Origin of the sequence: Mycolicibacterium monacense (assembly GCF_010731575.1) — a bacterium.
GTDB lineage: Bacteria > Actinomycetota > Actinomycetes > Mycobacteriales > Mycobacteriaceae > Mycobacterium > Mycobacterium monacense.
In genome coordinates this window covers 1,432,225-1,488,550 of sequence record NZ_AP022617.1, presented here as the reverse complement: position 1 = coordinate 1,488,550, position 56,326 = coordinate 1,432,225, and the positions used below count along the sequence as shown (strand labels likewise).

The 56,326-nt window shown below is 69.2% G+C and carries 51 protein-coding genes and 1 tRNA gene (2 of these 52 running past the window's edge); 15 read left to right on the top strand and 37 right to left on the bottom strand.

Going from position 1 to position 56,326, the window contains the following annotated elements:
- The 8 genes from G6N49_RS07070 to mutA all read right to left on the bottom strand — a co-directional run.
- Window positions 1-1,296, bottom strand: the 5' portion of a protein-coding gene (locus G6N49_RS07070; RefSeq protein ID WP_011856000.1) for a condensation domain-containing protein. 90 nt of this gene lie to the left of the window's left edge; only the first 1,296 of its 1,386 coding nucleotides appear in the window; it begins with the start codon at window positions 1,294-1,296; the stop codon falls past the left edge of the window.
- An 11-nt stretch (window positions 1,297-1,307) separates the two neighbouring features.
- Window positions 1,308-2,720, bottom strand: coding sequence for a hypothetical protein (locus G6N49_RS07065; RefSeq protein WP_011560510.1), 1,413 nt, complete (start codon window positions 2,718-2,720; stop codon window positions 1,308-1,310).
- Window positions 2,720-4,186, bottom strand: a complete 1,467-nt coding sequence (locus tag G6N49_RS07060; protein WP_011768276.1) for a condensation domain-containing protein — start codon at window positions 4,184-4,186, stop codon at window positions 2,720-2,722. Before G6N49_RS07060 ends, G6N49_RS07065 begins: the two co-directional genes overlap by 1 nt.
- 61 nt (window positions 4,187-4,247) lie before the next feature.
- On the bottom strand, window positions 4,248-10,505 hold the full coding sequence (pks2, locus tag G6N49_RS07055; RefSeq protein WP_083045080.1) for a sulfolipid-1 biosynthesis phthioceranic/hydroxyphthioceranic acid synthase: 6,258 nt from the start codon (window positions 10,503-10,505) through the stop codon (window positions 4,248-4,250).
- A 790-nt stretch (window positions 10,506-11,295) separates the two neighbouring features.
- The gene (gene lipL / locus G6N49_RS07050; protein WP_041309720.1) at window positions 11,296-12,561 is read right to left on the bottom strand and encodes an esterase/beta-lactamase LipL; all 1,266 of its coding nucleotides are present in this window, start codon (window positions 12,559-12,561) and stop codon (window positions 11,296-11,298) included.
- 77 nt (window positions 12,562-12,638) lie between these two features.
- Window positions 12,639-13,616, bottom strand: coding sequence for a methylmalonyl Co-A mutase-associated GTPase MeaB (gene meaB / locus G6N49_RS07045; protein ID WP_011560514.1), 978 nt, complete (start codon window positions 13,614-13,616; stop codon window positions 12,639-12,641).
- A 1-nt stretch (window position 13,617) separates the two neighbouring features.
- The gene (scpA, locus tag G6N49_RS07040; RefSeq protein WP_083045079.1) at window positions 13,618-15,900 is read right to left on the bottom strand and encodes a methylmalonyl-CoA mutase; all 2,283 of its coding nucleotides are present in this window, start codon (window positions 15,898-15,900) and stop codon (window positions 13,618-13,620) included.
- Window positions 15,901-15,905: 5 nt separating this feature from the next.
- Complete coding sequence (gene mutA / locus G6N49_RS07035; protein ID WP_179967738.1) at window positions 15,906-17,759, bottom strand: methylmalonyl-CoA mutase small subunit; 1,854 nt, start codon at window positions 17,757-17,759, stop codon at window positions 15,906-15,908.
- Window positions 17,760-17,888: 129 nt separating this feature from the next.
- On the opposite strand from mutA, the gene G6N49_RS07030 reads away from it, so the two are divergent.
- Window positions 17,889-18,611, top strand: a complete 723-nt coding sequence (locus tag G6N49_RS07030; protein ID WP_235679496.1) for a TVP38/TMEM64 family protein — start codon at window positions 17,889-17,891, stop codon at window positions 18,609-18,611.
- Here the strand turns inward: G6N49_RS07030 and G6N49_RS07025 are convergent.
- Genes G6N49_RS07025 through G6N49_RS07015 form a run of 3 tightly spaced genes read right to left on the bottom strand, consistent with a single transcriptional unit; the run spans window position 18,598 to window position 20,588 of the window.
- Window positions 18,598-18,960 (bottom strand): DoxX family protein, encoded by a 363-nt coding sequence (locus G6N49_RS07025; protein ID WP_011856006.1) that lies wholly within the window; start codon window positions 18,958-18,960, stop codon window positions 18,598-18,600. The genes G6N49_RS07030 and G6N49_RS07025 overlap by 14 nt on opposite strands.
- The gene (locus tag G6N49_RS07020; protein WP_011856007.1) at window positions 18,957-20,135 is read right to left on the bottom strand and encodes an SPFH domain-containing protein; all 1,179 of its coding nucleotides are present in this window, start codon (window positions 20,133-20,135) and stop codon (window positions 18,957-18,959) included. The genes G6N49_RS07025 and G6N49_RS07020 overlap by 4 nt, the downstream gene beginning before the upstream one ends.
- Before the next feature lie 18 nt (window positions 20,136-20,153).
- Window positions 20,154-20,588, bottom strand: a complete 435-nt coding sequence (locus G6N49_RS07015) for an NfeD family protein (protein ID WP_011560520.1) — start codon at window positions 20,586-20,588, stop codon at window positions 20,154-20,156.
- Between the two features lie 59 nt (window positions 20,589-20,647).
- Between G6N49_RS07015 and G6N49_RS07010 the strand changes: the two genes are divergently transcribed.
- Window positions 20,648-21,505, top strand: a complete 858-nt coding sequence (locus G6N49_RS07010; RefSeq protein WP_011856008.1) for an Rv1486c family protein — start codon at window positions 20,648-20,650, stop codon at window positions 21,503-21,505.
- A gap of 9 nt (window positions 21,506-21,514) precedes the next feature.
- On the opposite strand, the gene prcA is transcribed toward G6N49_RS07010, so the two are convergent.
- The 5 genes from prcA to arc all read right to left on the bottom strand — a co-directional run bounded on the left by prcA (window position 21,515) and on the right by arc (window position 26,941).
- The gene (prcA, locus tag G6N49_RS07005) at window positions 21,515-22,267 is read right to left on the bottom strand and encodes a proteasome subunit alpha (RefSeq protein WP_011560522.1); all 753 of its coding nucleotides are present in this window, start codon (window positions 22,265-22,267) and stop codon (window positions 21,515-21,517) included.
- Window positions 22,264-23,178: a proteasome subunit beta gene (gene prcB, locus G6N49_RS07000; RefSeq protein ID WP_011560523.1), complete on the bottom strand. Its 915-nt coding sequence runs from the start codon at window positions 23,176-23,178 to the stop codon at window positions 22,264-22,266. The genes prcA and prcB overlap by 4 nt, the downstream gene beginning before the upstream one ends.
- Window positions 23,175-23,369, bottom strand: a complete 195-nt coding sequence (locus G6N49_RS06995; protein ID WP_011768278.1) for a ubiquitin-like protein Pup — start codon at window positions 23,367-23,369, stop codon at window positions 23,175-23,177. Before G6N49_RS06995 ends, prcB begins: the two co-directional genes overlap by 4 nt.
- 110 nt (window positions 23,370-23,479) lie before the next feature.
- Entirely contained in the window at window positions 23,480-24,979 is a 1,500-nt protein-coding gene (gene dop / locus G6N49_RS06990; RefSeq protein WP_041310205.1) for a depupylase/deamidase Dop, read from the bottom strand.
- A gap of 114 nt (window positions 24,980-25,093) precedes the next feature.
- Entirely contained in the window at window positions 25,094-26,941 is a 1,848-nt protein-coding gene (gene arc / locus G6N49_RS06985; RefSeq protein WP_011560525.1) for a proteasome ATPase, read from the bottom strand.
- Window positions 26,942-27,087: 146 nt separating this feature from the next.
- Here arc and G6N49_RS06980 point away from each other — a divergent pair, with 146 nt between their 5' ends.
- From G6N49_RS06980 to G6N49_RS06970, 3 genes are read left to right on the top strand one after another with little or no spacing between them, the layout of a single operon-like run.
- Complete coding sequence (locus G6N49_RS06980; protein WP_085975406.1) at window positions 27,088-27,576, top strand: MTB12 family secreted protein; 489 nt, start codon at window positions 27,088-27,090, stop codon at window positions 27,574-27,576.
- A gap of 26 nt (window positions 27,577-27,602) precedes the next feature.
- The gene (locus G6N49_RS06975) at window positions 27,603-28,130 is read left to right on the top strand and encodes a lipoprotein LppK (RefSeq protein WP_011560527.1); all 528 of its coding nucleotides are present in this window, start codon (window positions 27,603-27,605) and stop codon (window positions 28,128-28,130) included.
- Between the two features lie 3 nt (window positions 28,131-28,133).
- Window positions 28,134-28,430 (top strand): DUF503 domain-containing protein, encoded by a 297-nt coding sequence (locus G6N49_RS06970; protein WP_011560528.1) that lies wholly within the window; start codon window positions 28,134-28,136, stop codon window positions 28,428-28,430.
- Here G6N49_RS06970 and G6N49_RS06965 read toward each other — a convergent pair.
- Entirely contained in the window at window positions 28,427-29,281 is an 855-nt protein-coding gene (locus G6N49_RS06965; RefSeq protein WP_011560529.1) for a tRNA (adenine-N1)-methyltransferase, read from the bottom strand. The two genes, G6N49_RS06970 and G6N49_RS06965, sit on opposite strands and share 4 nt — an antisense overlap.
- A gap of 85 nt (window positions 29,282-29,366) precedes the next feature.
- On the opposite strand from G6N49_RS06965, the gene G6N49_RS06960 reads away from it, so the two are divergent.
- Genes G6N49_RS06960 through G6N49_RS06950 form a run of 3 tightly spaced genes read left to right on the top strand, consistent with a single transcriptional unit; the run spans window position 29,367 to window position 31,515 of the window.
- Window positions 29,367-30,200, top strand: coding sequence for a RecB family exonuclease (locus G6N49_RS06960; RefSeq protein ID WP_011560530.1), 834 nt, complete (start codon window positions 29,367-29,369; stop codon window positions 30,198-30,200).
- Window positions 30,197-31,003, top strand: a complete 807-nt coding sequence (locus tag G6N49_RS06955; protein WP_011856009.1) for a thioesterase family protein — start codon at window positions 30,197-30,199, stop codon at window positions 31,001-31,003. The genes G6N49_RS06960 and G6N49_RS06955 overlap by 4 nt, the downstream gene beginning before the upstream one ends.
- Window positions 31,000-31,515 (top strand): DinB family protein, encoded by a 516-nt coding sequence (locus G6N49_RS06950; protein WP_011560532.1) that lies wholly within the window; start codon window positions 31,000-31,002, stop codon window positions 31,513-31,515. The genes G6N49_RS06955 and G6N49_RS06950 overlap by 4 nt, the downstream gene beginning before the upstream one ends.
- Here G6N49_RS06950 and G6N49_RS06945 read toward each other — a convergent pair.
- Window positions 31,448-32,200: a TetR/AcrR family transcriptional regulator gene (locus G6N49_RS06945; protein WP_011560533.1), complete on the bottom strand. Its 753-nt coding sequence runs from the start codon at window positions 32,198-32,200 to the stop codon at window positions 31,448-31,450. The two genes, G6N49_RS06950 and G6N49_RS06945, sit on opposite strands and share 68 nt — an antisense overlap.
- Before the next feature lie 70 nt (window positions 32,201-32,270).
- On the opposite strand from G6N49_RS06945, the gene G6N49_RS06940 reads away from it, so the two are divergent.
- Window positions 32,271-32,645 (top strand): VOC family protein, encoded by a 375-nt coding sequence (locus G6N49_RS06940; protein ID WP_011560534.1) that lies wholly within the window; start codon window positions 32,271-32,273, stop codon window positions 32,643-32,645.
- Between the two features lie 12 nt (window positions 32,646-32,657).
- Here G6N49_RS06940 and G6N49_RS06935 read toward each other — a convergent pair whose 3' ends face one another.
- Window positions 32,658-34,037, bottom strand: a complete 1,380-nt coding sequence (locus G6N49_RS06935; protein WP_011560535.1) for an FAD-containing oxidoreductase — start codon at window positions 34,035-34,037, stop codon at window positions 32,658-32,660.
- A 1-nt stretch (window position 34,038) separates the two neighbouring features.
- Complete coding sequence (locus tag G6N49_RS06930) at window positions 34,039-34,521, bottom strand: DUF4126 domain-containing protein (RefSeq protein ID WP_083045077.1); 483 nt, start codon at window positions 34,519-34,521, stop codon at window positions 34,039-34,041.
- Between the two features lie 247 nt (window positions 34,522-34,768).
- Here G6N49_RS06930 and G6N49_RS06925 point away from each other — a divergent pair, with 247 nt between their 5' ends.
- A complete protein-coding gene (locus G6N49_RS06925) occupies window positions 34,769-35,155 on the top strand; it encodes a hypothetical protein (protein ID WP_083045076.1) in 387 nt (128 codons plus the stop codon).
- Between the two features lie 7 nt (window positions 35,156-35,162).
- On the opposite strand, the gene hisG is transcribed toward G6N49_RS06925, so the two are convergent.
- The 5 genes from hisG to metH all read right to left on the bottom strand — a co-directional run bounded on the left by hisG (window position 35,163) and on the right by metH (window position 42,480).
- Window positions 35,163-36,014, bottom strand: a complete 852-nt coding sequence (gene hisG, locus G6N49_RS06920) for an ATP phosphoribosyltransferase (RefSeq protein ID WP_011856011.1) — start codon at window positions 36,012-36,014, stop codon at window positions 35,163-35,165.
- A 5-nt stretch (window positions 36,015-36,019) separates the two neighbouring features.
- Complete coding sequence (locus G6N49_RS06915) at window positions 36,020-36,301, bottom strand: phosphoribosyl-ATP diphosphatase (protein ID WP_011560539.1); 282 nt, start codon at window positions 36,299-36,301, stop codon at window positions 36,020-36,022.
- A gap of 32 nt (window positions 36,302-36,333) precedes the next feature.
- Entirely contained in the window at window positions 36,334-37,812 is a 1,479-nt protein-coding gene (locus tag G6N49_RS06910; protein ID WP_011560540.1) for a sugar porter family MFS transporter, read from the bottom strand.
- Window positions 37,813-37,933: 121 nt separating this feature from the next.
- Window positions 37,934-38,620 (bottom strand): HAD family hydrolase, encoded by a 687-nt coding sequence (locus tag G6N49_RS06905; RefSeq protein ID WP_011560541.1) that lies wholly within the window; start codon window positions 38,618-38,620, stop codon window positions 37,934-37,936.
- 86 nt (window positions 38,621-38,706) lie between these two features.
- Window positions 38,707-42,480: a methionine synthase gene (gene metH / locus G6N49_RS06900; RefSeq protein ID WP_083045096.1), complete on the bottom strand. Its 3,774-nt coding sequence runs from the start codon at window positions 42,478-42,480 to the stop codon at window positions 38,707-38,709.
- A gap of 425 nt (window positions 42,481-42,905) precedes the next feature.
- On the opposite strand from metH, the gene G6N49_RS06895 reads away from it, so the two are divergent.
- Window positions 42,906-43,796 carry a PAC2 family protein gene (locus tag G6N49_RS06895; protein ID WP_011560543.1) on the top strand — a complete coding sequence of 297 codons (891 nt, stop codon included), beginning with the start codon at window positions 42,906-42,908 and terminating at the stop codon, window positions 43,794-43,796.
- Here G6N49_RS06895 and G6N49_RS06890 read toward each other — a convergent pair.
- From G6N49_RS06890 to G6N49_RS06850, 9 genes are all read right to left on the bottom strand, one after another.
- Window positions 43,786-45,225 carry a DUF1254 domain-containing protein gene (locus tag G6N49_RS06890; protein ID WP_064916617.1) on the bottom strand — a complete coding sequence of 480 codons (1,440 nt, stop codon included), beginning with the start codon at window positions 45,223-45,225 and terminating at the stop codon, window positions 43,786-43,788. The genes G6N49_RS06895 and G6N49_RS06890 overlap by 11 nt on opposite strands.
- A complete protein-coding gene (locus G6N49_RS06885; protein ID WP_179967737.1) occupies window positions 45,222-46,097 on the bottom strand; it encodes an SDR family oxidoreductase in 876 nt (291 codons plus the stop codon). The genes G6N49_RS06890 and G6N49_RS06885 overlap by 4 nt, the downstream gene beginning before the upstream one ends.
- A 10-nt stretch (window positions 46,098-46,107) precedes the next feature.
- Window positions 46,108-47,355, bottom strand: coding sequence for a cysteine--1-D-myo-inosityl 2-amino-2-deoxy-alpha-D-glucopyranoside ligase (gene mshC / locus G6N49_RS06880; RefSeq protein ID WP_083045074.1), 1,248 nt, complete (start codon window positions 47,353-47,355; stop codon window positions 46,108-46,110).
- Window positions 47,356-47,447: 92 nt separating this feature from the next.
- Window positions 47,448-48,206 carry a 3'(2'),5'-bisphosphate nucleotidase CysQ gene (locus G6N49_RS06875; RefSeq protein ID WP_011560547.1) on the bottom strand — a complete coding sequence of 253 codons (759 nt, stop codon included), beginning with the start codon at window positions 48,204-48,206 and terminating at the stop codon, window positions 47,448-47,450.
- Window positions 48,206-49,042, bottom strand: coding sequence for an Rv2133c family protein (locus G6N49_RS06870; protein WP_322790262.1), 837 nt, complete (start codon window positions 49,040-49,042; stop codon window positions 48,206-48,208). The genes G6N49_RS06875 and G6N49_RS06870 overlap by 1 nt, the downstream gene beginning before the upstream one ends.
- Window positions 49,026-49,613, bottom strand: a complete 588-nt coding sequence (locus tag G6N49_RS06865) for an Rv2134c family protein (RefSeq protein WP_011560549.1) — start codon at window positions 49,611-49,613, stop codon at window positions 49,026-49,028. The genes G6N49_RS06870 and G6N49_RS06865 overlap by 17 nt, the downstream gene beginning before the upstream one ends.
- Window positions 49,614-49,641: 28 nt before the next feature.
- Window positions 49,642-50,358, bottom strand: coding sequence for a histidine phosphatase family protein (locus G6N49_RS06860; protein ID WP_011560550.1), 717 nt, complete (start codon window positions 50,356-50,358; stop codon window positions 49,642-49,644).
- Window positions 50,355-51,185 carry an undecaprenyl-diphosphate phosphatase gene (locus G6N49_RS06855; RefSeq protein WP_011768280.1) on the bottom strand — a complete coding sequence of 277 codons (831 nt, stop codon included), beginning with the start codon at window positions 51,183-51,185 and terminating at the stop codon, window positions 50,355-50,357. Before G6N49_RS06855 ends, G6N49_RS06860 begins: the two co-directional genes overlap by 4 nt.
- 45 nt (window positions 51,186-51,230) lie before the next feature.
- Window positions 51,231-51,542: a hypothetical protein gene (locus G6N49_RS06850; RefSeq protein WP_011560552.1), complete on the bottom strand. Its 312-nt coding sequence runs from the start codon at window positions 51,540-51,542 to the stop codon at window positions 51,231-51,233.
- A gap of 133 nt (window positions 51,543-51,675) precedes the next feature.
- Here G6N49_RS06850 and G6N49_RS06845 point away from each other — a divergent pair, with 133 nt between their 5' ends.
- The 3 genes from G6N49_RS06845 to G6N49_RS06835 are packed head-to-tail and all read left to right on the top strand — an operon-like array spanning window position 51,676 to window position 54,025.
- Entirely contained in the window at window positions 51,676-52,707 is a 1,032-nt protein-coding gene (locus tag G6N49_RS06845) for a YncE family protein (protein ID WP_064873839.1), read from the top strand.
- Window positions 52,707-52,958: a DUF5703 family protein gene (locus G6N49_RS06840; RefSeq protein WP_011560554.1), complete on the top strand. Its 252-nt coding sequence runs from the start codon at window positions 52,707-52,709 to the stop codon at window positions 52,956-52,958. Before G6N49_RS06845 ends, G6N49_RS06840 begins: the two co-directional genes overlap by 1 nt.
- On the top strand, window positions 52,955-54,025 hold the full coding sequence (locus tag G6N49_RS06835; protein ID WP_083045073.1) for a quinone-dependent dihydroorotate dehydrogenase: 1,071 nt from the start codon (window positions 52,955-52,957) through the stop codon (window positions 54,023-54,025). The genes G6N49_RS06840 and G6N49_RS06835 overlap by 4 nt, the downstream gene beginning before the upstream one ends.
- 82 nt (window positions 54,026-54,107) lie before the next feature.
- Here G6N49_RS06835 and G6N49_RS06830 read toward each other — a convergent pair whose 3' ends face one another.
- Window positions 54,108-54,644, bottom strand: a complete 537-nt coding sequence (locus G6N49_RS06830; RefSeq protein ID WP_011560556.1) for a YbhB/YbcL family Raf kinase inhibitor-like protein — start codon at window positions 54,642-54,644, stop codon at window positions 54,108-54,110.
- 27 nt (window positions 54,645-54,671) lie between these two features.
- Window positions 54,672-56,006: a M20/M25/M40 family metallo-hydrolase gene (locus G6N49_RS06825; protein ID WP_083045072.1), complete on the bottom strand. Its 1,335-nt coding sequence runs from the start codon at window positions 56,004-56,006 to the stop codon at window positions 54,672-54,674.
- A 76-nt stretch (window positions 56,007-56,082) separates the two neighbouring features.
- On the opposite strand from G6N49_RS06825, the gene G6N49_RS06820 reads away from it, so the two are divergent.
- Window positions 56,083-56,168, top strand: a tRNA-Leu gene (locus G6N49_RS06820).
- A 75-nt stretch (window positions 56,169-56,243) separates the two neighbouring features.
- Here G6N49_RS06820 and G6N49_RS06815 read toward each other — a convergent pair.
- Window positions 56,244-56,326, bottom strand: partial view of a hypothetical protein gene (locus tag G6N49_RS06815; RefSeq protein WP_234786928.1) — the 3' portion only. It continues 1,183 nt past the right edge of the window; only the last 83 of its 1,266 coding nucleotides appear in the window; its start codon lies beyond the right edge, outside the window; its stop codon occupies window positions 56,244-56,246.

Below are 56,326 nucleotides of genomic sequence, written 5' to 3'. Positions count from 1 at the left end.
GTAGGACACGATGCCGAGCGAGATCATGTCGCCCAGCCGGACACTGGCCACCACGAGCTGTCCACCGGCGCGCTCGATCTGCTCGCGGGTCAGGTTCTGGTCGACGCCGCGCAGCATGAAGTACTCCGCGTCGGTGCCGTCCACCCGGCCCACCGCGGGGTCGATCTCACCGAGGTTGGAGCACGACACCGGTAGGTCGCCGAACATGATGTCGGCGGCGCGTTTGACGGCGCGTTTGGGCACGAACGGGTTCAGCGGCAACAGGGCGAACGTCTCGTCGGGGACCTCGCGCAGCGTCGTGATCGCCTGCCGGATCGCGATGCGGCTCTCCGAGAGATCCGCGGTCACCCGGGCGGGATCGACGCACGCATTGGTGATCGCCACCGCGTTCGCGCGGGTGTCGTCGGGGGTGCGCTCACTGATCGCGATCAACAACGACACCGCGCCGTCGTCGGGGCGGTGCCTGCCGGTGCGTTCGGCCAACCGCGCCGCGAACCCGGCGAGCAGCGAATACGTGGTGCCGTTTCGCATCTCGGCACAGGAATCCCAGTGCTTGGCGTCGATGAACGCGGTGATCGCGGGGATGATCACCGGTTTCCCGCCTTCGGCGACCGTCGCCGCCGCGGCGCGCGGCGAAGCGGGCTGCCGCAATTCGTGGCGCCGCCGGTAGGCCAGTTTGGCCGCTGCGGCCACGGTGCGCCCGACCTCGGGCATGTCCCTGGCGGTCTGGCGCAGGTCGGCGCGCAGCGCCGTCAACGTGGATCGTGAACGGGCAGGGGCGTATCCGAGGTGACGGGTGCGTCCCTCGGCCGCGTCGGCGATCGAGCGCAGCAGCCCGATCCCGTCGGTGACGACGTGGGATGCCGCCAGGCTGATCGCGACCGAACCGTCGTCCATGGGCAGTACGCCGAGATGCCAGCTGGGCCCGATCTCCGGGTCGATCGGCACGGCCGACCGTTCGTCGATCCAGTCGCTGAGGTCGGCGCGGGACCGGGGCGCGGAGACCGCGATCGGAGCGCCCTCGGCACTCACCCACCGGTGCCGACCGAACGGCAGCACCGACGTCTCGACCCGCCTGCCGATCAGACTGTGGTCGAGGTTGGCGTGAAACCTCTTGAGCGCGTCCATGTTCAGCGGGTGCTCGTACACCCAGACCGCCTGCGCCAGTTTGCCGACGCCGGTGGCGCGCTGCTGCAGGTACGCCGCCTGGTCGATGTAGGCCAGGTGGTCGTCGCGGAGCCCACCGTCCTCGCCCCGCCCGGCCCTCAGCGTCGCTGGGCGCATCTGGATCGCCATCGACAACCCCCTCAGATCACCGCGGGCGTCAGGCCGAAGTCGCCCAGCGCCGCCGTGGTCAGTTCGCGCAGATGGGGTTTGGTGTTCGTGGCGCCGGGCTGGTACGCGATAACCGCGATCATCATCTTGTGGCCGACGCGTGCGCCGATCACGGTCAGCAACCCGCGACGCTGTTCGAGCACCGAGCGCGGGATGAACTGGTCCACGCCGCGCAGGATCACGTATTCGGCGTCGGATCCGTCGATCCGCCCGATGTCGGGCGGCAGGTCGCCCAGGTTCGAACACGACACCGGCAGATCCGAGAAGCCGAACGCCACATCGGCTGTCGACTTCACGGCGCGTCTGGGGATGAACGGGGTGAGCGGCAGCAGCGCCAGCGTTTCGTCGGGCTCCTCGCGCATCGTCTTGAGCGCCTGTTTGATCGCTGCCCGCGCGGGTGCGAGATCCTCGGTCACCCCGCGGGGATCAATCCGGGCGTTGGCGAGTTTCACCGCGTTGGCACGGGTGTCCTCGAGCGTGCGGTCGTTGATCGGGATGATGAACGGCACGAAACCGTCGCCGGGCTGCTGGCGGCCCATCCGTTCGGACAGCGTGGCCCCGAACCCGGCCAGCAGCGAATAGCTGTTGCCGCCAAGCGCCGCGGCCCGCGCATCCCATTCGTCGCCGTCGACGAACAACGTGACCGACGGCACCACGACGTGTTCGTCGCGCAGCGGCGTCTCGACCGCGCCCTTGCCCTTGCGGGCGAAATCCTTGCGCTTGCGGTAGGCGAGTTTGGCCGCCGCGACCAGCGTCCGGCCGATCTCCGGTGCGTCGCGCACGGTCTGGCGGGCGTCGGCGGCCAGCCCGCGCATCCGGGTGCGCTCCCCCGGCATCGGGTAGCCGAGGTCGGGGGTGTTACCGGTGACCGCGTTGAACACGGTCAGCAGCGCGCCCCCGCCGTCGCCGATGCAGTGCGAACCCACCAGGCTGATCGCGGTGGACCCGTCCGTCATCGGCAGCACGCCCATATGCCAGGCCGGACCCCACTGCGGGTCGACTGGCAACTGGGCGTGCTCGTCGATCCAGTCGCTCAATTCCGCACGCGGACGCGGGGTCTGCTCGATGTCCAGACTCGAGGGCGGACCGAGCGAGGACACCCAGCGGTGCCTGCCGAACGGCAGCGGTGACGGTTCGATCCGCCGGCCCGCCAGCCCGTATCCGAAGTTGTGGTGGAAGCGCCGCAACCCTTCGAAATCCACGGCGTGCTCGTAGACCCACACGCACTGCATGACAGCGGCCTGTCCGGTCGCCCGCAGGCCGAGGAACAGCGCCTGGTCCAGATACGAGAGGCGATCGTCGGGCCGCTCCTCGACTTTGGTCGCGTCAGCGCGAAAAGACCTGAGCGATCGGGCCCGCGCCGGCCTGATCTGCGTCGACAACATCAACCTCCGACTACGGGTACCAATTCGTCGCGGCGCCGCACGGCGGCCCCGTGCCGACCGGCCAGCGGTCCCGCCGCGCCACCGTCGGCCACCCGCAGGTACCACGACATCATCACCTGCAGGTAACGGGTGATCGACTCCCTGGCGATCGGATTGTCCGGGAACGCCACGGTCACAGTCGTTTCCCGCTCGGTGCGGTTGACCCACATCCCGACCTGGAAGGCCGCGCGCGCGTCGCTGTAGACCTTGCCGTTCATGCCCTCCCACTGGGCGATGACGCTCGGCGACAGCGGCGGGAGGCCGGCATCGAGGTAGGAGACCATCGGCACGCCCGGATCGGCGGGCCGGACGCCCACCGACTCGGCCAGTTCGAGCACCCGCTCGAACGGCACGTGCGCCAGGTCGAGGCCGGAGTCGAAGGACTTCTGCGCCGAACGGGCGGTGTCCCCGAAGCTGTTGCGGTCCACCGACACCGTGACCGGCACCAGACCGGTGAACCAGCCCGTGGTCATGAACTCCTCGGGAGTGCGCCGGGTGGTGGTGGGGGTGATGATGTGGTAGTCGGAGTCGCCGGTGAACTCGTGATCGGTCAATGCCGCGCAGGCGAACACGCCACCGATGAACCGCGCGTCGGCGGCGTTGCAGGCCGCTTCGAACCGCTCGCCCTGGTGCTTGTCGAGCAGTCGCACGGTGAGCAGTTCCCCGGAGCAGGGTTCGGCCGGATCACCGAGGGGCAGCGGGAAGTGCGGCAGCGTGCCCCCGTTGCTCTTGGCGAACCGCACCCAGTCCTGCACCTCGGGCGACTCCAGCGTCAACGAGTCGGTGTACTCGCGCTGCCGGAGGCAGTAGTCGTCGTAGCTGCCCGCATCGGGCAGCTTCAACGGCGCCCCGCCACCGACGAGCGTGGCGTACATCATGTGGATCTCGACGAGCACCAGCCCCATGAACATCGCGTCCGTGTGCACGTGGTCGACGCTGATGTAGAACGTGAAGTGGTCCGCGCGCTGGATGATGCCGAAACCGAAGCAGTTCCACTGCAACGGATCCGGGGTCAACAGCACGTGACGGCGCCACTGGTCTGCGGTCATCTCGCCGTGCTGGGTCGGCACGAACTTGATGTCACGGGGATTGCGGATCGTGCGTCGCACCACCTCGCCGGCCTCGGTGAACTCGAACCTGCTGTGGTAGGTGTCGTGCCTACGGATGTAGGCATTGATGACGTGCGTCATCGCCCGAAGGTCGCACTGGCCGGGCATGTCCCAGGCCGGGATGTTCAACCGGGCCATGTCCGTACCCTGCGACAGATGCTTGCGGTAACCCCGGATGTGTTGCTCCTGCTGGTAACTCACCGGCACCGGGCTGATTGGGGCATCCTGCATCTTGGCCAGCGACGTCGCCGACGGATTCCAGGACACGAGCGTACCCGGGGCGCCAGTCCAGTCATGGATCGCTTTGATGGCAACCATCAGACCTCCCGTGCTTCGTATGTGTTCCCGGGCGACTTCGTCGACGCCATGTGAGCTGTCCTCACGACGAACTCGATGTGCCCGAATCACCGGCGAGCGTGTCGGCGAGACGCTGGGCCAGTGCCCGCACCGTGGTGATGTCGGTCGATCCGATGCGGATGCCCGTCTCGTTCTCGATGCGGGTGCGCACCTCCAGCGTTCCGAGCGAGTCCAGCCCGTACTCGGACAACGGCCGGTCCGAGTCGACCGACCGGCGCAGGATCAGGCCGATCTGGTCGGCGACCAGCTTGCGCAGCCGGCCCGGCCACTCCTCCTGCGGCAGTTCGAAGAGTTCGGTGAGGAATGCGCTGGTGCCCGTGCCGCCCTGGCCGATCGAGGCGAAGGCCTCGGCGAACTTGCTGGTCTGCGCGAACGCCGTCAACCACGGGGCACCCGCGACCGGTGCGTAGCCGCAGTAACCGCGGTTGTGGCGCAGCAGCGCGTCGAAGGCGTCGGCACCGTCGTCGGGCAGGATCGCCATCGCGGTGTCCTCGGCCATCCCCTGCCCCTTGCCGATCTCCGCCCAGGCACCCCAGGCGATCGCGGAGGCCGGCAGCCCCTGGGCCCGGCGCCAGTGGGTGAACGCATCGAGCCAGCTGTTGGCCGCGGCGTAGGCGCCCTGTCCCGGCGAACCGACCATCGCGGCAGCCGACGAGAACGAGCAGAACCAGTCCAGCGGCTGATCCAGGGTGGCGGCGTGCAGATTCCAGGCGCCCTGCACCTTCGGCGCCCAGTCACGGTCGATCAGTTCGTCGGTGATGTTGGGCAGCGTCGCGTCCTCGACCACGGCGGCGGCGTGCAGCACACCGCGCACCGGCAGGCCGGTGGCGGTCGCCGCGGCGATCACACGATCTGCCGTGGCGGGATCGGCGATGTCACCCAGCGACACCTCGACCTCGGTACCACCGGCGCGGATGCGGTCGATCGCGGCGGTCGCCGCCGGGTTCGGCGCCGAGCGGCCGTTGAGCACGATCCGGCCGCAGCCCGCCGCGGCCATCTTCTCGGCGAGGAACAGGCCCAGCCCGCCCATGCCGCCCGTGACGACGTATGCGCCGTCGCCGCGGAAGACCTCGGCGTTCTCCGGCGGCACCACGGCGGTGCTCTGTCCGGTGTGCGGGACGTCGAGTACGAGCTTGCCGGTGTGCCCGGCCGCACCCATGACGCGGATCGCGGTCGCGCCGTCGGCCAGCGGGTAGTGCGTGGTCTCCGGCAGCGGCAGCACCCCGTCCGCGATCTGCTGGTACACCGTCTCCAGCAGGCGGCGCAGGATGTCCGGGTTGGTCAGGGTCAGCAGCGCCAGGTCCACCGCGTAGAACGCCAGGTTGCGCCGGAACGGGAACAGGCCCATCTTGCTGTCGCCGTAGATGTCACGCTTGCCGATCTCGACGAAACGGCCACCGAAGGAGAGCAGTTCCAGACCCGCACGCTGCGCGGCGCCCGGCAGCGAGTTCAGCACGATGTCGACGCCGTAGCCGGCCGTATCCTCACGGATCTCGTCGGCGAAGGCGGTGCTGCGGGAGTCGTAGACGTGCTCGATCCCCATGTCCCGCAGGATCTTCCGTCGCTCCGGGCTACCGGCGGTGGCGTAGATCTCCGCGCCCGCGGCCTTGGCGATCGCGACCGCGGCCTGTCCCACACCGCCGGTCGCGGAGTGGATCAGCACCTTGTCGCGCGCCCCGATGCGCGCCAGGTCGTGCAGGCCGTACCAGGCGGTGGCATGCGCGCTGGGCACCGCGGCGGCCCGGTCCTCGGGCACACCGGCGGGCAGTTTGACCGCGAGGTTGGCGTCGCAGGTGACGAACGTGGCCCATGCGCCGTTGGCCGAGATCCCCGCGACCCGGTCCCCCACCTGATGTTCGGTGACACCGGGGCCGACGCCGGTGACCACACCGGCGAAGTCGGCGCCCAGCTTCGGGAGCCGGCCCTCGAAGCTCGGGTAGCGGCCGTAGGCGACGAGCACGTCGGCGAAGTTGAGGTTCGACGCCGTCACCGAGACCTCGATCTCACCAGGTCCCGGCGGGACGCGGTCGAACGCGGCCAGTTCCAGCGACTCCAGGTCGCCGGGGGTGCGGATCTGCAGCCGCATGCCGTCAGTTTCGTGGTTGACGACGGTCGTGCGGCGCTCCTCGGGGCGCAGCGGGCTCAGCGCCAGCCGTGCGACGTGGAAATCGCCACCGCGCCAAGCGGTTTCGTCTTCCTCGGAACCGGACAGCAGCTGCGCGGCGAGGGCCGCGGCATCGGTGGCGGGGTCGAGGTCGACCTGGGTCGGCCGCAGCGCGGGATGCTCCATGGCGAGCACCCGCATCAGACCACGCAGCCCGGCCTGCTCGAGGTTGGCGACGTCGTCGGCCAGCACTGTCTGCGCGTTGTGGGTCAGCACGAAAAGCCGCGGCGGCTCGCCGGGCACCTCGGGCAGCTCACGCGCGATGCGGACCAGGTGGCGGACCTGGTCGGCGCCCTGCGCCGGTGCGGCGTCTGTCCGTACGGGCGCGGTCACCACGACCACACCACTGTGGTGGTCGGCGGTGAGGCGGTCGATCACGTGAGCGGCGGTCGCGGCGTGATCGGCCTGCTCGACCGGCCACACCATCGTGGTGACATGGGCGTCGGCACCGCTCAGTGCGTCGGACAACCGGGCGGCCTCAGGCTGCGCATCGGTCGACGTGGCGATCAGCAGCCAGCGGCCGGCGTCCACATGGTCGGCCTCCGGCCGGTCCTGGGTACGCCAGTCGATCGTGAGCAGCCGCTCGTTGAGCAGGCGCTCCCGGTGTCCGCCCGCGGTGGCGCCGCTGCCGAGACGCAACCCCTCGACGGTGAGCAGGACGGCGCCGTCCTCGTCGAGCACCTCGATGTCGGCCTCGACGGCGGCGGCGCTCACGTTGGTGACCGTGACGTAGCAGTAGTGCGCGTTGCGCATGGAGGCGTGCGCGCTGAGCCGGCGCACGCCGAGCGGGAGCATCAGCGTTCCGGTGACGTCCGCATGTAGGGCGGAGTGTGCGCCGACGGCCTGGAAGCAGGCGTCCAGCAGCGCCGGATGGATTCCGTAGGCGCCCTGCTGCGAGCGGATCGAACCGGGCAGCGCCACCTCGGCGAGGACGGTGTTGCCGCCGTCGTCGCGGGTGTGGGCGGCGACCAGACCGGAGAACGCCTGCCCGTAGGAGATCCCGCGTTCGGCGAACCAGCTGTGCAGGTCGGCGCCCTCGCGGCGTTCGGGGTGGGCGGTCAGCAGTTCGTCGACGTCGTAGGCGGCCGGCGCCTCTGCGGTGTCGTCACCGTGCAGCACGGCGGTGGCCCGCCGGACCTCGGCACCCTCGTCGTAGGTCTCGACCACGAAGTCGGCCACCCCGGGCCGTTTCACGGTGGCGACCGAGGAGACCGGTGTCTGGTCCTCCAGCAGCAGCATGGCCTCGAACGTGATGTCGCGGACCTCGGCCGAATCGCCGAAGACGGTGCGTGACGCGGCGAGCGCCATCTCGCAGTACGCCGCACCGGGCAGCGCCGCGACGTTGTGCACCTGGTGGTCGCCGAGCCACGGCTGGGCGACGGTGCCCACGTCGACCTGCCACACGTGGCGTTCCGGCTCCTCCGGGAGCCGGACGTGCGCGCCGAGCAGCGGGTGCACCGCCACCGTGGAACCGCCCTGCGTCTGCTCCTGGCCGTCGCGGGTCAGCATCAGGTGGACGTGGGTCCAGGTGGGCAGTGGCGCGTCGACGAGACGCCCGTCGGGGAAGATCACCGAGAAGTCCACTGCGCCACCGGCGTTGTGGACGTCGGCGACGAAGCTCAGCAGACCGTCGGGCGACTCCTGCTCACGGCGCATCGCGGCCAGGGCGGCGAGGCTCATGTCGAGGCTGCGGCCGGTCTGGTCGACGGCGTGGGTCAGCAGCGGGTGCGGGGCGAGTTCGCCGAACACGCGGAACCCGTCCTCGAGCGCGGCCTGCACGGCCGCGGAGAACCGCACGGCGTGCCGCAGGTTGTCCACCCAGTAGTAGGCGTCGAACTCGGCCGGATCACGCGGATCGTAAAGCGTGGCCGAGTAATACGGGATCTCGGGCTCCATCGGCTCGATGTCCTCGAGCACCTCGGTCAGCTCGTCGAGAATCGGGTCGACCTGCGGCGAATGCGACGCCACGTCGACGGCGACCTCACGCGCCATCACACCGCGCGCGTCCCACTCGGCGACGAGTTCGCGGATGGACTCCTTGGCGCCACCGACGACGGTGGACTGCGGCGAGGCGACCACGGAGAGCACCACGTCACTGATGCCGCGGGCGGCGAGTTCTGAAAGCACTTGCTGCGCAGGGAGTTCCACCGAGGCCATCGCACCGGATCCGGCGATGCGCGCCATCAGCCTGGACCGGCGGCAGATCACCTTGGCGCCGTCCTCCAACGACAGGCCGCCGGCGACGACGGCCGCGGCCGACTCCCCCATGGAGTGTCCGATCACCGCGCCGGGGGTCACCCCGTAGGACTTCATGGTGGCCGCGAGCGCGATCTGGACCGCGAACACCGTGGGCTGCACGCGGTCGATCCCGGTGACCTTCTCCGGTGCGGACATCGCCTCGGTGACCGAGAAACCCGACTCGCGGGCGATCAGCGGCTCGAGTTCGGCCACGGCGGCGGCGAACACCGGTTCGGTGGCCAGCAGACCCTTGCCCATCCCGGCCCACTGCGACCCCTGACCGGAGAACACCCAGACCGGACCGCGCTCACCCTTGGCCACCGCGGGCTCGTAGGGCGTCTCGCCGTCGGCGATCTCTCGCAGCGCCTTGATGAGCTCTTCGCGGGTGGCGGCGCTGACGCTGGTGCGCACCGGGCGGTGTCCACGCCGGCGGGCCAGGGTGTAGGCGAGATCGCGCAGGTCCCCGTCGGACTGGGCGTCCACCCAGTCGGCCAGGCGTGCGGCGGTGCGCCGCAGTTCTTCGGCCGAGGTCGCCGACAGCGGGAAGAGCATCGCCTTGTCGGTCGGCTCGACGACCGGGGCCGGAGCTTCCGGGGCCTGCTCGAGGACGGCGTGCACGTTGGTGCCGGACAGCCCGTAGGAGGAGACCGCGGCGCGCCTGGGCTGCTCACCGCGCGGCCACGGGGTGATCTCCTGCGGGACGAACAGGTTGGTGCTGACCCGCGCCATCTCGTCGGGCATACGGGTGTAGTGCAGGTTCTGTGGCACCGTCGCGTGCTGCAGCGACAGGATCGCCTTCATCAGGCCGATGGCGCCCGACGCCGACTGTCCGTGGCCGAAGTTGGTCTTCACCGATCCGAGCGCGCACGGCGCATCAATGCCGTACACCTCGGCGAGGCCGGCGTACTCGATCGGGTCGCCGACCGGGGTTCCGGTGCCGTGCGCCTCGACCATGCCGACCGTCGCCGGATCCATCCCGGCAGCGGCGAGCGCCGCCCGGTAGACCGAAACCTGCGCGTTGCGGGACGGCGTCGCGATGTTGACGGTGTGGCCGTCCTGGTTGGCCGCCGATCCCTTGACCACGGCCAGGATGCGGTCCCCGTCGCGCTGGGCGTCCGCGAGCCGCTTGAACATGAGGACGACCGAGGCCTCACCGGAGACGAACCCGTCGGCGTCGACGTCGAACGCATGGCAACGGCCGGTGGGCGAGAGCATGCCCTGCGCCGAACCGGAGGACATCTTGCGCGGCTCGAGCATGATCGAGACGCCACCGGCGAGCGCCATATCGCTTTCACCGTCGTGCAGGCTGCGGCAGGCCATGTGGACCGCCAGGAGGCTCGACGAGCAGGCGGAGTCGACCGTGTACGCGGGTCCGTGCAGACCCATGGCGTAGGAGATACGACCCGAGGCGAGGCTGTAGTTGTTGCCGGTGAACCCGTAGGGCCCTTCGATGGCGTTGGCGTCGGCGGCGACGAGTTGGTAGTCACCGTGCGTCATCCCGATGAAGACACCGGTCAGTGATTCGTGCAGAGCCGCCGGGTCGATCCCGGCGTGCTCGACGGCCTCCCAGGCCGTCTCGAGCAGCAGTCGGTGCTGCGGGTCGATGGCCGTGGCTTCCCGCTCACTGATACCGAAGAACTCGGCGTCGAAGCCGGCCACGTCGTCGAGGAAGGCACCCCACTTCGACACCGACCGCCCCGGCACGCCGGGCTCGGGGTCGTAGTACTCGTCGGCATCCCAGCGGTCCAGCGGCACCTCGGTGACGAAATCGTCGCCGCGCAGGAGGGCCTCCCACAACCGCTCGGGAGAGTCGATTCCCCCCGGCAGCCGGCAGGCCATTCCGATGACGGCGATGGGAGTGACCGGTGCATCGACCACGTGTACAAACCTCTTCTGGAACGGGATACGGAAGTCTCGGGACGGAGTGAAAATCGATGGTTTCGAAGATTCAGCACTTCTCGGCGTGCTCCGTCCGCTCCCCCTCTGCATCTCTACGGCCTTCGTTGGCGCCGAGTCGGAGCGTAACCGCTCGCGCCGACTCCGGTGCAAGTACCGAGCAAATCCCCCTCGGCTGTTGCTAGATCAATGTCCGCGGCCAAAACGTTACACGAGCAAGGACAAGATCGCAGTTTCATCAACCTTCGACGCGTTGACCTGCAGTTATTTCGCATTTTGACTCTAATGTCAATCTTGGCACTTTCTTGGGTTCCTCTCAGGTTTTTCGCTACGCAAGAACTCAGCAAACTCCCGCGAGTGACAGATGTGGTTGCTGTAAATCGACGAACGGGGTCAGCGCGCGACCAGTGAGAAGCTCGGCCGCGGTGATGACGATCTTGTTTCAGCAGCGCATGGCGTTTTTGCGTGGTCAACATCACTGCGGTCGGACAGATGGGCCGTGGGCACACCCGGTGTGCTGAATATGTGCGAACGACAAGACTTCCGGACTACGGCAACAGCGGGACGAATAACGATGTTCACGTGATTCAGGCCACCAGCAAAGGCTCAACAGACCCGACACACCAGTGGGACGTCTCGGCGGAAACTGTCACGGCGAAAGCGAATTCACCTGCTGGACAACCATTCCCAGGGACAACAAACGTTGTCACGCGCGGTGGTGAAATACCCCACAAACCGCACCCGCAGGGTGTCTGAGAGGGGGTCGGCGACCCTACCCGGCAACCGGCTTGGGCACCGCGAACGGTGCGCCCAGATCGGGTATGACCTGGAATCCGCGCCGGCGCGCCCGGGCGACGTCGCGCCGGATCAGCACGTTCAGACCCGCGAAGGACCCCATGTCGAGGAGCATCGGGGTGAGCAGTCGGTTGTGCACGAAGCCGATCGCCAGGCCGCTGGACGGGTCGGCCCAGCCGACGGATCCGCCGAGCCCGACGTGGCCGAATCCACGCATCAGCCCGAACGGCAGGCTGTGGTAGCCGAGGTGGAAGGCGAGCGGGATGCCGATGTTGCGGTCGGGCCGCAGATTCGGTCTGCCCGTCAATCCGGCGGCGACCTGCGACGACAGGAACTGTTCACCACCGATGACGCCGCCGTTGGCGATCGCGCCGTACATCCGGGCCAGCCCGCGAGCCGTCGCGACACCGTTGGCCGACGGGATCTCGGCGTCGAGGAACGGGATGTCGCCCTGAACGACCCCCTTCATGCCCGGGAAGTACATCGACCCGAACATCCCGGAGAACTGCAGGGCGGCGACCTTGGGGGCGACGAAGTTAAAGACCGGATTGGCCAGCGTGCTCTGCGGGGCGAGGATCTGCGCGGCCCGGGTGGGCGCGTGGGCCGGCGGGCGGCCCAGATGCAGCCCGTCGGTGTTGAGCGGTCCGGCCAGTTCGGTGCGGATCAGATCGCCCATCCCCTGGCCGGTGACCGCGCGCGCCAGCCCGGAGACCAACCATCCGTAGGTCAGCGCGTGGTAGGCCGGATGGCCGTGGAGCAGCCTGTTGACCGGAGACGCCGCCAGCCGCTGCTCCATCGCGAGGTGGTCGAGCAGATCCTCCTTGCGGACCCCGTTGAGATGCGACAGCCCCGCGCGGTGGCGCATCACGTCACGGACGGTGATCCGCTCCTTGCCGTTGGCGCCGAACTCGGGCCAGAACCGCGCGACCGGCGCGTCGTATTCGAGCAGACCGCGGTCGACGAGGCGGTGGATGACCGTGGCGGCCATCCCCTTGGTCGCCGAGAAGACCATGGCCCCGGTGTCGGCGGTCCAGTACTGCCTGCCGCGCCGGTCCGAGTAGCCGGTCCAGACGTCGACCACCGGCTCCCCGTGCAGGTAGATGCACAGTGCGCCGCCTCCGAACCGGCGACCCGGGAACAGCTGCGAGAAGCCCTGGAGCGTGCACGCGAAGTTACGGTCCGCCGCGCCCTGCACGCCGTGCGGGAGAGCGGTGCCGTCGCCTCGCGCTGAGAGGTTGCTCACAGCTACGAATCTAGCCCGCCGAACCAGCACTTAAACAGAGCGTTATTGAAGCGTTAACGACCAGGTCAGCCACCGCTTCAGTGCGCTGCGTCGAGAATCCGGCGCGCGGCCAGCGCCGGGGTGAGCTCGCCGTCGCGGACCTGCCGTTCCACTTCGGCGCGGATCCGGCGCACCTCGGGATTGTTCAGTACCCGGTCGAGGACCGCGTCACGCACCATCGACCACGTCCACTCGACCTGCTGTGCGCGTCGGCGGTTCTCGAACTGCCCGGCCTCGCGCAGCACGTCGCGGTGTTCGAGCACCTTGTCCCACAGCTCGCGCAGCCCGTCGCCGTGCAGTGCGCTCATGGTCAGCACGGGCGGACGCCACAGCGTCTCGCGCGGGTAGATCAGCCGCAGTGCGGCGGTCAGCTCACGCGCGGCGGATTTCGCCTCGATGGCGTGCTCGCCGTCGGCCTTGTTGACGACGACGATGTCGGCGAGTTCGAGCACGCCCTTCTTGATGCCCTGCAGCTGGTCACCGGTGCGGGCGAGAGTGAGGAACACGAACGTGTCGACCATGTTCGACACCGTGACCTCGGACTGCCCCACCCCGACGGTCTCGACCAGGATGACGTCGTAGCCCGCGGCTTCGAGCAGCACGATGGTCTCGCGGGTGGCCTTGGCGACCCCGCCGAGTGTGCCGGAGGTCGGCGACGGACGGATGTAGGCATCGGGGTGCACGGCGAGTTTCGCCATCCGGGTCTTGTCGCCGAGGATCGAGCCGCCGGTGCGGGTCGAGGACGGATCCACCGCCAGCACGGCCACCCGGTGCCCCTGCTCGATCAGGTACATGCCGAGCGCCTCGATGGTCGTCGACTTCCCCACCCCCGGCACGCCGGTGATGCCCACGTGCATGGCGGAGCCGGCCTGCGGCATCAGCTCCAGCAGCAGCTCCTGGGCCTGCTCGCGGTGGTCGGCGCGCGTCGACTCGACCAGGGTGATCGCCTTCGCCAGCGCCGACCGGTCACCGCTGCGGATCGCTGCGGACAGCTCGGCGACGGTCGGGGCCGCCATGTCAGGCGTTCAGGTCGTAGCCGAGCCGTTCGGCGAGTTTGTGCAGCAGCCCGGTCGCGGCGTCGGCGATCACGGTGCCCGGCGGGAAGATGGCGGCGGCCCCTGCGGCGTAGAGCTCGTCGAAGTCGCCGGGCGGGATGACCCCGCCGACCACCACCATGATGTCGGGCCTGCCGACCGCGGCCAGCGCGTCGCGCAGCGCGGGCACCAGCGTGAGGTGACCGGCGGCCAGCGACGAGACACCGACGACGTGCACGTCGTTGTCGGCGGCCTGCTGGGCGACCTCGTCGGGCGTGGAGAACAACGAACCCACATCGACGTCGAAACCGATGTCGGCGAAGGCCGTCGCGATGACCTTCTGGCCGCGGTCGTGGCCGTCCTGCCCCATCTTGGCGACCAGGATGCGGGGCCGGCGGCCGTCGGCCTCGGCGAACTTCTCCACGAGTTCGGTTGCGGAAGAGATGTTGGTGGCCTTCCCGGCTTCGTCGCGGTAGACGCCGGAGATCGTGCGGATCTCGGCGACGTGGCGGCCGTAGACCTTCTCCAGTGCGTCGGAGATCTCCCCCACGGTCGCCTTGGCGCGGGCGGCGTTGATCGCGAGCGCCAACAGATTGTTGCCCAGCCCGTCCTCCCCGGCTGACCCCTGCGCACCGGCCGCCCGGGTCAGCTCGTCGAGCGCGGCGCGGGTCGCGTCCTCGTCACGGTCGGCGCGCAACTGCTGCAGCTTGGCGAGCTGCTCGGCGCGCACCCGGCTGTTCTCGACCTTGAGCACCTCGATCTCGTGGTCCTCGGTCACCTGGTACTTGTTGACGCCGATGACGGTCTGCGCGCCGGAGTCGATACGGGCCTGGGTGCGGGCCGCGGCCTCCTCGATGCGCAGCTTCGGGATGCCCTCGCTGATCGCCTGCGCCATACCACCATGGGCGACGACCTCACCGATGTGCATCCGGGCGGCGGTGGCCAGCTGGTGGGTCAGCCACTCGACGTAGTACGACCCACCCCATGGGTCGATCGGCCTGGTGGTTCCGGACTCCTGCTGCAGCAGCAGCTGGGTGTTGCGCGCGATGCGGGCCGAGAAGTCGGTTGGCAGCGCGAGCGCCTCGTCGAGGGCGTTGGTGTGCAGCGACTGGGTGTGCCCCTGGGTGGCGGCCATCGCCTCGATGCAGGTGCGGGCGACGTTGTTGAACACGTCCTGTGCGGTCAGCGACCAACCCGAGGTCTGCGAGTGGGTGCGCAGCGACAGCGACTTCTCGTTCTTCGGGTCGAACTCGGCGACCAGTTCGCTCCACAGCAGTCGGCCGGCGCGCAGCTTGGCGACCTCCATGAAGAAGTTCATCCCGATGCCCCAGAAGAAGGACAGTCGCGGCGCGAACTTGTCGATCGAGAGCCCGGCGTCCAGGCCGGCCTTGATGTACTCGACGCCGTCGGCCAGCGTGTAGGCCAGCTCCAGATCGGCCGTCGCCCCGGCCTCCTGGATGTGGTAGCCGGAGATCGAGATCGAGTTGAACTTCGGCATCTTGGTGCTGGTGTAACCGAAGATGTCGCTGATGATCCGCATCGATGCCTTGGGCGGATAGATGTAGGTGTTGCGGACCATGAACTCTTTGAGGATGTCGTTCTGGATGGTCCCCGCCAACTTCTCCGGCCGCACCCCCTGCTCCTCGGCGGCCACGACGTAGAGCGCCAGGATCGGCAGCACCGCGCCGTTCATCGTCATCGACACCGACACCGATGACAGGTCGATGCCGTCGAAGAGCTGGCGCATGTCGAGGATGGAGTCGATGGCCACCCCGGCCATGCCCACGTCGCCCTGCACCCGCGGATGGTCGGAGTCGTAGCCGCGGTGGGTGGCCAGGTCGAAGGCCACCGAGAGGCCCTTCTGGCCCGCGGCCAGGTTGCGGCGGTAGAACGCGTTGGACTCCGCGGCGGTCGAGAAGCCGGCGTACTGGCGGATGGTCCAGGGCTGGTTGACGTACATCGTCGGGTACGGCCCGCGGAGGAACGGCGGTGCGCCCGGGAACGAGTCGAGCGGGTATCCGGCCGAGGCGGCGGCGGCGCGGTCGGCGGCGACGTAGACCGGTTTGACGTCGATGCCCTCCGGCGTCACCCAGTCGAGTTGCTCGGGGGTGTACCCGTGCGCGGCGGCCGCGGCCTCGATGTGTGCGGCGACGGCGGCCTCGGTCGCGGGTGCGCCGGTGCCTTCACCGTGGAGCGGTACGTCGGCGAAGCTCCTTACCCCGGTGGTTTCCGGAGCCGGCTTGCCGGCGACATCGTTGACCGTCATAGCAGTCAGGCCCCCAATCGGGTGAGGAGGTTCGACAGGACCGCGACCGCGTCGATCTTGGCGGTCAGGTAGTCGTCCGGCTTGGGATCCGCCTCGGCGAGGGCCTTCTCGGGGCCGGCCAGATAGACGCGGGTGACACCCGCCTCGCGGGCGGCCGCGACGACGGCGGCGGCGTCGGTGCCGTAGCGGGTGTCGGTGCCGCAGATGACGGCGACCGACGGGTTGCCCGCGGCCGACACCGCCCGGGCCACATCGGCGGCGCCGACAGAGCCCGGGTTGACGGCCTCGATCCCACCGGAGGCGAGCAGGTTGGTGGCGAACGTCGCGCGGATGTTGTGTTCGGCCAGCGGCCCCAGCGGCAGCAGCAGCACCTTCGGGCGCGTGCCGGTGCTCTCCAGAACCGCATCGGAGCGGTCGCGCAGCGCTTCGAACCCGGCCGCGTAGCGGGCGACCGCGGTGAACGCCTCGCCGGGCGGAAGCGCGGGTTCCTCGAGGTTCGGGTATTCGTTCACGCCGGTCAGCGCGGTGCGGCGGTGTGCGATGTCGTCGGCGCGGCGGGCGGCGACGTCGGCGATCTGCTCGGCGATGTGGTCGTGTGCGGCGACGAACCCGCCGCGCGACTCGATGTCCTGGAAGTGTTTCCATGCCTGCTCGGCCAGCTGCGCGGTCAGGTCCTCGACGAACCAGGAACCACCGGCCGGGTCGAGTACCCGGCCGATGTGGGACTCCTCGAGCAGCAGCAGCTGGGTGTTGCGGGCGATGCGGCGTGCGAACGTGCTCGAGGTGCCGGGGAATCCGTTCGGGATCGCCACGTCGAAGGTGTGCACTAGCACGGTGTCCGCGCCTCCGACACCCGCGGAGAACGCCGCGAGTGTCGTGCGCAGCATGTTCACCCACGGATCCCGCCGGGCCATCATCGGCAGCGACGACACCGCGTGGACGGTGGCCGCACCCGCGTCCGCGGCGCCGACGACCTCGCAGACGCGAGCCCACAGCAGCCGGGCGGCCCGCAGCTTGGCGATGGTCATGAACTGGTCGTCGTCGGCGGCGAAGCGGAAGCTGATCTGGCGCACGGCGTCGACGATGTCGAGGCCGCCCTGGTCGAGCAGCCGCAGATACAACACCCCGGCCGCGACGGCACCCGCCAACTCCCATGAGGCGCTCGCCCCGCGGTTGTGCAGCGCGGGCCCGTCGACGGTGATGGCGCGCACATGCCCGCCGTGTCCGGTGACCCCGGCCGCGATGGACACCACGTCGGCCACCTCGGGTGCGGGCCGGTCGCTGAACGGTGCGGTGAGGGGGTCGGCGCCCAGGTCCACCGAAAGTCGTTCGCGCTGTTCGGCGTCCAGATCGGTCAGCAGCGGCAGGAGGGCTGCGGCGGCCGCGGCGTATTCGGTGCCGGCGTCGAGTTGGACCGGGACCAGGTCGAGGAACACCGATTCGAGGAGCCGTCCCAGGTCGGACGGGGCGACGCCGTCGGCGCCGACGCGCAGTACCAGTGCGCTGACGCCTTCGGTGAGGCCGAGCAGTATCGCGCCGTTGGCCTCGTCGGCGCTGCTCGGCACGGCCGGGAAGGTCTCGGCCACCTTCCACCCGGACTTGACGTCACGCAGGGCGTCACCGCCGCGCACGTACGGCCACTGGCCCGGCAGCGGCGGCTCGGGCAACTCGTCGAGGCTGGTGTAGAGAGGGCGGATCGCGAAACCCTCGTAGGTCGGCGAATCGAGCAGCCGGTCGGGTTCGGCGGGCAGGTCGGCGGGGTCCTTGCGGGTGCTTTTCGCCAACACCCCCGCCACTGCGGAGCGCCACTGCTCCAGACCGGACTCGACAGCACTGGCCCCCTGCACAGACACCGGCATCTCCTGTTGTCGCAGCGTGTGACTGACGTATCCGCCATCAGGCTAAATGATGGCGGTCACCGCGCTGCCCGCCGGTCGGCCGACGTGCCGGACCCCGCGCGACGGCATGTGGCCGTAGGCTTGGTGAACGTGAAAGCCGTCGTCAGGACCTTGCAGGCAGTGCAGGCGGTGCGGGCCACGGTGGCCGCCGCCGCCCTGCAGGTTCCCCGTCGGCGCCTCATCGCGATCGCCGCGGCGATTGTGATTCTCGTCGCAGTGGCCTGGTGGGTGCCGATCCCGAACGCGCTGGAGCTGCGGGACTGGGCGACGTCGGTGGGCGCCTGGTTTCCGCTGGTCTTCCTGGCCACCCACATCGTGGTGACGACGCTGCCGTTCCCCCGCACGGCGTTCACCCTCGCCGCCGGTCTGCTGTTCGGCCCGCTGCTCGGCATCGCGATCGCGGTCGCGGCCAGCACCGTCAGCGCGCTGCTGGCGGTGCTGTTCGTCCGCGCACTGGGCTGGCAGCTGAACAACCTGGTCAGCCATCCCGCGGTCGACCGGATCGACGTGCGGTTACGGCGCCGCGGCTGGCCGTCGGTGATCGCTCTGCGGCTGATCCCGGCTGTGCCGTTCGCCGTGCTGAACTACGCGGCGGGTGCGTCGGCGGTGCGCCTGCTCCCCTATTCGCTGGCGACGTTCTTCGGCCTGCTGCCGGGCACGGCGGCGGTTGTGGTCCTCGGCGATGCGCTCACCGGCCGCGTCAACCCACTGCTGGTGCTGATCTCGGCCGCCACCGCGAGCATCGGCGTCTTCGTCCTGCTCTACGAGAACCGCGTACAGCGGCGCAGACCGGCACCGGTCACGGTGTCCTGACGTCGGGACCCTTCACGGTCATCGCGCCAAACAGCACGAGCAGCGACGAGGCCGCGGCCAGACCCGGGCTCCAATCCCTGGCCCGGACGTGGGAACCGGCCGCGAGTACGAAGTAGACCGTCAGCATGAAGGTGGTGATCCGGGCCAGCGGCGGCCAGCCGAACACCGACAGCAGTCCGACCGCGCTGGCGGCCTTGACCACCGGGATGAGCGGTCGAATCTCTTCGGGCAGCCCGACGTCGTCGAGCGCCTTCTTGATCGGCGCGATCGGTTTGACACACGCCGCCGCGTCGGCGGCCTGCATCGCCGCGAGTGCGGCGTAGGTCCGTTTCGAGCCGAGCGCGCTCATTGGTCGGTGACACCGGGGCGGGGTGCGCCCAACTGGCCGGGCGGCTCGGTGGACGACAGCAGCCCGGGACCCTCGATCGGGGTGCGGGCCTCGGCCTCGGCCTTGGCGACCGCCTGCGCGATCGCCGGGTCGGTCTCGGTGGAGAACCAGTCGGCCACTTCCTCGGAGTCGTCCTCCGCCGGTGGCCGTCCCTCGTCGGGCGAGGGGGTGTAGCGGATGACGCCGTCCTCACCGGGCGCCCCCAGCAGCTTGGTGAACCCGCCCAGCGCACCGGCAAAATCGCTTGGCACGACCCAGACCTTGTTGGCCTCACCCCTGGCCATCTCCGGCAGCGTCTGCAGGTACTGGTAGGCCAGCAGTTCGGGGGTCGGCCGGGCCGCCTTGATCGCCGCGAACGTCTTCTCGATCGCCTTGGCCTGCCCCTGGGCCTGCAGGTACGCGGCGGCACGCTCGCCCTGCGCCCGCAGCATGCGCGACTGCCGTTCGGCCTCGGCGGCGAGGATCGCGGCCTGTTTGGCGCCCTCGGCGGACAGGATCTGCGCCTGCTTCTGCCCTTCGGCCTGTTTGATCGCGGCCTCCCGGCTGCCCTCGGCGGTCAGGATCATCGCCCGCTTCTCGCGGTCGGCGCGCATCTGCTTTTCCATCGAGTCCTGGATCGACGGCGGCGGGTCGATCGCGCGCAGTTCGACGCGCGCCACCCGCAGACCCCACCGGTTGGTGGCTTCGTCGAGCACCCCGCGAAGCGCGGTGTTGATCTGGTCGCGCGAGGTGAGCGTCTGTTCCAGCGTCATACCGCCGACGAGGTTGCGCAGCGTGGTGGTGGTGAGTTGCTCGACGCCGACGATGTAGTTGCTGATCTGGTAGACCGCCGCCTGCGGGTTGGTGACCTGGAAGTAGACGACGGTGTCGATGGCGACCGTCAGGTTGTCCTCGGTGATCACCGGCTGCGGCGGGAAGGACACCACCCGCTCACGCAGGTCGACCCGGGCGCGGATCTTGTCGATGAACGGGATCAGCAGCGTGAGTTGGCCGCTTACGGTGCGGCTGTACCGGCCGAGACGCTCGATGACCGCGGCCTCGGCCTGCGGGATCAGCGCGACCGATTTGGCCACCACGACGACGGCGAACACGACCAGCACCAACAGCAGGACCAGGCCGGCGACGGCTCCATCCACGGCAGACTTCCCTTCGGCTCAGGGGTTCTTCCAGACGACCGCGGTGGCGCCGTCGATCCGCATGACGGTCACCTGGTCGCCCGGTTCGTACACATCGTTGTCGTCCAGGGGCCTGGCGGTCCAGACCTCGCCCTCGAGTTTGACCTGACCCGCGTGCTGGGCGACGCGGTCGAGCACGAGCGCGGTCTTGCCCTCCAGCGCCTTGGCCGGTTCCGGCAGCCCGGTCCCGGCGTAGAAGCGTCTGCGCAGCACTGGCCGGACCACTCCCAGCAGCAGCACCGAAACCAGCAGGAACACCACACCGTCGGCCCAGATGGGCCAGTCGAACAGCCAACTGGTCCCGGTCGCCGCCAGCGCCCCACCGGAGAGCATCAGCAGGAACATGTCCCCGGTGAGCGCTTCTGCCCCGGCCAGCACGATCGCGAGGACGAGCCAGATCAGCCAAACGGGCATGACGCCAGCCTAACGCGTGACCGGCCCACACAGCGGCGAACAACTACACTGCGGGCATCATGTGGTGTCCCAGTGCAACGCTGGCGGTGTGGGCCAATTCGTGGCTCGCGGGAACCGCCGCGCCCGATGACGTGCTCGACTCGCTCTCCCATTGGGCGCCAAGGCATTCCGTGACCGCCTACGACTCCGCCGCGGCGGGCCGGACCGGTCTGCCGTGGCCTGATCTCAACGGCACCGGCGCGGTGTCGCTGCTGCAGACGCTGCGCACCGCCGCCGGTCCCGCACCGTCGGGACCGTCGGTCTCGGTCGCCCTGCCGGTCCCCGGCGATGTGCGCGGACTGCCCGCGGGCACCCAGTTCCAGCGCGATGCGATCGCCGTCGGCGAGGCCCTCATCGTCACCGACCCGCACCTCCCGTCGACCGCCGTGGGTCTGGTCCCGGATTTCGAGTTCGACGACGACAGCGACGATCCCGAGTTCGACCCGGAGGTGTCGGCGCTGTCGTGGACGGTCTACTCGGCCCCCGCGACACCGCCCGCCCCGCACATCGACCTCGGCGAGGCCGAGTACGAACTGCGTTCGGCGGTGCGGGCGGCCGCCGAGGCCCTCACCGCACTGCGCGCCGGTATGGCCGGCGCCGACGTCGACGATCCGCGGGGTCTGGTCGAACAGGTGCTGGAGTCGGGGCGCGGCCACCGCCTGCCCGACCACGCACCGAATCGCGCCGAACGGGTGCTGGAGAACGCCGCCCACGTCGACGCGATCATCACGGTGAGTTCGGGACTCATGCCGATCGGCCTGCAGAGTTCCTCAGAGGTGCAGATCGCCAGCGATGCGCTGCGCCCCCTGGTGGGTGTGGTGCGGACGGCGCGGATCGCCGCGCTCACCGCGATCCTGCACTCCGCCTGGCGGCGCTGACGCCGCCGGTTACTCGGCGGGCTTGTCCGCCGCGCCGGCATCCGCCGACGCCTCCGCATCCCGCTGCGGCAGAAGCGCTTCGAGTGCGGATCCGGTGATCCGGCGAAACGCCCGCCGGGGCCGGTTGGCGTCCAGGATCGCCACTTCCAGAGTCGACGGGCCGAGCGTGCGTCGCTCGGCCCCGTTACCGCCGGACTCGAGGGCGTCGACCGCGATACGCACCGCGTCGGCGAGTTCGGCGTTCTCGGTGTAGGAGTCGTTGAGTTTGGCGATGATCGGCTCGGTGGCGCCGCCCATCACCACGAAGTGGGGTTCGTCGGCGATCGACCCGTCGTAGGTGATCCGGTAGAGCTCCGGCGCTTTGGATTCGCCGAAATGCGCGACCTCGGCCACACACAGCTCCACCTCGTAGGGTTTGGCCTGTTCGGTGAAGATCGTGCCGAGCGTCTGCGCGTAGACATTGGCCAGCTGTCGGCCGGTCACGTCGCGGCGCGAATACGCATACCCCTGGGTGTCGGCGAACCGGATACCGCCGCTGCGCAAGTTGTTGAACTCGTTGAAGCGCCCGACCGCGGCGAAGCCGACGCGGTCGTACAGTTCACTGACCTTCTGAAGTGACCGCGACGGGTTCTCCGCGACGAACAGGACCCCGTCTGCGTAGGCCAGCGCGACCACGCTGCGGCCCCTGGCGATTCCCTTGCGGGCGAGCTCGGAACGCTCGCGCATCGCCTGCTCGGGCGAGATGAAATACGGGAAACTCACGAATCTGTACCTCGCGGCGCATGCGCGTCAGGGCCGAAAGTGTCGGCGCGGGAACGGTTTTGAATGACTTCGCGGGCCAGTCCGGCGATCCGCTCCTGGGTGACCTCTTCGGCCCCGTCGGCGGTGATCAGCACCGCGGTCGGGAAGATGCCGCGCACCAGATCCGGTCCGCCGGTGGCCGAATCGTCATCGGCGGCGTCGTAGAGCGCCTCGACCGCCACCCGCAGCGCCGAGTCGGCATCGGTCACCTGGTGGTAGAGCTTCTTCATCGACGACTTGGCGAAGATGGAGCCCGATCCGACCGACTGGAAACCCTCTTCTTCGAGATTGTGTCCACCCGCGGCGTCGAACGACACGATGCGCCCGGCGGCCTGCGGGTCGGGGTCGTCGAGGTCGAAGCCGGCCAGCAGCGGCAGGGCCACGAAACCCTGCAGCGCCGCACCGAGATTGCCGCGCACCATGGTGGCGAGCCGGTTGACCTTGCCCGCGAACGTCAGCGCGACGCCTTCGAGCTTCTCGTAGTGTTCGAGTTCCACCGCGTACAGGCGGGCGAACTCCACCGCGATGGCGGCGGTGCCCGCAATGCCGGTCGCCGTGTAGTCGTCGGTGATGTAGACCTTCTGCACGTCGCGGCTGGCGATCATGTTGCCCTGGGTGGCGCGCCGGTCACCGGCCATCACCACGCCGCCGGGGAACTTCAGCGCGACGATCGTGGTGCCGTGCGGCACCGCGTCGGTGGGGGTCAGCGAGGCGTCGCCGCGGAACGGCAACAGGTGGGGCGCCTGACGGCGCAGCATGTCGGAGAAGGACGACAAGTCCATGGGTACGGAGGGAACCCCTCGGGTCGTGGAGTGGGACGAATGTCGGGAAAGGTCAGGAAAGGCCAGCTGCTCGAAGTGCGGCCAGGTCACTGTCCGCCCTTTTGGACGTAAGCGCGCACGAAGTCCTCGGCGTTCTCCTCGAGGACGTCGTCGATCTCGTCCAGCAGGTCGTCGGTCTCCTCGGCGAGCTTCTCGCGACGTTCCTGCCCGGCACCTGCGCCGCCGGAGAGGTCGTCGTCCTCGCCGCCGCCACCGCCACGCTTGGTCTGCTCCTGCGCCATCGCCGCCTCCTGCACTTGTCATCGACGGGCTCACAGCCACCCGCCGGTTCCTCCACACTACCGGTCGACGCCCGAAATGCCCGGGATAGCCGGGCGTTGGGGATGGACGCCTATGTGGCGGTGAGCTGCTCGACGAGCTGGACGGCGCTGTCGACCGAGTCGAGCAGTGCCCCGACGTGCGCCTTGCTGCCGCGCAGCGGTTCCAGCGTCGGGATCCGCACCAGCGAATCGCCGCCCAGGTCGAAGATGACCGAGTCCCAACTGGCCGCGGCGATGTCGGCGCCGAAGCGGCGCAGGCACTCACCGCGGAAGTAGGCACGGGTGTCGGTGGGCGGGCTGTCGACGGCGTCGAGCACCTGCTGTTCGGTGACCAGACGCTTCATCGACCCGCGGGCGACCAGTCGGTTGTACAGCCCCTTGTCGAGTCGGACATCGGAGTACTGCAGATCCACCAGGTGCAGCCGGGGCGCCGACCACCCCAGGTTCTCCCGGTGCCGGAACCCTTCGAGCAGCCGCAGTTTGGCCGGCCAGTCGAGGATCTCGGCGCACTCCATCGGGTCGCGCTCGAGGAGGTCCAGCACCTCGGCCCACGTCTCGACGACGTGCGCGGCCCGCGGATCCGGGTCGCGGCTGTCCACCAGCTTGGCCACCCGGTCGAGGTAGATGCGCTGCAGCGCCAGTGCGGTCAGCTCACGGCCGTCGGCCATCGCGACCGTCGCCCGCAGCGACGGATCCCGGCTGATCACGTGCACGGCGTGAACCGGGCGGGCCAGCGCGAGGTCCGACAGATCCATTCCCTCCTCGATGAGGTCGAGGACCAGGGAGGTGGCACCGAGCTTGAGATAGGTCGACGTCTCGGCGAGGTTGGCGTCGCCGATGATGACGTGCAGGCGCCGGTACTTGTCGGCGTCGGCGTGCGGTTCGTCGCGGGTGTTGATGATGCCGCGTTTGAGCGTGGTCTCCAGCCCGACCTCGACCTCGATGTAGTCGGCGCGCTGGGACAGCTGGAATCCGGGTTCGTCACCCGAGGGCCCGATACCGACGCGGCCCGATCCGGTGACCACCTGGCGTGACACCAGGAACGGGGTCAGACCCGCGATCACCGCCGAGAACGGGGTCTGCCGGCTCATCAGGTAGTTCTCGTGTGACCCGTAGGAGGCGCCCTTGCCGTCCACGTTGTTCTTGTACAGCTGCAGCTTGGCCGCACCCGGCACGCTCGCGACGTGGCGCGCCGCGGCCTCCATCACCCGCTCCCCGGCCTTGTCCCAGATCACCGCGTCCAGCGGATCGGTGCACTCGGGTGCGGAGTACTCGGGGTGTGCGTGGTCGACGTAGAGCCGTGCGCCGTTGGTCAGGATCATGTTGGCCGCGCCCACCTCGTCGGCGTCGACCACCGGCGGCGGGCCGGAGGCACGGCTCAGGTCGAACCCGCGGGCGTCGCGCAGTGGCGACTCCACCTCGTAGTCCCACCGGGTGCGCTTGGCGCGCTGGATGCCGGCCGCGGCGGCGTAGGCCAGCACTGCCTGCGTCGACGTCAGAATCGGGTTGGCGGTCGGATCGGACGGTGAGGAGATACCGTATTCGACCTCGGTTCCGATGATCCGCTGCATGACCTCAGCGTAGGTGACGCGGATCGGGGCGGGGCGGGCAGCGGTGCCGGGCACCCCTGAAACGGGAAGCGGCCCGCCACCGGAATCCGGTGACGGGCCGCCGACGGTCGAACGCTACAGGTACTGGCCGAGATTCGACTCGGTGTCGATCGCCCGGTTCGCGCTGCTGCTCTTGCCGGTGACCAGCGTGCGGATGTAGACGATCCGCTCGCCCTTCTTGCCCGAGATCCGCGCCCAGTCATCCGGGTTGGTGGTGTTGGGCAGGTCCTCGTTCTCGGCGAACTCGTCGACGATCGAGTCGAGCAGATGCTGGATGCGCAGACCCTTCTGCCCGGTCTCGAGCACCGACTTGATCGCGTACTTCTTGGCCCGGTCGACGACGTTCTGGATCATCGCGCCCGAGTTGAAGTCCTTGAAGTACATGACCTCTTTGTCGCCGTTGGCGTAGGTGACCTCGAGGAAGCGGTTGTCGTCGATCTCGGCGTACATCCGGTCGACGACCTTCTCGATCATCGCCTTGATCGTCAGCGACCGGTCGCCGCCAAACTCGGCCAGATCGTCCTCGTTGACCGGCAGTTCCTCGGTGAGGTACTTGCTGAAGATGTCCTGTGCCGCTTCGGCATCCGGCCGCTCGATCTTGATCTTCACGTCCAGGCGGCCGGGCCGCAGGATCGCCGGGTCGATCATGTCCTCGCGGTTGGAGGCGCCGATCACGATGACGTTCTCCAGACCCTCGACGCCGTCGATCTCGCTGAGCAGCTGCGGGACCACCGTCGTCTCGACGTCCGAACTGACGCCGGTGCCGCGGGTCCGGAAGATCGAGTCCATCTCGTCGAAGAACACGATCACCGGGGTGCCCTCGGAGGCCTTCTCACGCGCCCGCTGGAAGATCAGCCGGATGTGGCGCTCGGTCTCGCCGACGAACTTGTTGAGCAGCTCGGGGCCCTTGATGTTGAGGAAGTAGCTCTTCGCCTCGCGGGCGTCGTCGCCGCGCACCTCGGCCATCTTCTTGGCCAGTGAGTTCGCCACCGCCTTGGCGATCAGCGTCTTACCGCAGCCGGGCGGACCGTAGAGCAGCACACCCTTGGGCGGGCGCAGCGAGTACTCCCGGTAGAGGTCCTTGTGCAGGAACGGCAGCTCGACGGCGTCGCGGATCTGCTCGATCTGCCGCGTCAGGCCGCCGATGTCGCTGTAGCTGACGTCGGGCACCTCTTCGAGGACCAGATCCTCGACCTCGGCCTTCGGGATTCGCTCGAACGCGTAACCGGCCTTGGTGTCGACGAGCAGCGAGTCGCCCGGGCGCAGCCGGCGGGGCCGGTCATCGTCGAGTTCGGGGCCGGCCACCTCGTTGTCGGGCAGGTGCTCGACCGACACCAGCGGCTCGGCCAGCCAGACGATGCGCTCCTCGTCGGCGTGGCCGACCACCAGCGCCCGGTGCCCGTCAGAGAGGATCTCGCGCAGGGTGCTGATCTCGCCGACGGCCTCGAAGGTGCCCGCCTCGACCACGGTGAGCGCCTCGTTGAGGCGGACGGTCTGACCTTGTTTGAGCGCCTTGACGTCGATGTTGGGTGAGCAGGTCAGCCGCATCTTGCGCCCGGAGGTGAACACGTCGACCGTGTCGTCCTCGTGGGAGGCCAGCAGGACGCCGTAACCGCTCGGGGGCTGCCCCAGCCGGTCGACCTCTTCGCGCAGCGCGAGCAGTTGCTGGCGGGCCTCCTTGAGCGTGTCCATCAGCTTGGCGTTGCGCGCGGCGAGCGAATCGATGCGCGCTTCGAGCTGGTGGACGTCACGGGCGCTGCGCAGACCGCTCTGCGGGCCTACCGCGTTCTCGAGCTGCTCGCGAAGGGCTGCCGCCTCGCGGCGCAGCTCCTCCAGCTCCGCGGCGTCCTCACTGGACAGGCCGGACTCATGGGGTGTCGTGAAACCGTCTTCTCTGGCTTCGTGACGCTGTGACTCACTCATGTTGCGCCCCTTTCCCACACCGAATAGTGGTGCAGTAACAACTTCAACGCTACCGGCGATTCAGACTTTGTGTGCGGCGTAGGGATTCGACACACCCGCAGCACTGTTAACCTCGGATTCGAGCTAGACAGATCGAAAGGACAGCCGTGACCCTGAAAACCCTCGTAACCGGCGTTGCAGCAGCAGCTGTAGTAGCTGGTGGAGCGGCAGGTGTGACCTCCATTGCATCGAATACGGTGGCCTCCCCCGCCGTGTCGCCCGTCGTGTTCGGCGTACCGATGCCGCAGGTCCCGGCGCCCGACCTGGCGGGTCCGCTGACCCAGACGCTGCAGGCCCTCGCCGGGCCGGGCTCGTTCCGCGGCAAGGCGCCCTTCATCCAGGGCGGCATCGGTCGCTTCGAGGCGATCACCGCTGACCGCGCGTACAGCAACGCCGCTGCGCAGGGCAAGTTCCCGCTGAGCTTCAGCATCGCCAACGTCGACCAGAACGGCGGCGTGGCCACGGCCGACGTCACCGCGACCGCGGCCACCGGCGGCACCGCCACGCAGAACATCGTGTTCGTCGCCGGCCCCAGCCCGAGCGGCTGGCAGGTGTCGAAGGGCTCGGCCCTGAACCTGCTCTCGGCGGTCGGCTGAGCCGTCCGTCGGTGCCGCAACGCACCATGACCGCAGACGTCCGAAGCGCCGTCACCCTCGTGGTGGCGGCGTTCGGCCTTTCCCTGGGTCTCAGCGGGTGCGGCAGCGACAATCCGCCGGCTCCGCCGCCGTCGCCGGTCGCGTCCAGCCCGGCCGCGCCACCGGCGCCTCCGGTCCCGGCACCGCTGCCACCACCGAGCGCGCTGACCGACGTGCTGTACCGGCTGGCCGACCCGAACGTGCCGGGCGCCGAGAAACTCGTCCTGATCGAGGATTCCGGGCCCGGCGATGCGGCGGCGCTCGACCGCTTCGGCAAGGCGTTGGCCGACAACGGCTATCACCCGATGACCTTCGACGCCGCCGACCTGGCGTGGACGGCGAGCGGTGTCGATGTGGTGGCCACCGTGATCGCCCGGACGCCGCCGGGCCGCACGGGGGGCGACTTCACGTTCCCGATGGAGTTCGCCAGGACCCCCGACGGCGGCTGGCAGCTCACCCGCGACAGCGCCGACACGCTGCTCGAGGTGGACGCCGGCCAGAGCCCGCCGCGCTGAGCCATGTGGATCGGGTGGCTCGAATTCGACCTGCTGCTCGGTGACGTGCGCTCCCTCAAACAGAAGCGGTCGGTGATCCGGCCGGTGATCGCCGAGCTGCAGCGCCGGTTCACCGTCTCGGCGGCCGAGACCGGCGCCCAGGAACTGCATCGGCGCGCCGGCATCGGGCTGGCGGTCGTGGCCGCCGACCGCGCGCACGTGGTGGACGTGCTGGACGCCGCCGAGCGACTTGTCGCCGCCCGCCCGGAGATGGAGTTGCTCTCGGCGCGCCGCGGTCTGCGGCGCAGCGACGACGATTAGTCCGAGGGTTCGGCGGGTGGCGCGGCGAGTTGCCGCTTGCGGCGCAACGGGATCGGGGCGATGGCTCCCGGCGCCAGCCGGCGGGCACTGATGAGGAACGCGGTGTGGCCGCGCATGGTGTGCTGGGGGCGCACGGCCAGGCCGACGACGTACCAGCCGCGCTGCATGCTCTCCCACGCGCGCGGCTCGGTCCAGCACTGCTGTTGCCGAAGCGCCTCCACCGCCCGCGACAGCTGGGTCACGGTCGCGACGTAGATCATCAGCACGCCGCCCGGCACGAGGTTGCGTGAGACGGTGTCGAGCACCTCCCACGGCGCCAGCATGTCGAGCACGACGCGGTCGACCTCACCACCGTTGTAATCGTTGAGGTCGGCGATGACGAGGTCCCAGTTGGCCGGCCGTTCCCCGAAGAACGTCTCGACGTTGCGGGCGGCGTGTACGGCGTGGTCGTCGCGCACCTCGTAGGACGTCACCCGGCCCTGGGGTCCGACCGCGCGCAGCAGCGAGCACGTGAGCGCACCGGAGCCGGCGCCCGCCTCGAGCACGCGGGCGCCGGGGAAGATGTCGCCCTCGTGGACGATCTGCGCGGCGTCCTTGGGATAGATGACCTGCGCGCCGCGCGGCATCGACATCACGTAATCCACGAGCAGTGGCCGAAGCACCAGGAACTGGTCACCGCTGGTGGACTTGACGACGCTGCCCTCGGGCAGGCCGATGACGCTGTCGAGCGCGATCATGCCGCGGTGGGTGTGGAATTCACCGCCCGGTGTGAGCAGCATCGTGTAGTGCCGCCCCTTGGCGTCGGTGAGTTGGACGCGGTCTCCGACGGCGAACGGACCGGTTCTGGGCATAGTCGCTCAGCCTGCCAGTCGGCGCGCCGCAACGGGTCCGCGGGGTTGCGCAGATCTGTCGGGGGGCCGTCCTAGGCTGCAGAGCATGAGCGAACAGGCCGCGCCGGTCCGGCGTCCCGCGCTGTCGCCGTCGCGCGCCGCCGACTTCAAGCAATGCCCCCTGCTGTACCGCTTCCGCGCGATCGACCGGCTGCCCGAGCCGCAGTCCACCGCGCAACTGCGCGGATCGGTGGTGCACGCCGCGCTCGAGCAGCTGTACGCGCTGCCCGCGGCGGACCGCGGCCCCGATACGGCGCTGACCCTCGTCGCGCCAGCCTGGGACCGGGTGATCGCCGAACGGCCCGAAGCCGCCGAGGACATCGAGCCCGCGGTGCGCGAGGCGCTGCTGGGCGAGGCCCGCGCGCTGTTGGCGGGTTACTACCGCCTGGAGGATCCGACGCGGTTCGACCCGCAGTGCTGCGAACAACATGTCGAGGTCGAGCTCGACGACGGCACCCTGCTGCGCGGATTCGTCGACCGTATCGACGTCGCACCGACCGGCGAACTGCGGGTGGTCGACTACAAGACCGGCAAGGCGCCGCCGGAGGCACGGGCGCTGGCCGAGGCGAAGGCGCTGTTCCAGATGAAGTTCTACGCGGTGGCGCTGCTGCGCTCCCGCGGGGTGCTGCCCACCCGGCTGCGGCTGCTCTACCTCGCCGACAGTCAGGTACTGGACTATTCGCCCGATCTCGAGGAGCTCGTCCGGTTCGAGCGCACCCTGACCGCGATCTGGCGGGCGATCCTGGCGGCCGGCGCCACCGGCGATTTCCGGCCGAAGCCGTCGAAGCTGTGCGATTGGTGCTCGCACCGCGCGCTGTGCCCGGAGTTCGGCGGCACGCCGCCGCCCTACCCCGGTTGGCCGGAGATGCCGGCAGCGTGATCGGGCACCTCTACCACCGGTTGCCCGACGACCCGTCCGCCGGCGAAGGCCTGGCTGCGTTCGAATCGACCGCCGACACCCGCAGCAACTGGGATCCGACGATCCAACACGGGTCACCGCCGTTGGCGTTGCTCACCCGGGCCGTCGAGGATCTGGCGGCCGGCAGCGGATTGCGCGTCGGCCGGCTCGCTCTCGACATCCTCGGCGCGATTCCGGTGGCACCGGTGCTCGTGCGATCGGAGGTGCTGCGTCCCGGGACCCGGATCTCCCTCATGGCGGCCGAGATGCTCGCGTCCCGACCCGACGGCAGCCACCGCGCCGTAGCGCGGGTCACGGCGTGGCTGCTCGCGCCCAGCGACACCGCCGACGCCGTCACCGATCGCTACCCACCGCTGGCCGAAGGCGAGGTGACGGGCGTGGCGCACGCATGGGAGGGTGCGCCCGGCTATCTGGAAACGGTCAACTGGCGCCGCCAAGCCGACGACGGCAACTCCGCGGTGGCCTGGCTGACCCCGCTCGTGCCGCTCATCGACAACGAGCCGACGACGGCGCTGCAGCGGCTGGCGATGGTGGTCGACTCGGCCAACGGCATCGGCGCGGCGCTGGATCCGACCGAGTTCATGTTCATGAACACCGACACCGTCGTGCATCTGCACCGCCTGCCCGAGGGTTCGGATTTCGGTCTGCGCACCCGAGGGTCGATCGGTCCCGACGGTGTCGGTGTCACGACCGCCGAGCTCTTCGACCGCCGCGGGTTCATCGGGGCCTCCGCCCAGACGCTGCTGGTGCAGCGGCAACGATGACCGCCCTCGTCGGGCAGTTCGATCTGGCGTGGGCATTGGCTGAACTGCACCTGTCCGCGCTCGTCGACGACGACTTCCTCTGGGAGCCCGTCGAAGTCGTGTGGACGGTCCGGCCGGACGGCGCCGGAACGTGGCGACCCGACTGGTCCGACGTGGAGCCCGATCCGATACCCGTGCCCACGATCGGCTGGTTGACGTGGCACATCACCTGGTGGTGGTCGGTGACGCTGGCCCACCTCGACGGTGTCGAACCACCCGCGCGCACCGACGTCACGTGGCCCGGCGGCGCCGCGGCAGTGTCTCGGATCCGCGAGCTGGCCGCCCGCTGGCGCGCCACCGTCGAATCCCTCACCGCAACGGACCTCGAGCGCAACTCGGCCTTTCCTTGGGGCACCGACCGCGGGCGCACCGTGGCGGACTCGGTGCTGTGGCTGCATGTGGAACTCACGAAGAACGCCGCGGAGATCGGACAGCTTCGGATGCTGCGGGCGGTGTCGCGGCCAACCCGTTGAGCAGAACGTTCAACCCGAACGCCAGCGCGGCTTCGGCGTCGTGGGCGGCACCGTGGGCCGCACCGGCGGCCGCGCCGATTCGCGAGGCCAACGGGTATCGTTCGGCGACGCCGAGTGCGGCCAGCCGCGCGCCCTCGCGCGCCCACCATTGCCCCGGCGACTCCTGCTCGCGTTCCCGGCGGGCGTGCGCCAGCGCGCGTGCGCAGGAGCGGGCGAAGTCGAGCACCAACGTCAGCGCGGCGTCCTTGTCGGCGTCGCCGAGCGGCAGTGAGTCCACCGCGCCGAGTTCGCGGTCGTATTTGGCGAGGGTTCCAGGACCCAGGACGGCCCGTTCCGATTCGAGGTCGGCGAGCCACGGGTGCTCATCGAACAGCCGCATGTTGTCCGCGACGACGGTGGCCAGCCGGGCCCGCCAGTCCCCGGCCGGATCGGTGAACTGCATTGCGGCCCGGCAGTGATCGACCATCAGCTCGAGCAGTTGTTCGCGGTTGCGCACATAGGAGTACAGCGTCATCACCGGCACCTCGAGTGCGTCGGCGACGTCACGCAGCGTGAAGCGCAGCCCGAGCCGGTCGGCAACCGCGATCGCAGCGGTCACGACCTGATCGGCAGTGAAGCGCGGTGGGCGGCCGCGGCGCGAAGGCAGGGGTCTGTCGTGCCGCCACAGCAGGTCGATGGTGTCCATGTGCCCCTCGCTTGATTTCCCGTACAGAATACGGATACTCGATCTCGTACAGCATACGAGAAAGGCACCCATGAACGTCACCGCTACGGCGATCTCACTCAACGTCCCCGATCCGCAGGCTTCGGCCGACTTCCTCACCCGGCACGTCGGCTACACCGTGGCCATGCAGGACGACGGGTTCATCTCGCTGGAACGCGAGGGCGGGCCGAACGTGGTCTACCTGCGCACCGGACTGCCGACGTTCAAACCGGCCCACCGAGCCGGCAGTGCGGGCGACGGCCTGCTGCTGGCCTTCGTGGTGGACGACGTCGACGCCGCGTTCGACGCGGTGCGCACCGGCGGAGCGACCGTCGTCACAGCCCCGGAGACCGAACCGTGGGGTGAGCGGTACTGCCAGTTCGAGGACCCCAACGGCATCATCGTGCAGTTCGTCCAGTGGGTGTGAGGACGGCCGGCGTCACGTCAGCGGTTTGAGGTCCTGCAACAGCGTCGGCACCAGTTCGCTGACGGTCGGGTGGATGTGCATGGTGCGGGAGATGGCCGTGTAGGGCTTCTTGGCCGTCATGATGTCGAGGATCGCGTGCACGACCTCATCCCCTCCGACACCGAGGATGGCCGCCCCGAGGATCTCCTCGGTGTCGGCGTCGACCACGACCTTCATGAAGCCCTGGGTCTCGCCTTTCTCGACGGCGCGGCCGACGCGCGTCATGGGTCGCTTGCCGACCAGCGCTTTGCGCCCGGACTTGCGGACCTGCTCGGCAGTCATTCCGGCGCGCCCGAGCGGCGGGTCGATGTAGAGCGCGTAGGTGGTGACGCGGTCGCTGACGCGCCGTGGGTCGTCGTCGAGCAGGTTCGCCGCGACAATCTCGAAATCGTTGTACGAGGTGTGGGTGAACGCACCTTTGCCGTTGCAGTCCCCCATGGCCCAGATGTGGTCGGCGGTGGTGCGCAGCTGGTCGTCGACGACGACGTAACCGCGCTCGTCGGTCTGCACACCGGCGGCGTCGAGTCCGAGGTCGTCGGTGTTGGGCTGCCTACCGACCGCGATCAGCAAATGGCTGCCGGCGATCGGGGCGGCGCCGTCGCGCGGGACGACATCGAATCCGTTGTCGCGCTTGGTAAATCGGATGTCCTTGGCGTCGAGGACGATGTCGATGCCCTCGGCTTCGAGGATGTCCTTGATCGCCGCCGAGACGTCCTCGTCTTCGCGGGAGGTCAGTCGCGGACCGTGTTCGAGCACCGTCACCCGGGCGCCGAAGCGGCGGTACATCTGAGCGAACTCCAGCGCGATGTAGCTGCCGCCGACGATGACCAGGTGCTCGGGCAGGGTGTCGAGGTCGAGGATGCCCACGTTGGTGAGGTAGTCGATGTCCGAGAGCCCGGGCAGATCCGGGGCGACGGCGCGGCCGCCGACGTTGAGGTAGATGCGGTCGGCCTTGAGCACCTGGTCGTCGACCCGCACGGTGTGTGGATCCTCGAACCGGGCGTGCCCGCGGATGAACGTGCACCCGTCCATCCCCTGCAGCCACGACTCGACACCCTCGCGGTCGCCGAGCATGATCTTGTCCTTGCGGGCCTTGACCTTCGCCATGTCGACGGTCACGTCACCGGTGCCGACACCGTATTCGGCGCCCCGCCGCGCCAGGTGCGCCGCGTGTGCGCTGGCGACAAGCGTTTTGGTGGGGATGCACCCGTAGTTCACGCAGGTGCCGCCGACGAGTTTGCGTTCGATGACGGCAACCGTCTGCCCGGCCTCGGTCAGCCGTCCGGCCAGCGGCGGTCCGGCCTGCCCTGCACCGATGATGATTGCATCGAATGTCGTTGGCTCCGTGTCCATCTCACACCACCGAGGCGAGCCATGCGATGGCGAATCCGCCGACCACGGCGACCACGTCCTCGAGTAGCGCGATCGGTAGGTCGCGACCGCGGTTGGCGGCGACCAGACGCCTGCGGGCCTCGTAGCCTCCCGGCGTGCCGAGGACGGCCCCGATGACCCCTGCGCCCAGCCCGCCGAACGTGTAACCCCATGCGGTACCGATCACCGCACCGGCGAACCCGCCCGAGACCAGCCGGGGTATGAACTGCATCGCCGTCTTGCGGCTCGGGGTCTTGGGCAGCTGGTCGGTGACGAGTTCACCCACCGCGAGGACGCTGAACACGGCGACCGTGATCGGGTGGGCCAGCCACTGTGCCCATGTTCCGTCCAGGACGATCCAGCCCAGCATCGCCGCCCACGCGACGGCTGCGGGGGCGGTGAACGTCCGCAGTCCGGCGACCACACCGATCAGCAGCGCGAGGAGCAGGACAAGGGCATGCGTCATGGCAACCTCCGGCCGACGGTGAAGTCTTCCGGACGCTAGCACGCAACCCTGCTTCTCACCGGGCAACGGCGCGGGGACGCTGGGCGATCCGGGCGATAGGCGGCCGGGCACCGAGGTCGACCAGTTCCGTCAGCAGGTCACCACCCTGACGTCGAACAACGTCACCAACAACAACTCGACCATCAGCCAGAACACCATCAACCAGAACACGACGGTCATCCAGAACACTGTCGTCCGGTCGAACATCGTGCAGTACTCCCCGCAGTGGGTGCAGTACGACAACTACTACCGGCCGCGCATCCGCAACCCGTACCGCAACCCGCTTCGCGTGGTCTATTACTACGAGGGTGCACCGCGCGCCTACAACTTCACCGCGATGGTCCTCGACGCAGTGGGCGCGGCGACCAACGTCGCGGTCGGAAGCTTCTTCGGCGGTGGATACTTCCCCGGTCTCGACTCCCCCGCCCAGGCTCCGCTGCCCGGCGACTATCCGCTAGAGCTCGTCAGCGACGAAGCCTCCGGGTTGAGCGTGCGGGACAAGTTCCTGATCGGACTCGCCGGGACACTGGGCGCGTTGGCGCTCGCCGCCGTGGGACTCAGCGTGCATCTCAGCCGGCGCCGTCCGCGCGTCTGAGCGGCGGTCAGAAGCGGCAGAACCGGATGTCCGACGCCAGGATCGCCTTGGCGCCGATCGCGGCGAGCTCGTCCATGATCGAGTTGACGTCGCGGCGCGGCACCAGCGCCCGCACCGCCACCCAGTCCTGGTCGGCCAGCGGTGCGATGGTGGGCGATTCCAGCCCCGGCGTCACCTCGGTGGCCCGGTCGAGGACGTGGCGCGGGCAGTCGTAGTCCAGCATCAGGTACTGCTGGCCGAACACCACGCCCTGCACGCGGGCGGTGAGTTGGTCACGCGCCGCGGCATTCTCGTCGCCGGCGCCGTCACGCTCGATCAGCACCGCCTCCGAGTCGCACAGCGAGTCACCGAAGGCGACCAGGTTGTGCAGCCCCAGCGTGCGGCCCGAACCGACCACGTCGGCGATCGCATCGGCGACGCCGAGCGCGACCGAGATCTCCACCGCCCCGTCGAGCCGGATCACCGTCGCCTCGATTCCCCTGCCCGCGAGGTCTTTTCGCACCAGGTTCGGAAACGCCGTGGCGATCCGCCGACCGGCCAGATCCTCCGGCGCCCAGTCCCGGCCGGCCGGTGCGGCGTAACGGAAGGTCGACGATCCGAATCCCAGCGCCAGCCGTTCGCGCACCGGTGCATCCGATTCGGCGGCCAGGTCCCGCCCGGTGATCCCGAGATCGAGCTGACCCGATCCGACATAGATCGCGATGTCCTTGGGGCGCAGGAAGAAGAACTCGACGTTGTTGGCCGGATCGACGACCGTGAGGTCCTTGGTGTCCGTGCGGCGCCGGTAGCCGGCCTCCGACAGGATCTCGGCGGCCGGTTCGCTCAGCGTGCCCTTGTTGGGCACGGCGACCCTCAGCATGCCGTTCACAGCTTGCGGTAGACGTCGTCGGGTGACAGGCCGCGGGCGATCATCAGCACCTGCGTCCAGTACAGCAACTGGCTGATCTCCTCGGCGAGCGCTTCGTCGCTCTCGTGTTCGGCGGCCAGCCACACCTCGCCGGCCTCCTCGAGGATCTTCTTGCCCAGGCCGTGCACGCCACCGTCGAGGGCCGCCACGGTGCCGCTGCCCTCAGGCCGGGTGCGCGCCCGTTCGGTCAACTCGTCGAACAGCGCATCGAAGGTCTTCACGGGCTGCGATTCTCCCACGTCGCACCGTCAGCCCGACGCGGGCACGGCCCTCAGCCCTCCTTGGCGCCCGTGGGCAGGTCGTGCTTGAGGATCTCGCCGTGCATGTCCTCCAGGGACACCCCCTTGGTCTCCCGCACCCAGCGCCACACGAACAGGCCGGACAGGATCGCGCACATCCCGTAGAAGCCATAGGCGAGACCGAGGTGCTCGCGCAGCCCCGGGAAGGTGACGGTGATCAGCCAGTTGGCCGCCCACTGACCGGCGGCTGCCAGGCCCAGCGCGGCGGCCCGGATGCGGTTGGGGAACATCTCGCCGAGCAGCACCCACACGACCGGACCCCACGACATGCCGAACGCGACGACGAACAGGTTCGCCGCGATCAGCGCGATCACCCCGGACGCGCCGGGCAGGCTGGGGTTGCCGTCGGCGTCGAGCGTCGCGTTGGCGAAGATCACCGCCATGGTGATCAGCGTGACCGCCATACCCGACGAGCCGATGAGCAGCAGCGGTTTGCGGCCGATCTTGTCGATCAGCGCGATCGCGATGAGCGTGGTGAGCACGTTGATCACCGAGGTGATGACGGTGTAGACCGCCGATTCGTCGGCGCTGAAGCCGACCGCCTGCCACAGCACGTTGGAGTAGTAGAAGATCACGTTGATACCGACGAACTGCTGGAAGATCGACAGTCCGAGACCCACCCAGACGATGCCGAAGAGGCCGCCGGTGGGCTTGCGCAGATCACGCCACGACGGTTTGTCCTCGCGCTCCAGCGTCTCCCGGATGCGGGTGATGGTGATCTCGAGATTCTTCTTGCCGAGCAGCGTGCTCAGCACCCGGCGGGCCTCCGGGATCTTGTGGCTGGCAACGAGATACCGCGGTGACTCCGGGATCGTGAAGGCCAGTGCGCCGTACACGACGGCGGGCACCGCCATCGCGAGGAACATCCAGCGCCAGGCGTCGACGCCGAACCACAGCGGCTTGTTGGGTCCGTCGGCCGCCCACTGCAAGAGCCAGTTGACGACGAAGGACAGGAAGATGCCGGACACGATCGCCAGTTGCTGCAGGGAGCCGAGGCGGCCACGGATGCTCGGTGGTGAGGTCTCGGCGATGTAGGCGGGGGCGATCACCGATGCCACGCCGACGCCGATGCCGCCGACGATGCGGAACAGCACGACGGCCCACACCTCGTGGGCGAAACCGGTGCCGAAGGCGCTGATGAGGAACAGGACCGCGGCGATCTTCATCACCGCGATGCGGCCGATCTTGTCGGCGATGCGGCCCGCGGTCATCGCACCGGCCGCGGCGCCCAGCAGCGCCGACGCGACGGCGAAGCCGAGCGAGGCGTTACCGATTCCGAAGTCCTCCTGGATGGAGTCGACGGCGCCGTTGATGACCGCGCTGTCGTAGCCGAACAGCAGGCCGCCGAGCGCGGCGACCGAGGCGATCCTGATGGCGGTCTTGCCGGACGTGAATTCGTCGTCTCCGATGGGCAGGTCGCCCCCTACCGGTGCCCCTCCGTGACCAGCCATGGAACGTCCTTTCCCGCGCATCGTCGCGTGACCGGAATCACATTCAAACACCGATCCGGCCGGAAAAGGCGGGTTCCCGCAAGTGCGCTGGGCGAAACCGGGCGGCGCCGGATATCGGCTGTCAGGCGCTGCGTTTACCGGAGGCGGCGGCGATCTCGGCGTGGAATGCGCGCAGGTCGTCGACGGCCACGTCGCGCAGCGAGTCGACGTGCCTGCGGCGTGGGCTCGGTGGGACGACGACGTCGTTGGGGACCACGAGGACCGGGCACCCGGCGAGTTCGGCGGCGAGAGTGCCGGTGACCGAATCCTCCACCGCCAAGCAGTGACCGGGGTCGAGGTCGAGCAGTGCGGCGGCGCGGCGGTAGGGGTCCGGTTCGGGTTTGCCGTTGGGCACCTCGTCACCACAGACGGTCACCGAGAAGAAGTGGCGGCCGATGCTGTCGAGCGCCTGCTCGGTCAGCGCGCGCTGGGTGTTGGTGACCAATGCCATCGGAACACCTTCGCCCGCAAGGGCTTCCAGCAATTCGCGGGCGCCGTCGCACCACGGCAGACCGTGGGTGGCGAACAGGTCGCCGGTGTGATCGTGCAGCCATCTGTCGGCCTCGGCCATCGCCGCGGGGTCGGGTTCGAGGCCGAGGTCGGCGAAGATCGTCTTGATGGTGTTCTCCGCGGAACTGCCGACCAGGGCGGTGCGCAACTCGTCGGTGATCACCCCGCCGAGCCGGTCGTAGAGCGCGGCAAGCGAGACGTCCCAGAGCTTTTCGGAGTCGACGAGCGTTCCATCCATGTCCCACAGCACCGCTCTCATGCGCGCAGTCCCCCGCCGAACGTGAGCTCGTGTTTGGGTTTCTGCCGAATTCTCGCGCACAACGTCACATTCGCGACGATCAACGTTCAGTCCTCCGGGTTGTAGCCGAGGTTGGGGGCGAGCCAGCGCTCGGCCTCGGGCAGGGTCCAGCCCTTGCGCTTCGCGTAGTCGGCGACCTGGTCCTGGGCCAGCCGGCCGACCACGAAGTACTGCGACTGCGGGTGCGAGAAGTACCAGCCGCTGACGGCGGCACCGGGCCACATCGCCATGGACTCGGTGAGTTCGATGCCGGTCCGCTCCTGGACGTCCATCAACTCCCAGAGCGTCGCCTTCTCGGTGTGCTCCGGGCAGGCCGGGTAGCCCGGGGCCGGGCGGATGCCTGAGTACTTCTCCCCGATGAGCGCCTCGTTGTCCAGTTGCTCGTCGGGCTGATAACCCCAGAACTCCTTGCGGACCCGTTGGTGCATCCGTTCGGCGAAGGCCTCGGCGAGCCGGTCGGCGAGCGACTCCAGCAGGATCGCGCTGTAGTCGTCGTTGGCCGCCTTGAACTCGACGATCCTGTCCTGGCTACCGAGCCCCGCGGTAACGGCGAACGCGCCGACGTAGTCCCGCAGACCCGTTTCCCTGGGGGCGATGAAGTCACCGAGCGACCGGTTCGGGATGCCATCGCGGTGCTCGCCCTGCTGGCGCAGGTTGTGCAACGTGGTCAGCACCTCGGTGCGGGTGTCGTCGGTGTAGACCTCGATGTCGTCGCCGACGGCGTTGGCCGGGAAGAAGCCGATCACCCCGTTGGCGGTCAGCCACTTCTCCTTGATCAGGGTGTCGAGCATCTCCTGGGCGTCGTCGTACAGCTTGCGGGCGGCCTCGCCCGAGACCGGGTTGTTGAGGATGTCGGGGAAGCGGCCCTTCATCTCCCAGGCGTTGAAGAACGGCTGCCAGTCGATGTACTCGCGAAGCTCGGCGAGGTCATAGTCGAGAAATGCCCGCACCCCGACTCCCTGTACGGGCACCGGCGGCGTGTAACCGTCCCACTCGATCGGCGTCCGGTTCGCGCGGGCCTTCTCCAGCGTCAGCATCGGCCGCTCGTTCTTCTGGGCGTGCCGTTCGCGCAGGGATGCGTAGTCCTTGGCAGTGGCCTCCAGCAGCGCCGGCCGTTGCTTGTCGTCGAGCAGCGCGGCGGCGACCGGCACCGAGCGGGACGCGTCCTTGACCCAGACCACCGGGCCGCTGCGGCGCGGGGCGACCTTCACGGCGGTGTGGGCGCGTGAGGTGGTCGCGCCACCGATCAGCAGCGGGATCTCCAGGCCTTCGCGTTCCATTTCGACGGCGAAGTTGACCATCTCGTCCAGGGACGGGGTGATCAAACCGGACAGCCCGATGATGTCGGCGTCGTGTTCTTTCGCCGCATCGAGGATCTTCTGGGCGGGCACCATCACACCGAGGTCGATCACCTCGAAGTTGTTGCACTGCAAGACGACTCCGACGATGTTCTTGCCGATGTCGTGGACGTCGCCCTTCACCGTCGCCATGATGATGGTGCCGTTGGTGTCCTTGCTGGCGGTCGTGCCGTTCTGTTCCTTCTCCGCCTCGATGTAGGGCAGCAGATAGGCGACGGCCTTCTTCATCACGCGGGCCGACTTCACGACCTGGGGCAGGAACATCTTGCCTGCGCCGAAGAGATCGCCGACGACGTTCATACCGTCCATCAGCGGGCCCTCGATCACCTCGATCGGGCGACCGCCGGCGGCGGCGATCTCGGCGCGCAGCTCCTCGGTGTCGGCGTCGACGTGGGCGTCGATGCCCTTGACCAGGGCGTGCGTGATCCGCTCGCGGACGGGGAGGCTGCGCCACTCCGCCGCGGCCGGGTCGTCGGCTTTCTCCGACTTGTTGAACCGTTCGGCGATCTCCAGGAGGCGTTCGGCCGCGTCCTCGCGACGGTTGAGCACCACGTCCTCGATGCGGTCACGCAGCTCGGGGTCGATCGAGTCGTACGGCACCAGCGCACCGGCGTTGACGATGCCCATGTCCAGGCCGGCCTTGATGGCGTGGAACAGGAAGACCGAGTGGATCGCCTCGCGGACGGGGTTGTTGCCGCGGAACGAGAAGGAGACGTTCGAGATGCCGCCGGAGATGTGCACCCCGGGCAGGTTCTCCTTGATCCACGCGCATGCCTCGATGAAGTCGATCCCGTAGGTGGCGTGCTCCTCGATACCGGTCGCCAGCGCGAAGCAGTTCGGGTCGAAGATGATGTCCTCGGCCGGGAAGCCGACCTCTTCGGTCAGGATCCGGTAGGCGCGCCCGCAGATCTCCTTGCGGCGCTCCAGGTTGTCGGCCTGACCCTGCTCGTCGAAGGCCATCACGACCACGGCGGCGCCGTACTTGCGGCACAGCCGTGCCTCGCGGATGAACTTCTCCTCGCCCTCCTTCATGGAGATCGAGTTGACGATCGGCTTGCCCTGCACGTTCTTCAGGCCCGCCTCGATGACCTCCCACTTGGAGGAGTCGATCATCACCGGGACGCGGCTGATGTCCGGCTCGGCGGCGATCAGCTTGGTGAACCGATCCATCGCGGCGACGCCGTCGATCATGCCCTCGTCCATGTTGATGTCGATGACCTGCGCACCGACCTCGACCTGCTGCAGGGCGACCGACAGCGCGGTGTCGTAATCCTCGGCCTTGATCAGGTTGCGGAACCGGGCGGAGCCGGTGATGTTGGTGCGCTCACCGATGTTCACGAACAGCGAGTCGTCGGTGATGTTGAGCGGTTCGAGACCCGAGAGCCGGGTGGCCACCGGGATCTCCGGCACCTCGCGCGGCGGTTTGCCCTCGACGGCCTTGGCGATCTCGGCGATGTGCGGCGGCGCCGTTCCGCAGCAACCACCGACCAGGTTCACCAAGCCGGCCTCGGCGAAGTCGGCGATGTAGCCGGCCTGGCGCTCCGGGGACTCGTCGTACTCGCCGAAGGCGTTGGGCAGCCCGGCGTTCGGGTAGCAGGAGACGAACGTGTCGGCGATGCGCGCCATCTCGGCGATGTAGGGCCTCATCTCCGGTGCGCCCAGGGCGCAGTTGAGGCCGACCGCGATCGGCTTCGCGTGCCTGATGGCGTTCCAGAACGCTTCGGTGACCTGCCCGGACAGGGTCCGTCCGGAGGCGTCGGTGATGGTGCCGGAGATGATCACCGGCCAGCGGCGTCCGCGGTCCTCGAACAGCGTCTCGACGGCGAACACCGCGGCCTTGGCGTTGAGCGAGTCGAAGATCGTCTCGATGATGATCAGGTCGGCGCCACCGTCGACCAGCCCGTTGGCGGCTTCGAGGTAGGCGGCGACCAACTGGTCGTAGGAGACGTTGCGGGCGCCGGGGTCGTTGACGTCCGGTGAGATCGATGCGGTCCGCGTCGTGGGTCCGATCGCACCGGCGACGTAGCGCGGCTTCTCCGCCGTGCTGTACTCGTCGGCGGCCTTACGCGCGAGGGCGGCGCCGGCGTAGTTCAGCTCGTAGCTCAGGTCCGCCATGTCGTAGTCGGCGAGCGAGATGGCGTTCGCGTTGAACGTGTTGGTCTCGAGGATGTCGGCGCCCGCCTCGAGGTATTCGCGGTGGATCGCCTCGATGATCTGCGGCTGTGTCAGGTTGAGCAGGTCGTTGTTGCCCTGCAGAGCGGTGGGCCACTCCGTGAACCGCTCGCCGCGGTAGCCGGCCTCGTCCGGTCGGTCCCGCTGGATCGCCGTGCCCATCGCGCCGTCGATCACCATGATCCGGCTGTTCAGAGCGGTGGTCAGCACGTCGGTGCAGTCGGGGCGGATGTTCGGCTCGAAGTTCTCGGGCCCAGGATTTTTCGGCCCAGGAATTTTCGGCTCGGGAATTCTCGGCTCGGGAATTTTCGGCTCAGGGGAGTTCACGTGCGTTCCTTCCGTAGCGGAAGGCGTCCTTGACTCTGCCGAGCGTGGCGGATACCGGGAAGGACGCAGACCTCCCCTAGAACCCGTTGCAACGCCTCTCGACCAGAAAAGTCTACGTCGTCACCGGATCGACGTCTGGACGCCCAACTCGTCGCCGCGATCGAGCGACCGCTCGCGGATCGTGTCGGTAATGAAGTCACCAGGGTCAACCAGACGGTAGCCAAACGTATTTCGTTTCGGCCCCGTCGGGCGCCTGCAGCTGGCCGCCCGCGGCGCCGTGGTGGACCCGTTTGTCAGCAGCAGTCACATCGCCAGGGTAGTCGGTGACTGCAAACCGCCGCGTGGGTCGATGGGGCGTACGCATGCCCGCCAGGCCTTAGGCTGACGTTGTGACCCCATCGGATTTCGGCCCAGAGAAGGGACCTGACCTGCCGCCGTTGCGCGACGCCGTGGTCGTCGCCGCGTTCGAGGGGTGGAACGACGCCGGCGACGCGGCCAGTGACGCGCTCGAGCACCTCGACGCGATCTGGGAGGCCGAGACGATCGCCGAGATCGACGACGAGTCCTACTACGACTACCAGGTCAACCGGCCGGTGATCCGCCAGGTCGACGGGGTGACCCGCGAGCTGGTGTGGCCGTCGATGCGGATCTCGCACTGCCGCCCGCCCGGCGCCGACCGCGACATCGTGTTGATGCACGGGGTGGAACCCAACATGCGCTGGCGCACGTTCTGCGCGGAGTTGTTGAACATCGCCGACAAACTCAACGTGCAGACCGTCGTCATCCTGGGGGCGCTGCTCGCCGACACCCCGCACACCCGCCCGGTGCCGGTGTCCGGGGCGGCCTACTCCCCCGAGTCGGCGAAGTTCTTCGGTCTGGAGGAGACCCGCTACGAGGGCCCGACCGGGATCGCCGGGGTGTTCCAGGACGCCTGCGTGCAGGCCGGAATCCCCGCGGTGACGTTCTGGGCGGCCGTGCCCCACTACGTGTCGCAGCCGCCGAACCCGAAGGCCACCGTCGCGCTGCTGCGCCGCGTCGAGGACGTGCTCGACATCGAGGTCCCGCTGGCCGACCTGCCGACGCAGGCCGAGGAGTGGGAGGAGGCGGTCACCGAGATGACCGCCGAGGACGACGAGATCGCCGAGTACGTGGCCTCCCTGGAACAGCGCGGCGACGCCGAGGTCGACATGACCGAGGTGCTCGGCAAGATCGACGGCGACGCACTGGCCGCCGAGTTCGAGCGTTATCTGCGCCGGCGCGGGCCGGGTTTCAGGAGTTGACCTTCACCACCTGTGGCGCCTTCCACGTCCCGTTGAGGGCATCGGGCTTCGGCCAGTACAGCCGCAGGATCATCTGGAACGGGCCCTTGGGCGCCGGCAGCCAGTTGGACTCCTTCTCGATGCCCGGTGAGGCGTTCTGCACGTAGAACGTGTAGCCGCCGTCGGGGTCGGGGACCAGGCTGGGCAGCATCGGCGAGTTGATCAGGTAGCGCTGCATCGGGTTGGCCACCAGCAGGCTGGCCGGCATCTCGTACATCGTCAGCGACCAGAACGCGTTCACCGGCGGCAGTTGGCCGGGCGCGAAGCGCACGGTGTAGTTGTTCGCCCCAGTCAGCGGTGCGCCGTCGGCGTCGGTGACCAGCGCCGGGTAGAGCGCTTCGGCGGCGGTGTTGCCGTAGATCCCGAACACCGCACCGGCCATCCGGTAGAGGTAGTTGCCCTTGAGGTCCTCGGCGGTGCCGAAGAACTGGGCCGACCCCACCTTGCCGGTCTCGACCTCGGAGGTCTTGAACTCGTCGAACTCCGCCCAGGCGTCGGCCATCCCGCCCTCGACCGCCGACCGCACCTCCGGGGTCAGGGTGTCGGCGTCGAAATCGCCGTCGGGTCCGATGCCGATGCGCGCGAACCGGTTACGCATGTCCCGCTCGCTGGGCAGCACCGGTGCGTAGCGCAGCGCGAAGTTGAGGATCTCGAAGAACTGCGGTGAGGTGCGCTGCTGGTCGGGGGTCAACGGCGGGACGAAGTCGATGGGCGGGGCGCCCGGGGGCGGCGGCGCGTTGAGGAACACCGACAGCGGGGCGACCTGGTAACCGGCCTGGATCTTCTTGACGCTCTCCAGGTCCGACGGTCCGAACAACTGGGTGCGGTAGATCACGCCGGCCAGGTCGGTGTCGGAGCGGATCACCTCGTCGATGCCGTCGGGTTTGGCGCCCTGCCACCCCGGCCCGGCCAGTAGGTACTTCCCGCCGCCGTTGCCGGTGGTCCGACTGCCGACGTAGGCGATGTTGTTGGTGTAGCCGTTGATGAACTGCAGCGAGTAGTAGCGGTCCTGTTCGATCGGCGGAACGGTGAGCACCAGCGGTTCGGCGCGCAGGTCCGCGCCGAGCATCGAATACGGGGTATCGGAGTTCGGGGTTTGCACCGCCTTGTCGTCCGGGGTGTAAACCCTTGCGGTGCTGTGGATCTCGTTCCATCCGCCCTTGTACTCGGGATTGTCCTTGTTCACGTAGTAGGCGTACTGCACCCGGTAGTTGTCGACGATCGGGAAGCCGTAGATGTAGGCCTCTTTCGCGATCGCGCGCGCCTCTTCCGGGCTCACCGCCGCCGGCGGGGCGCTCGACGTGGCGGGCGCCGGTTCGTCGGTTTCGCCACTCTGGGCGCATCCGGCCAGTGCCGTCACCGCGACCAGCGCGATCAACCTGCGGATCATTTCTTCAGCCCGTGGGTGCGGGCGCCCAGCGAGCGCTTCAGTGCGGTCACCTCGGCGTCCATCTGCGGCAACACCTTCGGCGCCGTCTTGAGCACCGAGGCCTGACCGATCCGCGTGGTGAGTATCGGTTTGGCCCAGCGGATCAGGCCGACCCAACCCGGGCAGTAGATGCGTTCCCTACGACGTTCGATGCCTTTGACGAACACCTCGCCACACTTCTGCACCGAGGTGGTCTTGCTGAGCGGGCCGGGCAGTGAGTCGAGCATGGTGCGGAAACTCGGCAGATCGGCCTTGGTGTCCTGCACCAGCGGGGTGTCGATCCACGACATGTGCGCGCACCCGACCGTCACGCCGTGGTGGGCGACCTCGAGGCGCAGGGCGTTGGCGAAGTGCTCCACACCGGCCTTCGACGCGTCGTAGGGCGCCATCCCCGGCGCGGCGGCGAACGCCGCCAGCGACGACACCACCAGGATGTAGCCCTTGCGCTCGATGACCGACGGGAGCGCGGCGCGCACGGTGTTGAACACGCCGACCACGTTGACGTCGAGCACCCGCCGGAAGGCGTCGGGATCGACCACCAGCACCGATCCGTAGCTGGCGATGCCCGCGTTCGCGATGACGATGTCGATCCCGCCGAACCGGCTCACGGCCTGTTCGGCAGCGGACTGCATGGTCTCGAGGTCGCACACGTCGGCGACCACCGTCAACACCTGCTCGGCGCCGAGGTCTGCGGCCAGCGCCGAGAGCGGACCGTCATCCAGGTCGGTGAGCACCAGCTTGGCGCCCTTGGCATGTAACCGGCGGGCCAGTTCTTCGCCGACCCCTCGGGCCCCACCGGTGATCAACACGACCTTGCCGTGTACGGAAGTCATGCGTCGCAAGCTACTCCACGGGGAGCGCAACTCCGAGCAACGCGTCGACGGCCGTGGCCACGGTTTTGGGCGCTGTCACGTCGCTGCCGCCACCGTCGAGCGCCTCGGTACACCAGGCGTCCAGCGCTATGAGCGCTTTCGGGGTGTCCAGATCGTCGGCGAGATACGTGCGCACCCTCGCGAGCACGTCCGTCGCATCGGGTCCGGTCGGCAGCGAGGTGGCGCGACGCCAGCGCTGCAGCCGGGTCTGCGCGTCGGACAGCACGTCGTCGCTCCAGAACCGGTCCTCGCGATAGTGACCGGCCAGCAGCCCGAGGCGGATCGCCGACGGGTCGACACCCTCGGTGCGCAACCGCGACACCAACACCAGGTTGCCGCGGCTCTTGCTCATCTTGTGCCCGTCCCAGCCGATCATTCCGGCGTGCACGTAGTGCCGCGCGAAACGCCGCTCCCCCATGACCGATTCGGCGTGGGCGGCGGAGAACTCGTGGTGCGGGAAGATCAGGTCGCTGCCGCCGCCCTGGATGTCCAGGCCGGTCCCGATGCGGCTGAGCGCGATGGCGGCGCATTCCACGTGCCAGCCGGGACGCCCGGGACCGAACGGCGACGGCCAGCTCGGCTCGCCGGGGCGCTCCGCCCGCCACAGCAGCGCGTCGAGTTCGTCGGCCTTCCCGGCACGGTCCGGATCGCCGCCGCGTTCGGCGAACAGTGTGAGCATCGTCTCGTGGTCGTAGTTCGACTCGTATCCGAACTGGACCGTCGCGTCCGCGCGGTAGTACACGTCGGGGAACTCGGGGTCGTCGACGACGTATGCCGCCCCGGAGGCCAGCATCTTCTCCACCAACTCGATCACCTCGGCGATCGCATCGGTGGCCGCGACGTAGTCGTGCGGCGGCAACACCCGCAACGCGGCCATGTCCTCGCGGAAGAGCTGGATCTCGCGCGCGCCCAGGTCTCGCCAGTCGATCCCGTCGCGGGCAGCGCGTTCGAACAGCGGATCGTCGACGTCGGTGATGTTCTGCACGTAGTGCACCCGGTGACCGGCGTCCAACCACAGCCGGTGCACGAGGTCGAACGCCAGATAGGTGGCCGCGTGGCCGAGGTGGGTGGCGTCGTACGGGGTGATCCCGCAGACGTACATGGTGGCCGTGTCGCCCGCCGAGACCGGCCGGACCTGGCGGTCGGCGCTGTCGTAGAGCCGCAGTTGCGGGCCCCGGCCCGGCAGGGCCGGAACCTCCGGCGCGGACCACGATTCCATGACGTCGACTCTAGGTTGTTCGATCAGGGCAGCCTCCCGCTGGTGGGCAGTCACGCGCAGTGCGACAACGACGGCAGCACTTTCATTCCCCGTCAGTACGCCGAGTGGATGGCCGCGAGCAGCACATCGACCACTTCGGTGCGGCACATCAGCAGATCGGGCAGGTAGGGGTCGCGCCGGTTGTACACCAGCGGTGACCCGTCGAGCCGCGAGGCGTGCAGTCCCGCGGCCCGCACCACCGCCGCCGGGGCCGCCGAATCCCACTCCCACTGACCGCCGGCGTGGATGTAGGCGTCGACGTCGCCCCGCACCACGGCCATCGCCTTCGCGCCGGCGCTGCCGATGCGGACCATCTCGATGTCGAGGTGGTCGCGGATCCACCACAGCACCGCGGGCGGCCGGGTGGCGCTGGCGGTGATGCGGATCGGCCCGTCGCGGCGCGGAGGGGGCGGGCTGACGGTGTCGGTGCGGTAGACCTCGCCGCGGGCGGGCAGCGCGACGGCGGCGTCGGTGAGCCCGCCGCCGGGTCCACCGGTGCGCTGCCAGAGCGCGATGTGCACCGCCCAGTCCGACCGCGGCGGCAGCGAGTACTCGCGGGTGCCGTCGACGGGGTCGACGATCCAGACCCGATCGGCCTCCACCCGGGCCAGGTCGTCGACCGCCTCTTCGCTCAGCACGGCATCGTGGGGCCGGTGCTCCCGCAGCCGGTCGAGGATCAGCACGTTGGCGCGTTTGTCGCCGGCGTCGCCGAGGTCGTAGGGGTGGTACCAGTCGTACTCCTCGCGCAGCGCGACGAGCATCTCACCCGCTTCGGCGGCCACCGCGGCGGCCAGCTCGGCATCGGTCTGCATCAGAAGGCCGGCCACGGGATCGGCCGGCGGCGGTCCGGGGTCGGCATAAGCGGATTGTCCAGCAGCTCAACGATTCTCGCGCGAAGCGCGGCGATCTCACGGGCGGTGATGTGGGGCCGGAGCTGATCGCGGAGCTCCCCGCCGCGCAGTTCGTCGCCGAGGCGCGCCACGACCTCGAGGGTCTCGTCGTCGATCGGTTTACCGGCCCAGCCCCACAGCACGGTGCGCAGTTTGTCCTCGGCATGCAGGCTCACGCCGTGGTCGACGCCGTACACGCGGCCGTCGGCGCCGGCCAGGATGTGGCCACCTTTGCGGTCGGCGTTGTTGATCAGCACGTCGAACACCGCCATCCGGCGCAGCCGGACGTCGTCGGCGTGCACCAGCGTCACCTCGTCACCGGCGTAGTCGTAGGCCTGCAGGATCGGCATATATCCCGGCGGGACGCGGCCCGCGGGCAGCAGGTCAACGAGATCCGGGCCCGAATCGTCGTCACCCTCGTCCCCGATTTGGTCGACCCAGCGCTGCACCATGCCCCGCCCGGCCGGCCCGTCCCGAATCACGGTGTCGGGCACGATGTCCCAGCCCAACGCCGCGGACACCAGGTAGGCCCCGTACTCGCGACCGGCCAGCGTTCCGTCCGGGAAGTCCCACAGCGGGGCCTCACCGGCGACCGGTTTGTACACGCAGTGGACTTGGGCGCCGTCGAGGTGGGCCTCGCACAGGAACGTGGCGTTGCTCGCCGAGCGGATCCGCCCGATGACGGTCAGGTCCCCCGATCGCATCGTGGTGCCCTGATCCGCGCCCTTGTCTGCGCCGCCCTCAGATGTCGGTGTCATCGTCGGTTCCGGCCAGCGCGCCGCGCCGATAGCCGTTGGTGCGCACGCAGATGTGCCCCTCCGGGTCGAGGGGTTCGTCGCACAGCGGGCAGGGCGGGCGGCCGGCCGAGATGACGCGGTTGGACCGGGTGGCGAACTGGCGCGCCGACTCCGGGGTGAGGAACACCCGCACCGCGTCCGGACCGTCCTCGGCGTCGTCGAGCACCACCGAGGCGTCGAATTCGGTGTCGGACACCGCGAGCAGTTCCACCACGATCGTCTGCGCCTCGGAGTCCCACCCCAGGCCCATGGTGCCGACCCGGAACTCCGCGTCGACCGGTGTCACCAGCGGGCTCAGATCGTCCACCTCACCGGTGTCGGGCGGGATGGGGGTGCCGAAGCGCCGGTTGATCTCCTGCAGCAGCGCGGCGATCCGTTCGGCCAGCACGGCCACCTGCTGCTTCTCCAGCACCACCGAGACCACGCGCTTGTCGTGCACGGCCTGCAGATAGAACGTCCGGTTCCCGGGCTGCCCGACCGTCCCGGCCACAAAGCGGTCGGGCGTGCGGAAGACGTGAATTGCTCGGGCCATGGCACCTTCCAAAATACCGGGTGGCGGGTCAGCCGGTGGAACCGCCGACGACCGCGTCTTCCGGGGGCAGTTCGTCCGAACCGTCCTGTCGGCCGTCGGTGGCGGGTACGGGTTTGGCCACCAGCCCGGCGGCCAGCTCCGCACCGGTGTGGTTGATGTGCACGACGAACGGACGCAGCGTCGTGTAGCGGATCACGCTCATCGACGCCGGGTCGGCGGTGATGCGCTGGAAGCTGTCCAGGTGGGTGCCGAGCGCATCGGCGAGTACGGCCTTGATCACGTCGCCGTGGCTGCACGCCACCCACAGGGCGTCGCCACCGTGCTCCTCGGCCAGCCGACGGTCGTGTTCGCGGACCGCCGCCACGGCGCGGGCCTGCACCTGCGCGAGCCCTTCGCCCTCGGGGAACACCGCCGCACTGGGCTGTTGCTGTACGACCGCCCACAGCGGTTCCTTGACGAGGTCGCCGATCTTGCGGCCGGTCCAGGTGCCGTAGTCCACCTCGGAGAGCCGCTCGTCGACGACCGGTTCGAGGCCGAGTGCGGCCGCCAGCGGTTCGACGGTGCTCCGGCAGCGCAGCAACGGTGAGCGCACGATCGCCCGGACCGGCAGCTCGCCGATCCGGTCGACCACGGCCCTGGCCTGTTCGGCACCGCGTTCGTCGAGGTCCACACCTTCGCTGCGGCCGGCGAGGGTGTGCGCGGTGTTGGAGGTCGAGCGGCCGTGCCGCAGCAGGATCACGGTCATATCGCGGCCACCACCCCGGTCGACAACAGGATCAGCACCACCACACCCAACACCACCCGGTAGCCCACGAACCAGTACATACCGTGGCGGACGAGGAATCGCAGGAACCAGGCGACTGCGGCGAACCCGACGACGAACGCGATCACCGTGGCGACCAGGAGCTGCGGTCCGGTGGCGCTCATCCCCTCACCCACCGGGGCGAAGGCGTCCGGCAGCGAGAACAGCCCGGAGGCGAACACCGCGGGGATGGCGAGCAGAAACCCGAAGCGCGCGGCCAGTTCTCGGTCCAGGCCGAGGAACAGCCCGGCGCTGATGGTGGCCCCCGACCGCGACACCCCGGGCAGCAGCGCGAGACACTGCGCGACGCCGACGATGACGCCGTCGCGCCAGGTCAGTTGTTCGACGTGGCGGACCTGTCGACCGAAGTACTCGGCGGCGGCGATGACGGCGGAGAACACGATCAGCGCGATCGCGATGGCCCACAGATTGCGGGCGGCGGTGCGGATCTCGTCCTTGAGCAGCAGGCCGATGACCCCGATCGGGATCGTGCCGATGATCACGTACCAGCCCAGCCGGTAGTCGGCGTCGCGGCGGCCGGGATTGCGCAAGCCACGGAACCAGGCGGTCGCGATGCGGCCGATGTCGCGGGCGAAGTAGACCAGCACGGCCACCTCGGTGCCCAGCTGGGTGACCGCCGTGAACGAGGCGCCCGCGTCGTCGTCGAAGAACACCCGCGACACGATCGCAAGGTGCCCCGAGGACGAGACCGGCAGGAATTCGGTGAGGCCTTGGACGACGGCGAGGACGATGACCTGCAACCACGACATGTCCGGTGCGTCGATCACGACGACGACCGTACCGTGGCCGGGGTGTCAGCGACCGGGTCGCGCCACCGGCTGAGCGGTCCGGACCGCGTCGCGAACCGCGGCGGCCAGGCTGCGTTCGTCGCTCAGGTCGATGTCGGTGAGCCTGCGCGTGGTCGTGGCGACCACGTCGTCCTCGGTGGGGACCGGACCGCGCAGGCGGGGCCGGTAGACCTCGACGACCAGGTGCTGGCGCTCGACGTGGAAGGAGAAGCTGCGGCCGTCGCCGACCTGCCCGAAGCCGCTGGCGTGGACACCGGTGGAGATGTCCTCGAAGCCGAAATCGGTGCTGTCGGAATGCCTCTCTGTGACGAGCGTCATACCGCCACCATAGCCCCAATTATGTAAGACAGTCTAGGGAATGTGCGGAATTGGTCGGTCCAATAGTGCCTAGACTGGCGCACCGACCCACGAATGCCGAGAACTATCGTTCGCACAAACCGAGAGCTACCCCGTGCCGCTGCGCCTAAACCCCCGATCTCGGCCACTGGCCGCCGCCGTCGCCGCCCTGGCCATCGCCGCCGCCGGCTGCTCGTCGAACCCTGTCGACGCACCCCCACCCACGATCACGCCGGCAACGGCCGCGGTGTCTCCCCCGGTCACCGGTGCGCCGGCCGGCACCGTGCGTCCGCTGACCGTCGACCCCCGCGCCGCGCTCTTCGATCCGGCCACCCGGTCACTGGTGGTGCTCGGATCCGGACCCGGGGCCCGGTCGGCGCTGACGGTTCTCACCGCATCGGCGCCGCCGCGCACCGTGGCGACCCCCGAGACGGCGACGGCGATGGCCGGAACCGACGACGGTGTGCTCTACCTCTCCACCCGGGGCGGGTACCTCCGCGTCGACGTCGCGGCGGGCGCCGTCGACCGGATCGACGTGGAGGGTGAGGCGGACACCGACTTCACCGCCATCACCCGGCGCGACGACGGGCGCCTGGTGCTGGGCACCTCCGACGGTGCCGTGCTCACGCTCGATTCCGACACTACCGTCGGCGCCCGGCTGGGGATTTTCGCTCGCGTGGATGCCCTTGTCGCACAGGGCAATACGACGGTTGTGCTCGATCGCGGGCAGACCTCGGTGACGACGGTCGACGCCAGCGGCACCAAGGCCGCCCAGGCGTTGCGCGCCGGTGAGGGCGCGACCACGATGGCCGCCGATTCGCAGGGCCGGGTGCTGGTCGCCGATACCCGGGGGGACGAACTGCTGGTGTTCGGCACGGACCCGCTGATCATGAGGCAGCGCTACCCGGTGCCCGGCGCCCCCTACGGCCTGGCCGGTTCGAGCGGGCTGGCGTGGGTGTCGCAGACGGCGACGAACACCGTCATTGGCTACGATCTGTCCACCGGAATCCCCGTCGAAAAGGTGCGTCACCGAACCGTGCAGCAACCGAACCTCCTCGCCTACGACGACACGTCTGGCACGCTGTATGTGGTGTCAGGGACGGGAGCGGGTGTGCAGGTGATCGGCGACGCGGCGGAGCCGCGTTGATGAGCGCCGCACGGGGTCGGATGCCCGCGGCCTGGAGCGAGGCCGTCGCCGAGGCATCCGACGAGTGGGAGTGGGTTCCGCTGCGGCTGCCACCCGACGTCACCAGGATCAGCGCGTCGATCCGGCTGTCGATCGAGGCCGAGTACCGCGGCTGGGAGCTGACCCGGGTGCGCGCCTACACCGACGGCAGTCGGCGGGTGCTGCTGCGGCGCCGCAAGACCGCGAGCACGGTGGAGCAGCCGGGGCAGTGACCGGCTACCACGCGCTGCGGCGGGTGCTGTTCCTGATCTCCCCCGAGCGCATCCACACCTGGGTGTTCGCGCTGCTTCGCGCCGTCACCGCGCCGGACCTCCTGCGCCGCGCCCTGCAGGGCAGGCTCGCCCCCCGCGATCCCGTGCTGGCCAGCACCGTGTTCGGCGTGCGCTTCCCGGGGCCGCTCGGGCTGGCGGCCGGTTTCGACAAGGACGGTCGCGGCCTGCACACCTGGCCCGCACTCGGATTCGGGTACGCCGAGGTGGGCACCGTCACCGCCCACCCGCAGCCCGGTAACCCCGAACCGCGGTTGTTCCGTCTGCCCGAGGACCGGGCGCTGCTCAACCGCATGGGGTTCAACAACGACGGCGCCGCCCGGCTCGCGCAGCGCCTCACCCGCCACACCTCCGACGCCCCCGTCGGCGTGAACATCGGCAAGACCAAGGCGACCCCCGCCGACCGAGCCGTCGAGGACTACGCCCAGAGCGCCCGCCAGCTCGGGCCGCTCGCCACCTTTCTCGTGGTCAACGTCAGCTCGCCGAACACGCCGGGCCTGCGTGACCTGCAGGCGGTGGAATCGTTGCGGCCCATTCTGACCGCGGTGCGCGCCCAGACCTCGACACCGGTGCTGGTGAAGATCGCCCCCGACCTGTCCGACGCCGACGTCGACGAGATCGCCGACCTGGCAGTCGAACTGGGGTTGGCCGGCATCGTGGCCACCAACACCACGATCTCGCGCGCGGGGCTGAAGACCCCCGGCGTCGAAGAGCTCGGCCCCGGCGGGGTGTCCGGTGCCCCGGTCGCCGCCCGCTCCCTCGAGGTGCTGCGCCGGCTGTACCACCGGGCGGGTGACCGGCTGGTGCTGATCAGCGTCGGGGGTATCGAGACCGCCGACGACGCCTGGGAGCGCATCACCTCGGGCGCCTCACTGCTGCAGGGCTACACCGGCTTCGTCTACGGGGGCGGCCTGTGGGCCAAGCACATTCACGACGGGCTGGCGGCCCGGCTGCGCGCGGAGGGCTTCGCCTCACTGTCCGATGCGGTGGGCTCCGCGATGCGGCAGTGAATTCCGGGCGCGAGCAGACACAGAATCGCGTTCCTGCGCACCGGATCACGCGATTCTGCGTCTGCTCGCGGCTGAGCCGGACCTACTTCTGCTCGTAGGTGCCGTGGATGATCGCGCGGGCGATCGCGTGGCTGAACAGGTTGAACCCGAGATAGGCCGGGGTGGCGTCCTCGGGGATGTCGAGCTTCTCGACGTCGACGGCGTGCACCACGATGAAGTAGCGGTGCGGACCGTGTCCCGGCGGCGGGGCGGCACCGACGTAACGCTTCATGCCCGCGTCGTTGGCCAGCGTCACCGCATCGCCCGGGAAGCCCTTGGCGCTGCCGTCGCCGACACCGGCGGGCAGTTCGGTGACGGTGGCGGGCAGGTTGAACACCGCCCAGTGCCAGAAGCCGGATCCGGTCGGTGCGTCGGGGTCGTAGACGGTGACGGCGAAGCTGCGCGTCTCCTCCGGGAAGCCTGACCACGACAGCTGCGGCGAGACGTCGGAACCGCCGGCACCCATCAGGCCGCTCACCTGATCGTTGGCCAGCGGCTGCCCGTCGGTCACCGACTCGGAGGTCAGCGTGAACGACGGCAGTTGTGGCAGGAACTCATACGGGTTGTACGGAAAAGCCATGATGTCCTTTCGCGTGTAGGGAACCGCTCAGCAGTGCTCGAGAAAGTGTTGCAGAACCTGCGCCCCGAACTCGAGCGCGTCGACGGGTACCCGTTCGTCGATGCCGTGGAACAGCGCGGCGAAGTCCAGTTCCGGGGGCAGCCGCAGCGGGACGAACCCGAAGCAGCGAATCCCCAAGCGCTGGAAGGATTTCGCGTCGGTACCGCCGGAGAGCATGTACGGCACGGTGCGCGCGTCGGGGTCCAGCGCGAGCAGCGACGCGTTCATCTGGTCGACGAGGTCGCCGTCGAACGTCGTCTCGTAGGACGGCAGGTCCCGCTCCCAGGAGCGCACCACGTCGGGTCCGATCAACGCGTCGACCTCGCGTTCGAACGCCTCCTTGCGCCCCGGCAGCACGCGGCAGTCCACCATGGCCTCGGCGGTCTGCGGGATCACGTTGGCCTTGTATCCCGCCTTGAGCATCGTCGGGTTGGCGGTGTCGCGCAGCGTGGCCCCGACGATGCGGGCGATACCCCCCAGTTTGGCGATCGTGCCGTCGAGATCCGGGGAGTCCGGGTCGAACGAGTACCCGGTCTCCTCGGCGACGGCGGTGAGGAACTGCTGCACGGTGTCGCTGAGCACGAGAGGGAACCGGTGGCGGCCGAGTTTGGCGACGGCTTCGGCGACTGCGGTGACCGCGTTGTCGTCGTGCACCATCGAGCCGTGTCCGGCGCGGCCGCGCGCGGTGAGCCGCATCCACGACAGACCCTTCTCGGCCGTCTCGATCAGGTAGAGGCGGCGCTCACCGCCGTCGCGGCGCGGAACCGTCAGCGAGAAGCCGCCCACCTCACCGATCGCCTCGGTGACCCCGTTGAACAGGTCGGGCCGGTTGTCGACCAGCCAGTCGGCGCCGTAGGTGCCGCCGTGCTCCTCGTCGGAGACGAACGCGAACACCAGGTCGCGGGGCGGGACGATGCCTTCGCGTTTGAAGTGGCGGGCGACGGCGATCATCATCCCGCACATGTCCTTCATGTCGACCGCTCCGCGGCCCCACACATAACCGTCGGACACCGCCCCGGAGAACGGGTGGACACTCCAGTCGGCCGGTTCGGCGGGCACCACGTCGAGGTGGCCGTGGATCATCAGCGCCCCGCGCGAGGGATCGGCGCCGGGCAGCCGGGCGAAGACGTTCCCCCGGTTCGGGGCCCCGGCTTCGAGGTATTCGCACTCGTAGCCGACCTCTTCGAGCTGGGCCGCCACCCAGCGGGCGCAGTCGCCCTCGCCCTTGGTGGTGGCCGGGTCTCCGGTGTTGGAGGTGTCGAAGCGGATCAGCGAACTGACGAGCTCGACGACCTCATCGGCGGGTCCTGTCACAACCACCATTCGTACCAGGGACACCGGGTTTGGGTTCGGGCTGCCTGATCCGATAGCCTTAGCTGCCCACACGGGGTGTGGGCGGGTCCGAGTGGCGGAATGGCAGACGCGCTAGCTTGAGGTGCTAGTGCCCTATTAACGGGCGTGGGGGTTCAAGTCCCCCCTCGGACACCGGTGAGAACCGATGGGCCCCGGCTTCGATGAAGCCGGGGCCCTTGGCTTTCCCGGAGTCGCTTTCCGGGACGACTACTCGGTGGCCTCGGAGTCCGCGCTCGGCGCGTCGCCCGAACCGGGCTCGTCGGCGCCGGCTCCGGCGTCGGCGTCGCCCG

Excerpts from the sequence above, each read along its gene's own strand:
- G6N49_RS06855 (WP_011768280.1), bottom strand. The coding sequence starts at position 51,185 with ATGTCGTGGTTGCAGGTCATCGTCCTCGCCGTCGTCCAAGGCCTCACC.
- mshC (WP_083045074.1), bottom strand. The coding sequence starts at position 47,355 with ATGGAATCGTGGTCCGCGCCGGAGGTTCCGGCCCTGCCGGGCCGGGGC.
- G6N49_RS07015 (WP_011560520.1), bottom strand. The coding sequence starts at position 20,588 with ATGCCCGTTTGGCTGATCTGGCTCGTCCTCGCGATCGTGCTGGCCGGG.
- G6N49_RS06875 (WP_011560547.1), bottom strand. The coding sequence starts at position 48,206 with ATGCAGACCGATGCCGAGCTGGCCGCCGCGGTGGCCGCCGAAGCGGGT.
- G6N49_RS06935 (WP_011560535.1), bottom strand. The coding sequence starts at position 34,037 with ATGGACACGGAGCCAACGACATTCGATGCAATCATCATCGGTGCAGGG.
- G6N49_RS06830 (WP_011560556.1), bottom strand. The coding sequence starts at position 54,644 with ATGGCTTTTCCGTACAACCCGTATGAGTTCCTGCCACAACTGCCGTCG.
- G6N49_RS06850 (WP_011560552.1), bottom strand. The coding sequence starts at position 51,542 with ATGACGCTCGTCACAGAGAGGCATTCCGACAGCACCGATTTCGGCTTC.
- G6N49_RS06945 (WP_011560533.1), bottom strand. The coding sequence starts at position 32,200 with ATGGACACCATCGACCTGCTGTGGCGGCACGACAGACCCCTGCCTTCG.
- dop (WP_041310205.1), bottom strand. The coding sequence starts at position 24,979 with ATGCAGCGGATCATCGGAACCGAGGTCGAATACGGTATCTCCTCACCG.
- G6N49_RS06930 (WP_083045077.1), bottom strand. The coding sequence starts at position 34,521 with ATGACGCATGCCCTTGTCCTGCTCCTCGCGCTGCTGATCGGTGTGGTC.
- G6N49_RS06840 (WP_011560554.1), top strand. The coding sequence starts at position 52,707 with ATGAGCGCCGCACGGGGTCGGATGCCCGCGGCCTGGAGCGAGGCCGTC.
- G6N49_RS06975 (WP_011560527.1), top strand. The coding sequence starts at position 27,603 with ATGACCGCAGACGTCCGAAGCGCCGTCACCCTCGTGGTGGCGGCGTTC.
- hisG (WP_011856011.1), bottom strand. The coding sequence starts at position 36,014 with ATGCTGAGGGTCGCCGTGCCCAACAAGGGCACGCTGAGCGAACCGGCC.
- G6N49_RS06970 (WP_011560528.1), top strand. The coding sequence starts at position 28,134 with ATGTGGATCGGGTGGCTCGAATTCGACCTGCTGCTCGGTGACGTGCGC.
- G6N49_RS07065 (WP_011560510.1), bottom strand. The coding sequence starts at position 2,720 with ATGTTGTCGACGCAGATCAGGCCGGCGCGGGCCCGATCGCTCAGGTCT.
- G6N49_RS06825 (WP_083045072.1), bottom strand. The coding sequence starts at position 56,006 with ATGGTGGTTGTGACAGGACCCGCCGATGAGGTCGTCGAGCTCGTCAGT.
- G6N49_RS06965 (WP_011560529.1), bottom strand. The coding sequence starts at position 29,281 with ATGCCCAGAACCGGTCCGTTCGCCGTCGGAGACCGCGTCCAACTCACC.
- G6N49_RS06960 (WP_011560530.1), top strand. The coding sequence starts at position 29,367 with ATGAGCGAACAGGCCGCGCCGGTCCGGCGTCCCGCGCTGTCGCCGTCG.
- G6N49_RS06870 (WP_322790262.1), bottom strand. The coding sequence starts at position 49,042 with ATGACACCGACATCTGAGGGCGGCGCAGACAAGGGCGCGGATCAGGGC.
- G6N49_RS06865 (WP_011560549.1), bottom strand. The coding sequence starts at position 49,613 with ATGGCCCGAGCAATTCACGTCTTCCGCACGCCCGACCGCTTTGTGGCC.
- G6N49_RS06885 (WP_179967737.1), bottom strand. The coding sequence starts at position 46,097 with ATGACTTCCGTACACGGCAAGGTCGTGTTGATCACCGGTGGGGCCCGA.
- G6N49_RS06950 (WP_011560532.1), top strand. The coding sequence starts at position 31,000 with ATGACCGCCCTCGTCGGGCAGTTCGATCTGGCGTGGGCATTGGCTGAA.
- meaB (WP_011560514.1), bottom strand. The coding sequence starts at position 13,616 with ATGGCGGCCCCGACCGTCGCCGAGCTGTCCGCAGCGATCCGCAGCGGT.
- G6N49_RS07025 (WP_011856006.1), bottom strand. The coding sequence starts at position 18,960 with ATGAGCGCGCTCGGCTCGAAACGGACCTACGCCGCACTCGCGGCGATG.
- G6N49_RS06940 (WP_011560534.1), top strand. The coding sequence starts at position 32,271 with ATGAACGTCACCGCTACGGCGATCTCACTCAACGTCCCCGATCCGCAG.
- G6N49_RS06905 (WP_011560541.1), bottom strand. The coding sequence starts at position 38,620 with ATGAGAGCGGTGCTGTGGGACATGGATGGAACGCTCGTCGACTCCGAA.
- G6N49_RS07060 (WP_011768276.1), bottom strand. The coding sequence starts at position 4,186 with ATGGTTGCCATCAAAGCGATCCATGACTGGACTGGCGCCCCGGGTACG.
- scpA (WP_083045079.1), bottom strand. The coding sequence starts at position 15,900 with ATGACGGTCAACGATGTCGCCGGCAAGCCGGCTCCGGAAACCACCGGG.
- G6N49_RS06860 (WP_011560550.1), bottom strand. The coding sequence starts at position 50,358 with ATGACCGTGATCCTGCTGCGGCACGGCCGCTCGACCTCCAACACCGCG.
- G6N49_RS06995 (WP_011768278.1), bottom strand. The coding sequence starts at position 23,369 with ATGGCGCAGGAGCAGACCAAGCGTGGCGGTGGCGGCGGCGAGGACGAC.
- G6N49_RS06910 (WP_011560540.1), bottom strand. The coding sequence starts at position 37,812 with ATGGCTGGTCACGGAGGGGCACCGGTAGGGGGCGACCTGCCCATCGGA.
- G6N49_RS07010 (WP_011856008.1), top strand. The coding sequence starts at position 20,648 with ATGTGGTGTCCCAGTGCAACGCTGGCGGTGTGGGCCAATTCGTGGCTC.
- G6N49_RS06890 (WP_064916617.1), bottom strand. The coding sequence starts at position 45,225 with ATGATCCGCAGGTTGATCGCGCTGGTCGCGGTGACGGCACTGGCCGGA.
- mutA (WP_179967738.1), bottom strand. The coding sequence starts at position 17,759 with ATGCCGGTGTCTGTGCAGGGGGCCAGTGCTGTCGAGTCCGGTCTGGAG.
- arc (WP_011560525.1), bottom strand. The coding sequence starts at position 26,941 with ATGAGTGAGTCACAGCGTCACGAAGCCAGAGAAGACGGTTTCACGACA.